The organism is Meinhardsimonia xiamenensis (assembly GCF_900102905.1).
GTDB classification, from domain to species: Bacteria; Pseudomonadota; Alphaproteobacteria; order Rhodobacterales; family Rhodobacteraceae; genus Meinhardsimonia; species Meinhardsimonia xiamenensis.
This window is the reverse complement of sequence record NZ_FNFV01000007.1, coordinates 55,238-111,028: the sequence shown is the minus strand read 5'-3', so window position 1 is coordinate 111,028 and position 55,791 is coordinate 55,238. Positions and strand designations below refer to the sequence as shown.

At 68.3% G+C, this 55,791-nt stretch carries 51 protein-coding genes and 1 tRNA gene (2 of these 52 only partly in view); 17 read left to right on the top strand and 35 right to left on the bottom strand.

Translation table 11 applies throughout. The annotated features are described in order from the left end of the window. The 3 genes in view from BLQ14_RS13585 to BLQ14_RS13575 are tightly spaced (each overlapping or abutting the next) and all read right to left on the bottom strand, a layout consistent with a single transcriptional unit that may run on beyond the window. A protein-coding gene (locus BLQ14_RS13585) for an SAM-dependent methyltransferase (RefSeq protein WP_092501111.1) crosses the window boundary here: on the bottom strand, positions 1-171 show its beginning. It extends 984 nt beyond the left edge of the window; the window shows 171 of its 1,155 coding nt (coding positions 1-171); it begins with the start codon at positions 169-171; the stop codon falls past the left edge of the window. After that, positions 168-938 (bottom strand): DUF1365 domain-containing protein, encoded by a 771-nt coding sequence (locus tag BLQ14_RS13580; protein ID WP_342670246.1) that lies wholly within the window; start codon positions 936-938, stop codon positions 168-170. Before BLQ14_RS13580 ends, BLQ14_RS13585 begins: the two co-directional genes overlap by 4 nt. Then, on the bottom strand, positions 935-2,254 hold the full coding sequence (locus BLQ14_RS13575; protein WP_092501109.1) for an NAD(P)/FAD-dependent oxidoreductase: 1,320 nt from the start codon (positions 2,252-2,254) through the stop codon (positions 935-937). The genes BLQ14_RS13580 and BLQ14_RS13575 overlap by 4 nt, the downstream gene beginning before the upstream one ends. Between BLQ14_RS13575 and BLQ14_RS15560 the strand changes: the two genes are divergently transcribed. From BLQ14_RS15560 to BLQ14_RS13560, 3 genes are read left to right on the top strand one after another with little or no spacing between them, the layout of a single operon-like run. Further along, positions 2,221-3,093, top strand: coding sequence for a sigma-70 family RNA polymerase sigma factor (locus BLQ14_RS15560; protein WP_245657115.1), 873 nt, complete (start codon positions 2,221-2,223; stop codon positions 3,091-3,093). The genes BLQ14_RS13575 and BLQ14_RS15560 overlap by 34 nt on opposite strands. Then, positions 3,090-3,737, top strand: a complete 648-nt coding sequence (locus BLQ14_RS13565; protein ID WP_092501107.1) for a ChrR family anti-sigma-E factor — start codon at positions 3,090-3,092, stop codon at positions 3,735-3,737. Before BLQ14_RS15560 ends, BLQ14_RS13565 begins: the two co-directional genes overlap by 4 nt. Continuing rightward, on the top strand, positions 3,737-5,140 hold the full coding sequence (locus tag BLQ14_RS13560) for a cryptochrome/photolyase family protein (protein ID WP_092501106.1): 1,404 nt from the start codon (positions 3,737-3,739) through the stop codon (positions 5,138-5,140). Before BLQ14_RS13565 ends, BLQ14_RS13560 begins: the two co-directional genes overlap by 1 nt. A 52-nt stretch (positions 5,141-5,192) precedes the next feature. Here BLQ14_RS13560 and BLQ14_RS13555 read toward each other — a convergent pair. The 3 genes from BLQ14_RS13555 to BLQ14_RS13545 form a co-directional block, all read right to left on the bottom strand. Further along, positions 5,193-5,268, bottom strand: a tRNA-Ala gene (locus BLQ14_RS13555). Between the two features lie 117 nt (positions 5,269-5,385). Then, positions 5,386-6,444: a tRNA preQ1(34) S-adenosylmethionine ribosyltransferase-isomerase QueA gene (gene queA, locus BLQ14_RS13550; protein WP_092501105.1), complete on the bottom strand. Its 1,059-nt coding sequence runs from the start codon at positions 6,442-6,444 to the stop codon at positions 5,386-5,388. Between the two features lie 18 nt (positions 6,445-6,462). After that, the gene (locus BLQ14_RS13545; RefSeq protein ID WP_092501104.1) at positions 6,463-9,780 is read right to left on the bottom strand and encodes an AsmA-like C-terminal region-containing protein; all 3,318 of its coding nucleotides are present in this window, start codon (positions 9,778-9,780) and stop codon (positions 6,463-6,465) included. A gap of 177 nt (positions 9,781-9,957) precedes the next feature. Here BLQ14_RS13545 and bcp point away from each other — a divergent pair, with 177 nt between their 5' ends. The 4 genes from bcp to BLQ14_RS13525 all read left to right on the top strand — a co-directional run bounded on the left by bcp (position 9,958) and on the right by BLQ14_RS13525 (position 13,347). Then, positions 9,958-10,419: a thioredoxin-dependent thiol peroxidase gene (gene bcp, locus BLQ14_RS13540; RefSeq protein ID WP_092501103.1), complete on the top strand. Its 462-nt coding sequence runs from the start codon at positions 9,958-9,960 to the stop codon at positions 10,417-10,419. Next, positions 10,416-11,273 carry a ferritin-like domain-containing protein gene (locus BLQ14_RS13535; RefSeq protein WP_245657114.1) on the top strand — a complete coding sequence of 286 codons (858 nt, stop codon included), beginning with the start codon at positions 10,416-10,418 and terminating at the stop codon, positions 11,271-11,273. The genes bcp and BLQ14_RS13535 overlap by 4 nt, the downstream gene beginning before the upstream one ends. A gap of 201 nt (positions 11,274-11,474) precedes the next feature. Beyond that, positions 11,475-12,794 (top strand): M23 family metallopeptidase, encoded by a 1,320-nt coding sequence (locus BLQ14_RS13530; RefSeq protein ID WP_092501102.1) that lies wholly within the window; start codon positions 11,475-11,477, stop codon positions 12,792-12,794. Beyond that, the gene (locus BLQ14_RS13525) at positions 12,784-13,347 is read left to right on the top strand and encodes a bactofilin family protein (RefSeq protein WP_092501101.1); all 564 of its coding nucleotides are present in this window, start codon (positions 12,784-12,786) and stop codon (positions 13,345-13,347) included. The genes BLQ14_RS13530 and BLQ14_RS13525 overlap by 11 nt, the downstream gene beginning before the upstream one ends. A gap of 100 nt (positions 13,348-13,447) precedes the next feature. Here BLQ14_RS13525 and BLQ14_RS13520 read toward each other — a convergent pair whose 3' ends face one another. From BLQ14_RS13520 to ftsY, 4 genes are all read right to left on the bottom strand, one after another. Further along, complete coding sequence (locus tag BLQ14_RS13520) at positions 13,448-14,236, bottom strand: DUF2189 domain-containing protein (protein WP_092501100.1); 789 nt, start codon at positions 14,234-14,236, stop codon at positions 13,448-13,450. 99 nt (positions 14,237-14,335) lie between these two features. Then, the gene (locus BLQ14_RS13515) at positions 14,336-14,956 is read right to left on the bottom strand and encodes an inner membrane-spanning protein YciB (RefSeq protein ID WP_092501099.1); all 621 of its coding nucleotides are present in this window, start codon (positions 14,954-14,956) and stop codon (positions 14,336-14,338) included. A gap of 10 nt (positions 14,957-14,966) precedes the next feature. After that, entirely contained in the window at positions 14,967-15,869 is a 903-nt protein-coding gene (locus BLQ14_RS13510) for a DMT family transporter (RefSeq protein ID WP_092501098.1), read from the bottom strand. Between the two features lie 28 nt (positions 15,870-15,897). Beyond that, positions 15,898-16,986: a signal recognition particle-docking protein FtsY gene (ftsY, locus tag BLQ14_RS13505; RefSeq protein ID WP_092501097.1), complete on the bottom strand. Its 1,089-nt coding sequence runs from the start codon at positions 16,984-16,986 to the stop codon at positions 15,898-15,900. A 105-nt stretch (positions 16,987-17,091) separates the two neighbouring features. Here ftsY and BLQ14_RS13500 point away from each other — a divergent pair, with 105 nt between their 5' ends. Continuing rightward, positions 17,092-18,195, top strand: a complete 1,104-nt coding sequence (locus BLQ14_RS13500) for an alkane 1-monooxygenase (protein WP_092501096.1) — start codon at positions 17,092-17,094, stop codon at positions 18,193-18,195. Positions 18,196-18,203: 8 nt separating this feature from the next. Beyond that, entirely contained in the window at positions 18,204-18,620 is a 417-nt protein-coding gene (locus tag BLQ14_RS13495) for a hypothetical protein (protein WP_092501127.1), read from the top strand. Here BLQ14_RS13495 and rnd read toward each other — a convergent pair. The 15 genes from rnd to BLQ14_RS13420 all read right to left on the bottom strand — a co-directional run bounded on the left by rnd (position 18,617) and on the right by BLQ14_RS13420 (position 31,971). After that, a complete protein-coding gene (gene rnd, locus BLQ14_RS13490) occupies positions 18,617-19,819 on the bottom strand; it encodes a ribonuclease D (RefSeq protein WP_092501095.1) in 1,203 nt (400 codons plus the stop codon). The two genes, BLQ14_RS13495 and rnd, sit on opposite strands and share 4 nt — an antisense overlap. A gap of 233 nt (positions 19,820-20,052) precedes the next feature. Continuing rightward, positions 20,053-20,505 carry a DUF6691 family protein gene (locus tag BLQ14_RS13485; protein ID WP_092501094.1) on the bottom strand — a complete coding sequence of 151 codons (453 nt, stop codon included), beginning with the start codon at positions 20,503-20,505 and terminating at the stop codon, positions 20,053-20,055. A 3-nt stretch (positions 20,506-20,508) separates the two neighbouring features. Then, positions 20,509-20,946 carry a YeeE/YedE family protein gene (locus tag BLQ14_RS13480; protein WP_092501093.1) on the bottom strand — a complete coding sequence of 146 codons (438 nt, stop codon included), beginning with the start codon at positions 20,944-20,946 and terminating at the stop codon, positions 20,509-20,511. A gap of 241 nt (positions 20,947-21,187) precedes the next feature. Continuing rightward, positions 21,188-21,625, bottom strand: a complete 438-nt coding sequence (locus BLQ14_RS13475; protein WP_092501092.1) for a DUF302 domain-containing protein — start codon at positions 21,623-21,625, stop codon at positions 21,188-21,190. Positions 21,626-21,753: 128 nt separating this feature from the next. Further along, on the bottom strand, positions 21,754-23,022 hold the full coding sequence (locus BLQ14_RS13470) for an NAD(P)/FAD-dependent oxidoreductase (protein WP_092501091.1): 1,269 nt from the start codon (positions 23,020-23,022) through the stop codon (positions 21,754-21,756). A gap of 92 nt (positions 23,023-23,114) precedes the next feature. Then, a complete protein-coding gene (locus tag BLQ14_RS13465; RefSeq protein WP_092501090.1) occupies positions 23,115-23,828 on the bottom strand; it encodes a c-type cytochrome in 714 nt (237 codons plus the stop codon). Positions 23,829-23,837: 9 nt separating this feature from the next. Further along, the gene (locus BLQ14_RS13460) at positions 23,838-25,061 is read right to left on the bottom strand and encodes a c-type cytochrome (protein WP_092501089.1); all 1,224 of its coding nucleotides are present in this window, start codon (positions 25,059-25,061) and stop codon (positions 23,838-23,840) included. Next, complete coding sequence (gene soxC / locus BLQ14_RS13455) at positions 25,045-26,334, bottom strand: sulfite dehydrogenase (RefSeq protein ID WP_092501088.1); 1,290 nt, start codon at positions 26,332-26,334, stop codon at positions 25,045-25,047. The genes BLQ14_RS13460 and soxC overlap by 17 nt, the downstream gene beginning before the upstream one ends. Before the next feature lie 74 nt (positions 26,335-26,408). Further along, positions 26,409-28,106: a thiosulfohydrolase SoxB gene (gene soxB, locus BLQ14_RS13450; protein WP_092501087.1), complete on the bottom strand. Its 1,698-nt coding sequence runs from the start codon at positions 28,104-28,106 to the stop codon at positions 26,409-26,411. Between the two features lie 137 nt (positions 28,107-28,243). Continuing rightward, the gene (gene soxA / locus BLQ14_RS13445) at positions 28,244-29,113 is read right to left on the bottom strand and encodes a sulfur oxidation c-type cytochrome SoxA (RefSeq protein WP_092501086.1); all 870 of its coding nucleotides are present in this window, start codon (positions 29,111-29,113) and stop codon (positions 28,244-28,246) included. A 24-nt stretch (positions 29,114-29,137) separates the two neighbouring features. Continuing rightward, positions 29,138-29,467: a thiosulfate oxidation carrier complex protein SoxZ gene (gene soxZ, locus BLQ14_RS13440; RefSeq protein ID WP_092501085.1), complete on the bottom strand. Its 330-nt coding sequence runs from the start codon at positions 29,465-29,467 to the stop codon at positions 29,138-29,140. Between the two features lie 26 nt (positions 29,468-29,493). Then, positions 29,494-29,910 (bottom strand): thiosulfate oxidation carrier protein SoxY, encoded by a 417-nt coding sequence (gene soxY / locus BLQ14_RS13435; protein ID WP_092501084.1) that lies wholly within the window; start codon positions 29,908-29,910, stop codon positions 29,494-29,496. 73 nt (positions 29,911-29,983) lie between these two features. Continuing rightward, entirely contained in the window at positions 29,984-30,463 is a 480-nt protein-coding gene (soxX, locus tag BLQ14_RS13430) for a sulfur oxidation c-type cytochrome SoxX (RefSeq protein WP_092501083.1), read from the bottom strand. 111 nt (positions 30,464-30,574) lie between these two features. Beyond that, positions 30,575-31,198 (bottom strand): thioredoxin family protein, encoded by a 624-nt coding sequence (locus BLQ14_RS13425; protein WP_092501126.1) that lies wholly within the window; start codon positions 31,196-31,198, stop codon positions 30,575-30,577. A gap of 35 nt (positions 31,199-31,233) precedes the next feature. Next, on the bottom strand, positions 31,234-31,971 hold the full coding sequence (locus BLQ14_RS13420; RefSeq protein WP_092501082.1) for a cytochrome c biogenesis CcdA family protein: 738 nt from the start codon (positions 31,969-31,971) through the stop codon (positions 31,234-31,236). A 241-nt stretch (positions 31,972-32,212) separates the two neighbouring features. Here BLQ14_RS13420 and BLQ14_RS13415 point away from each other — a divergent pair, with 241 nt between their 5' ends. From BLQ14_RS13415 to pdxR, 4 genes are all read left to right on the top strand, one after another. Further along, positions 32,213-32,719 carry a hypothetical protein gene (locus tag BLQ14_RS13415; protein ID WP_342670245.1) on the top strand — a complete coding sequence of 169 codons (507 nt, stop codon included), beginning with the start codon at positions 32,213-32,215 and terminating at the stop codon, positions 32,717-32,719. 78 nt (positions 32,720-32,797) lie between these two features. Continuing rightward, the gene (locus BLQ14_RS13410) at positions 32,798-33,136 is read left to right on the top strand and encodes an ArsR/SmtB family transcription factor (RefSeq protein WP_092501081.1); all 339 of its coding nucleotides are present in this window, start codon (positions 32,798-32,800) and stop codon (positions 33,134-33,136) included. 46 nt (positions 33,137-33,182) lie between these two features. Continuing rightward, positions 33,183-34,253, top strand: coding sequence for a YeeE/YedE family protein (locus BLQ14_RS13405; RefSeq protein WP_092501080.1), 1,071 nt, complete (start codon positions 33,183-33,185; stop codon positions 34,251-34,253). Between the two features lie 47 nt (positions 34,254-34,300). After that, positions 34,301-35,782, top strand: coding sequence for a MocR-like pyridoxine biosynthesis transcription factor PdxR (pdxR, locus tag BLQ14_RS13400; protein WP_092501079.1), 1,482 nt, complete (start codon positions 34,301-34,303; stop codon positions 35,780-35,782). 13 nt (positions 35,783-35,795) lie between these two features. Here pdxR and BLQ14_RS13395 read toward each other — a convergent pair whose 3' ends face one another. Then, positions 35,796-36,668 (bottom strand): NAD(P)-dependent oxidoreductase, encoded by an 873-nt coding sequence (locus tag BLQ14_RS13395; protein WP_092501078.1) that lies wholly within the window; start codon positions 36,666-36,668, stop codon positions 35,796-35,798. 110 nt (positions 36,669-36,778) lie between these two features. On the opposite strand from BLQ14_RS13395, the gene BLQ14_RS13390 reads away from it, so the two are divergent. After that, positions 36,779-39,265, top strand: a complete 2,487-nt coding sequence (locus BLQ14_RS13390) for a penicillin acylase family protein (protein ID WP_092501077.1) — start codon at positions 36,779-36,781, stop codon at positions 39,263-39,265. Positions 39,266-39,277: 12 nt separating this feature from the next. Here BLQ14_RS13390 and BLQ14_RS13385 read toward each other — a convergent pair whose 3' ends face one another. The 3 genes from BLQ14_RS13385 to panB all read right to left on the bottom strand — a co-directional run bounded on the left by BLQ14_RS13385 (position 39,278) and on the right by panB (position 41,749). After that, positions 39,278-39,982, bottom strand: coding sequence for an SDR family oxidoreductase (locus BLQ14_RS13385; RefSeq protein WP_092501076.1), 705 nt, complete (start codon positions 39,980-39,982; stop codon positions 39,278-39,280). Between the two features lie 64 nt (positions 39,983-40,046). Beyond that, positions 40,047-40,895: a pantoate--beta-alanine ligase gene (panC, locus tag BLQ14_RS13380; RefSeq protein WP_170068467.1), complete on the bottom strand. Its 849-nt coding sequence runs from the start codon at positions 40,893-40,895 to the stop codon at positions 40,047-40,049. Positions 40,896-40,906: 11 nt separating this feature from the next. Beyond that, positions 40,907-41,749, bottom strand: coding sequence for a 3-methyl-2-oxobutanoate hydroxymethyltransferase (gene panB / locus BLQ14_RS13375; RefSeq protein ID WP_092501074.1), 843 nt, complete (start codon positions 41,747-41,749; stop codon positions 40,907-40,909). 180 nt (positions 41,750-41,929) lie between these two features. On the opposite strand from panB, the gene BLQ14_RS13370 reads away from it, so the two are divergent. After that, on the top strand, positions 41,930-43,414 hold the full coding sequence (locus tag BLQ14_RS13370; RefSeq protein WP_092501073.1) for an ABC transporter substrate-binding protein: 1,485 nt from the start codon (positions 41,930-41,932) through the stop codon (positions 43,412-43,414). 283 nt (positions 43,415-43,697) lie between these two features. On the opposite strand, the gene BLQ14_RS13365 is transcribed toward BLQ14_RS13370, so the two are convergent. The 3 genes from BLQ14_RS13365 to BLQ14_RS13355 all read right to left on the bottom strand — a co-directional run bounded on the left by BLQ14_RS13365 (position 43,698) and on the right by BLQ14_RS13355 (position 48,206). After that, positions 43,698-46,055 (bottom strand): TRAP transporter large permease, encoded by a 2,358-nt coding sequence (locus BLQ14_RS13365; RefSeq protein ID WP_092501072.1) that lies wholly within the window; start codon positions 46,053-46,055, stop codon positions 43,698-43,700. Positions 46,056-46,073: 18 nt separating this feature from the next. Beyond that, positions 46,074-47,012 carry a TRAP transporter small permease subunit gene (locus BLQ14_RS13360; RefSeq protein WP_092501071.1) on the bottom strand — a complete coding sequence of 313 codons (939 nt, stop codon included), beginning with the start codon at positions 47,010-47,012 and terminating at the stop codon, positions 46,074-46,076. Between the two features lie 108 nt (positions 47,013-47,120). Next, positions 47,121-48,206, bottom strand: coding sequence for a TRAP transporter substrate-binding protein (locus BLQ14_RS13355; RefSeq protein ID WP_092501070.1), 1,086 nt, complete (start codon positions 48,204-48,206; stop codon positions 47,121-47,123). A gap of 504 nt (positions 48,207-48,710) precedes the next feature. Here BLQ14_RS13355 and BLQ14_RS13350 point away from each other — a divergent pair. Together BLQ14_RS13350 and ilvN are read left to right on the top strand one after the other, a co-directional pair. Beyond that, entirely contained in the window at positions 48,711-50,471 is a 1,761-nt protein-coding gene (locus tag BLQ14_RS13350) for an acetolactate synthase 3 large subunit (RefSeq protein WP_092501069.1), read from the top strand. Positions 50,472-50,547: 76 nt separating this feature from the next. Continuing rightward, entirely contained in the window at positions 50,548-51,111 is a 564-nt protein-coding gene (gene ilvN / locus BLQ14_RS13345) for an acetolactate synthase small subunit (RefSeq protein ID WP_092501068.1), read from the top strand. 13 nt (positions 51,112-51,124) lie between these two features. Here the strand turns inward: ilvN and tdh are convergent, their stop codons facing one another. The 3 genes from tdh to BLQ14_RS13330 all read right to left on the bottom strand — a co-directional run. After that, positions 51,125-52,153 (bottom strand): L-threonine 3-dehydrogenase, encoded by a 1,029-nt coding sequence (tdh, locus tag BLQ14_RS13340; protein WP_092501124.1) that lies wholly within the window; start codon positions 52,151-52,153, stop codon positions 51,125-51,127. 8 nt (positions 52,154-52,161) lie between these two features. Beyond that, positions 52,162-53,355, bottom strand: coding sequence for a glycine C-acetyltransferase (locus tag BLQ14_RS13335; RefSeq protein ID WP_092501067.1), 1,194 nt, complete (start codon positions 53,353-53,355; stop codon positions 52,162-52,164). A 79-nt stretch (positions 53,356-53,434) separates the two neighbouring features. After that, positions 53,435-55,791 carry the 3' portion of a [protein-PII] uridylyltransferase family protein gene (locus BLQ14_RS13330; RefSeq protein ID WP_092501123.1) on the bottom strand. The gene runs 469 nt beyond the window's last position, so only the last 2,357 of its 2,826 coding nucleotides appear in the window; its start codon lies beyond the right edge, outside the window — the gene reads right to left on this strand; its stop codon occupies positions 53,435-53,437.

Genomic DNA, 55,791 nt, shown 5'->3' with positions numbered 1-55,791 from the left:
CGCCACCATCCGCGCGGCGGCCCAGTCCTTCAGCTCCAGCACCGCCTCGGGGCCTCCCGCACCGAAGCGGTGGTGGTGCCCCTCGGGGGTGACAAGCTCGAGACTGCCATCGCGGATGGCCTCGCAGGCGGAAAGGAAGCCACGCTTCAGGGCGCTGTCGAGAACACTCATCGGCTGATCTCCGTTGTCGGCGGCAGGGGGCGCGGGCGGAAGGGCGCGCCCTTCAGCCAGAGCCTGAGCGCCTGCCAGTGGATGAGAGCGCGCGTGCGGATGGGCGCCAGCGGCTGGCGGGCAAGCGCGCGCAGGATGTGGCGGTTTGTCATCGGCGCGAGCCGGCCCGACAGGCTTGCCACGAGCCCTCCCGACGGCCCCCGGTGGATGATGCGGATCGCCACCCGGCGCGGGCCGATCGCGAAGCGAAAGGCGTAGTCGCCGGCGACCTCCTGAAACGGCGAGACGTGGAAGATCTTGCGCGCGGTGATCTCCTCCGCGGGGCCGAGCTCGGGAAAGCCGGGAAGGTGGCAGAAATAGGCGTGCCGGTCGCCGTAGGTGTTGTTGACCTCGGCGATCACCGCGCGCGGACGGCCCGAGGGGCCGAGAAAGAACCAGAAGCTCACCGGGTTGAAGCCCCCGCCGAGAAGCCTCGGCGAGGTCAGAAGGCGCAAGGGCGCGGTATCGGCCTCGCCAAGACCCATCCGGCGGGCCGCATCGCGGGCCCAGGCCGCGCCCTGCAGCGGGGCAAAGCCGTAATCGCGGTCGCGCACCGAGGCGATGTTCCAGCGGTTGCGGCCGAAAAGCGCGGGCCCCGCGCGCGCCGCCTCGGGGTCGATCAGCACCTGATCCACGGCATGGGTGAAGCGGTGCTCGGGACCGCCGAGACGCGCATGGGTGGTCTGGCCCGTCATCCAGAGCGGCTCGTTCATGGCGGGTCCGGTCACGCGACCTCCCGCGCCGCCCCGGCGCGGCGGGCCCTGATCTCGGCCAGGAGCGCGCGTGTCACGCGGCGCGCCGCGGCGATGCCGTCTTCGTGAAAGCCGTTGCGCGCCCAGGCGCCGGCGAACCATGTGCCGTTCATTCCCTGAATGTCGGGCAAACGGCGCTGCGCGGCCAGCGCGGCGGCATCGAACACGGGGTGGCGGAAGACGTGCTCGTCATAGATCGCCTCCTCGCGCGGCGCGCGCACCGGGTTCAGCGTCACGAAAAGCGGGTCGCTTTCGGGTATGTTCTGCAGCCGGTTCATCCAGTAACTGACCCCGATCCGCCGGCCGTCCTCGCGCCGATCGCCCTGATAGACCCACGACGACCAGACCGCGCGCCGACGCGGCATCAGTGCTTCGTCACCGTGCAGCACCGCGCGGTTGTCCTGAAAACGGATCGCACCGAGAAGCCGCCGCTCGGCCGGCGTCGGGCTCTCGAGCAGCGACAGCGCAGTGTCGGCATGCACGGCGAGAACGACCTCGTCGACCTCCACGGTGCCGCCGCCCGCCAGATGCACGCTCGCGCGCCCCGCCTGCCGGCTGATGCAGCGCACGAGGCAGCCGGTGCGGATCTCGACCGCCGCCGCGCGCAGGCGCGCCTCGATTCGGCGGACGTATTCCCGCGATCCGCCCGAGACGGTGAACCACTGATGCTGCCCGCCCGCACTCATCAGCGCGTGGTTGCGCATGAAGCGGATCAGCGCACGGGCCGGAAACGCGCCCATCTCGGCCTCGGGGGTGGACCAGATCGCGCCGGTGAGCGGGCGCAGGTAGCGCTCGCGGAACCAGCGCCCCATTCCAAGCGCATCGAGAAGCTCGTCGAGCGTCATCTCCTCGGGAGCTGCCTCGGCGACCGCCTCAGCACGGGCATTGAAGCGCAGGATGTCGCCGATCATGCGCAGAAAGCGCGGATCGAGCGCGCGGCGGCGCTGGGCAAACAGGCTGCCGAGCGAGCGCAGCGCGTATTCGAAGCGCCCGCCGTCGAGGCTGACGCCGAAGCTCATGTCGCTCCTCTCGATGGGCACCTCGAGATCGGTGAAGAGGCGCGCGAGGCGAGGGTAAGTCGCGTGGTTGAAGACGATGAAACCGGTATCGACGGGCCGGTCGCCGTGCCGCCCCGCCAGAACGGTGCGCGCATGCCCGCCGAGCCGCGGCGCGGCCTCGATCAGCGTCACCCGCGCGTGCGGGGCGAGGTCGAGCGCGGCGGACAGGCCGGTGATCCCCCCGCCGACGACGGCGATGCGTGGTCGCTGAGCTGATCTGGCGTCAAGTGGCATGCTCGGTGTTCTCCGCGTGCTGGCATGATGACTACGCCCACGGCACGGGGGCGGATCAATCGCCAACAGCCTTTTTGCGTTTTTCGTCGCCCCCGGGTGATCCGGTGACGGGCAAGATGCGTAAAGCCGACATGATGCAGCTTGACCCCATCACAGATGTCAGGGAGCGTTCCACCGGGCGGGGGCGGACAGGCCCGTCAAAAATTGCCCGCGCCGATCGCAAGAGGAACGAGCCGCTGAACATGAGCGAAGGTGACGAGGCGAGTGCGCCGCCGCCTGGGGCACAGGAGCCGGGCATGGACGAGGCGACGATCTGGCTCATCGCGGTGCGCGACCGGCGGGACCGCGAGGCTTTCGTGCGGCTCTTCGATTTCTACGCCCCGCGGCTGCGGGCCATGCTCGCGCGGATGAACTGCACCGGCGCCGCGGCCGACGATGTCATCCAGGACGGCATGCTGCGGGTATGGCAGAAGGCGCATCAGTTCGACCCGGCGCAGGCCTCGGCCTCGGCCTGGATCTACCGGATCGTGCGCAACCGGCACATTGACATCGTTCGGCGCGACGCCCGCCCGATGCCCGAGGCGCTGAAGGTCGAGGGGCCGCCCGAGCCCGACCCGGGCGAGGCGATCGCGCTCCAGGCCGAGGCGGCACGGCTGCGCGCCGCCCTCGCCGACCTGCCGCCCGAGCAGCGCCGCATGGTCGAGATGGCCTACATGGGCGAGCTCAGCCACCGCGAAATCTCCGACGAGACCGGCTTGCCGCTCGGCACCGTCAAATCCCGCATCCGCCTCGCGCTCGAGCGCTTGAGGCACAGCCTGAAAGACCTGAGACAGACATGACCATACGCCATCACATTCCCCCTCGGCTGATCCGGGCCTATGTCGCGGGCAGTCTGCCGGCGAGCTTTGCCACGGTGGTGGCCGCCCATGTCTCGCTTTGCGACGAGTGCCGCGCCCGGCTTGCGGCCGAGGAGCTTGCGGCCGGCGCCATCCTTGACAGCCTTGAGCCCGCCCCTGCGCCGGAAGGCGATGCCGGGCTCCGCGAGAGGCTTCTTGCCCGGCTCGACCAGTCGCCCGAGCTGCCCGACGAGGCACCGCCCGAGCGCATGGGCATCTACCCCGGACCGGTGGCGCAGGCCCTGAAGGGCAGGCCGCCGCGGTGGAAGCGCCTAGGCGGCGGCATCCGGCAGGCGATCCTCGCGCAGGACGCGGAGGGATCGGCGCGGCTTCTCTACATTCCGCCGGGCACGGCGGTGCCGGACCATTCCCATGGAGGGCTTGAGCTGACCATGGTGCTGCAGGGCAGCTTTTCGGACGAGACCGGCCATTACGGCGTGGGCGATGTGGAGGTCGCCGATGAAAGCCTCGAGCACACGCCCGTCGCCGGCCCCGAGGCGCCCTGCATCTGCCTTGCCGCCACCGACGCGCCCTTGCGCTTTCGCAGCCTCGTGCCACGGCTGCTGCAGCCGCTGTTCCGCATCTGATGGCCGCCTCCCCGCCCGCCATCCACTGGTTCCGCCGCGACCTGCGGCTGGCCGACAACCCCGCCCTCGCCCGGGCGGCGCGCGCGGGGCGGGTTCTGCCGGTGTTCATCGCCGACCCCGATCACCCCGACGAGTCCGCGCTCGGTGCGGCGGGCCGTGCGTGGCTGCACCGCTCCCTCGAAGCGCTGGGCCAGAGCCTTGGCGGGGCGCTCAACATCTACCTGGGCCGGCCGCAGGATGTGTTGCCCGCCCTCGCAGCCCGCTGGGGCGCGCGCCTCGTGACCTGGGGGCGGCTGCCTGATCCCGCCTTGGCCACCCGTGACGAGGCCGTCTCGGCGGCGCTGCGTGGAGCCGGCTGCGAGGTGCACGCCGAGAACGGTTTTCTGCTCTGGGAGCCGGAAGAGACGCTGAAGCCCGATGGCACGCCCTACCGGGTGTTCACGCCCTTCTACCGCAAGGGCTGTCTGGCCGCCCCGCCACCGCGACAGCCCCTCCCCGCCGTGCCTTTCGAGGCGGTACGCGATGCCGAGGCGCTGCCCCTCGCCGCGCTCGATCTGTGGCCGAAACATCCTTGGGCCGAGGGCATGATGGCGCATTGGCAGGTCGGCGAGAAGGCCGCCGCCGCGCGGCTCGCGCGCTTCGTGTCCGAGCGGCTTGCCGCCTACCCCGCCCGGCGTGACATGCCGGGGGCGGACGGCACCTCCCGGCTCTCCCCGCATCTCCATTTCGGCGAGATCTCGCCCAATGCCGCCTGGCACGCGGCGACCGGGCCCGGCGCCGACAAGTTCCGCGCCGAGCTCGGATGGCGGGAGTTCTCGTGGAACCTGCTGGTGCACAATCCCGATCTTGCCGAGCGTCCCCTCAGGCCGGAGTTCGCCCGCTTCCCCTGGCGCGACGACGAGGCCGCCTTCACGGCCTGGACGCGGGGGCAGACGGGCATCCCGCTTGTCGATGCCGGCATGCGCGAGCTGTGGCAGACGGGCTGGATGCACAACCGCGTGCGCATGGTCACGGCGTCATTTCTGGTCAAGAATCTCCTGATCGACTGGCGCGCGGGCGAGCGCTGGTTCCGCGACTGCCTCGTCGATGCGGATCACGCCAACAACGCCGCCAGCTGGCAATGGGTGGCCGGCTGCGGCGCCGATGCGGCGCCCTATTTCCGCATCTTCAACCCCGTTCTGCAGGGCGAGAAGTTCGATCCTCGCGGCGTCTATGTGCGGCGCTTCGTGCCCGAGCTTTCCAGGTTGCCGGACCGCTGGCTGCACCGCCCGTGGGACGCGCCGCGCGAGACGCTGGCCGCCGCCGGGCTGCGGCTTGGGCGCGACTACCCGGCCCCAATCGTTGATCTTGCCACCAGCCGCCAGCGCGCCCTGGGCGCCTACCGGACGATCACCGCTGCATGACACGGCGGATCGGCACGCGCCGCGACATGTCCTGATGCGTCGAGCTGGAAAATGGTGGAGCCGAGGGGAATCGAACCCCTGACCTCGTCATTGCGAACGACGCGCTCTCCCAACTGAGCTACGGCCCCGGCCTTCATCCGGTGCGCGGTATCTGGAGCATCGAGGGAGCCTTGTCAATGGGGTCATGCAGCGCGGTCATGCAGCGAGGTCATGCCGGGGCGGCGCCGCGACCGGCAGCCGCCCTCTCACAGCCCGCCCGGCAGTAGCAGCGAGGCATCGCCGTAGGAGAAGAATCGATACCGCTCGGCGACAGCATGGGCGTAGATCTGGCGGATCCGCTCGAGCCCCATCAACGCGGACACCAGCATCATCAGCGTCGACTTGGGAAGATGAAAGTTGGTCATCAGCCCGTCGGCGATGCGGAAGTCGTAGCCGGGACGGATGAAGATGTCGGTCTCCCCGCGGAAAGGGGCAACGCGGCCCGGCTCCGGCGCGGCCGATTCGATCACGCGCAACGCTGTGGTGCCCACCGGAATCACCCGCCCGCCCGCCCGGCGGGTGGCATTGATCGCCTCGGCTGCGGCCTCGCTGACCTCGCCCCATTCGGCATGCATGCGGTGGCGGGAGATGTCCTCGGTCTTGACCGGCAGGAAGGTGCCCGCGCCGACATGCAGCGTCACGCGGGCAAACCGGACGCCCGCCGCCTCGAGCGCGGCCAGCAACGGGGCGTCGAAATGCAACGAGGCGGTCGGCGCGGCAACCGAGCCCGGCCGCTCGGCCCAGACGGTCTGGTAATCCTCCCGGTCCTGGGCGTCGGGAGGCCGGCGCGCGGCGATGTAGGGAGGCAGCGGCATCGCGCCCGCCTCCGCCAGCGCCGCTTCGAAGGCCGCGCCTTCGAGGTTGAAGGCAAGTCGCGCCATCCCCTCCTCATGCGCCTCGCAGACCGCCTCCAGCCCGGCTCCGAAGTGGAGTCTCTCGCCCGGACGCACCTTGCGCAGCGGCTTGAGCAGCGCGCGCCACCGCCCCCCGCCCAGCGCCTCGACAAGAGTGGCCTCGATGCCAGCCTCGACATGGCCTTGTGCCGTCTCGCGCCGGCGCACGCCATCGAGCCGCGCCGGGATCACCCGCGTGTCGTTGAGCACGAGAAGATCGCCCGCGCGCAGGAGGCGCGGCAGTTCGAAAACGCGCGCATCCACCATCTGCGACCGGCTGGCCACCAGAAGACGCGCAGCGCTGCGCGGGCGCGCCGGGCGCGTGGCGATCAGCTCCTCGGGCAGGTCGAAATCGAAATCGGAAAGCTGCATCCCTGACCTTCCGTGCCTCTATTGGCCGGGCGGCGCGGTCTCGCTGGCGGGCGGTCGGCGGCGGAAGATCTCCCGCAGCCCTCCCGGCGCCAACATCGACAGCGGGTTGACGGAAATCCGCGGCTGGTTTGCCGCGCCGCGGATGGTGAAGGTGACACCGAAAAGCCCCTCGCCCCGGCGGGTGAAGATCTGCCCGATGCCGTTGATCAGATAGGCCGGGGACAGCACCCCCTGCAAGTCCAGCTGGCGGCGCGCAAGATCATAGGTGCCGTCCAGCGAGATGCCGGCCGAGGGACCCGTCGCACTCGAGCGCAGGATGCGCACCTCGTCCGGGGTGAGCCGGAAGGCGGCCTCGATCGTCTCGAAGCGAAGCCCCTCGTTGTTGAGCTGATCCACGAGACCGACGATGGACACGGCATTGAGGATGGCCGCGAGGCCGGGGGCCCCGACCATGCGCGTGTCGCTGACCCGGAGCGCGCCGTCATAGCTGCCGGGCTCGAGCGCCGGCACCAGCGTGAGCTGCATTTTGCCCCCCCGGGCATGCGCGAGGAACCCGGCATCGGCCATCACCCCGCCGGCATCGTCGCTGAACACCTGAAAGGCAAGCCCGCCGCCTTGAGGGATCACCCGTCCGCGGATGGCGGTGCCCCCGTTCACCCGGGCCAGGAATTCGCCGTCAAGCCCGCGCCCGGTGGTGAAACTGCCGACAAAATCGGTCAGCGCGATGCCCTCGGAAATCACCAGCCGGTCAAGCGCCACCTGCACCGGCCCCGATCCCCCCTGCCCGCCGACGCCGCCGGCGCCGAAACGGGCCCGGCGGCTGTCGAGCCTGCCACCCTCGAACGAGACCACCGGCGCCCGGCCCGGCCCGCGGCCGGTGAGCGTCACCCGGGCCTCGAGCCAGTCGCCGACCTCGAGCCTGTCGAAGCGCGCGACATCCAGCCCGCCGCCCTCGGGGCGCAGCCGCACCGAGCCCTCGGCCGAAAGCCCCGGTGCCCGCAGGACGAGCCGCTCCACCCGCGGCGCGGCGCCGAGCCTGCCGGCAAGCTCGAGCCGCCCGGTCGCGGCAGGGGGCTTCGACCAGCCCAGCGCCGCAAGCCTCAGCCGCAGCCGGTTGAGGTCGGAGATCAGCGTGAAGGCCGGCGGCTCGTCCTTGCGCAGCTCAAGCGTGAACTGCCCAACGCCTTCACCCTCCAGCGTCCCCTCGGGCAGCGCGATGCCGAAACCGTCGAGAAACGCCTGATCGATGGCAAGCCGGCCCTCGACCCGGCCTCGCCCCTTGGCCCCCTCGCCCCCTTCGCCCAGTGGCAGCACCCACGCTCCATTGAACCGCGCCCCGTCGAGCAGCGCCTCGCCAGCAACCTCGAGACGGCTGTTGTCGGCCCGGATGACGAGGGTCTCGGCGCTGAAGCGGCGGCCCGGCACCAGCATCTCGCTCCGCACGCCGGTGGCCACGCCCTCCACCGAGAAGGTCACGTCGCGCCCGGTGATCCGGCGCCCCAGATCGAAGGCCAGCGCCGCCTTCGCCCGCGCCCGGCCGGCGGCGATGTCGGGGCTGCGGCCCGCGCGAGAGAGGAACCGGAACGGTGGGAGATCGAGTATGGCAAGAATGTCGGGCAGCGCCCCTTCCACGGCCAGCGCCACCCGTGCCGGTGTGGGCCGCATGCGCGTGTCGGGAATCCGGAACACCGTCCCGGTCACGTCTACAGGGCCGCCCTGCGGCGCAACCACCTCACCCTTCTCCATCACCATCGTCAGCGCGCCATTGAGGTAGCTGGCGTATCCGGCCACGCCCCGGGCCGGCGGCAGCGTGCGCAGGATTTGAACTTCGGCCTCGTCGAAGCGGTAGCTCACCGAATTCCGCAGCCCCAAATCGGGCGAGAAGCGGATCGCGCCTTCCACATTGCGGACCAGCGCGCTTCTGACATTGTTCCTCAGCCATTGCCGCGCCTTCGGGCCCAGCTGCACAGGCCAGACCTGCAGCAGACGCTCGGGTTCGATCCGGTCCAGCGACACATCGAGAGCGGCGTGCCAGCCGTCGGGCTCGGCGGCCACCCGGCCGCGCGCCAGCGCCCGCCGCGGCCCGTCGATCAGTACGAGCTGCCCGATCTCCACCGTATAGGGAGCAAGCCGCACCCGCAGGTCCGCCACCGACTGGGCGATCTCCACCGGCGCCTCGAACACGCCGGGCGGGTCGAGCACCAGTTCGCTCGTGCGCAGCTGGCCAACCAGCGCACCCGGCCAGCCATTGCTGAACTCCTCGAGATAGGCGTGGCCCACGCCGGCCATGCGCCCGCTTTCGGTATCGACGCTGATCTCGCCGAAATCGATGCGCTGGCGACGGGGGTCGTAGTCGAAATACGCCCGCCCCCCCGAGAAGCGCAGCGGCGGCGCCGCGCCGCCGGGGGTCAGCCGGCCGGCGCCGATCTCGAGCTTGCCCGCAATGGAGGCAAGAGTGCCATCCTCGCCGATCACGGTATTGAGCGCCCCGGAAATCGGTGCATCGAGAACACCGAGAAAGGCGAGCGCCGGGGACTGGGCGGCGATGTCGACGGCGGCGGCATTCTCGAAACTTGCCGTGAGCTGCGCGCTCGAGTTGCCCTTGCGGCTGCGAAAGCCGATGATGACGGGAGCCAGCTGCTCGCTGCCGTTGAAGACCTCCGCGCTCACGGTGAGGTCGATCATTTCGGCGTCCTGGGTGAGCGAGACGCTGCCGCCGGTCACCTGCCAGACGCGGCCCGAGCGCGCGTCCTCGAGGATGATGGTCACATCCTCGGCCTCGATGCGCGCGATGCGCGACAGCGGCGGCGTGGCAAAGGCGCGGTCGATGCCGTCGAGCATGCCGGCCACCGAGCCGCTCGCCGTGAACCCGCCGCCAAGCGCCAGATCAAAGCTGCCGTCGGTGCGCCTTCTGAGGGTGATTTCCGCCCCCGACAGAAACAGCGTGCTTGGAACGATTTCACCGCGCAGAAGCGCGGCGCGGTCGAGCCGGCTGCGCATATGGCTCACATGGGCGAGCGGCTGGCCGGACGCGTCGAAGAACTGCACCCTGCTGAGCGTCACCCGCGGCAGCCCGTTGCGGGCCACGTTGAGCGCAACGGCGCGCAGCTCGACGCGCGCGCCCCCGAGCGCGGAATTCACCCGCGCCTCGAGTTGCGCCGCAAGCCAGGACGGAAGCGTGATCGTCCGGCCCGTGGCTGCAAGCCAGCCGCCGGCGACGAGCATCGCCAGCGCGACGGCGACAGCCGACAGGCGCAGCGCGCGCCGCCAGGGGCTGACCCTGCGCCGCGGCGCCGGTTCCGGCTGCGCGGAGGTTGCATTGTCCGCCGATTTCATACGCCTGTCGTTTCGCGGCCCGCCATCACCCCGGTCGCCCCTGCTGCGGTCGCCCTTGCCCCGGTGCTGCGGCACGGCGCGCTCTCCCACGGGCCCCGAGCCCTGATCCGGTTTTCATTGTCGCGCGTTTTCACCTAGAACGGAACCGCCAGTGCGACAAGGAGGCGCAAGAGCAACATGGACATGACCGGCAAGATCGCTCCCGACTTCGCTCTGCCCGGCGCGGGGGGCGGCGAGGTGAAGCTTTCGGACTTCCGCGGCCGAAAGATGGTGCTCTACTTCTACCCCAAGGACGACACGCCGGGTTGCACCACCGAGGCGCTCGATTTCACCGGGCTTCTGCCGGAGTTCGAGAAGGCCGGCGCGGTGGTGATCGGCATCTCCAAGGATCCCGTCTCGAAACACGAGAAGTTCCGCGACAAGCACGGGCTGAAGGTTATCCTCGCCTCGGACGCCGAGGGCGACGTGTGCGAGCGCTACGGCGTGTGGGGAGAAAAAACCATGTACGGGCGCAAGTTCAAGGGCATTACCCGCTCCACCTTTCTCATTGGCCCCGACGGGCGCATCTTGCGAGAATGGCGCAATGTGAAGGTGAAGGGTCACGCCGAGGAGGTGCTGAAGGCCGTTCGGGAGGCATGAGCGAGAAAATGGAAGGCCCGAGCCTCGCCGAACGCGCCGTCGAGGTGCTGACCACCGCGGACGCGCGCGCCAAGTGTGCACTTTCCCGCCGCCATGCGGCGGCGTGGTTCGCCGCGCGCGAAGCCGGCACGGCGCTGCCCGTGGGCCGGGCGGCCCCGCCGGACCGCCCCGCCCGTCCCGCCCGCCCCGAGCTGGTCAGTCCGCGGGAAGTGCCCCGCCGCCGCCCCGGAAGCCGGGCCGGGCGCATCGCGCTTCTGCATGCCATCGCCCATATCGAGCTAAACGCCGTCGACCTGCACTGGGACATCGTGGCGCGCTTCGCCCACACGCCCATGCCGGCCGGATTCTATGACGACTGGGTGAAGGCCGCCGATGAGGAATCGAAGCATTTCAACCTTCTTGCCGACTGTCTTGAAGCAGCCGGAAGCCACTACGGCGCGCTTGTGGCTCATGCGGGCATGTGGCGTGCCGCCGAGGACACCGCGCACGACCTGATGGCGCGCCTTGCAGTGGTGCCGATGGTTCTCGAGGCGCGCGGCCTCGACGTGACGCCCGAGATGATTGCTATCTTCGAGCGCGCCGGAGACGAGCAGGCGGTGGCCGCGCTGAAGGTCATCTACGCCGAGGAGGTGGGCCACGTCGCCTACGGTGCGAAGTGGTTCAACTTCCTGTGCGGCCGGCATGACCTGGACCCGCGCGAGACCTTTCATGCGCTGGTCCGCCGCCATTTTCACGGCACGCTCAAGCCCCCGTTCAACGAGGAAAAGCGCGCGGAGGCCGGGCTTCCGCCGGACTTCTACTGGCCGCTGGCCGAGGAAGGCGCCGCGCCCAGAGGCCCCGCCGGCACCGCCTGACCGCGGCAGACGGCAGGGATCGGCGGAAAAACGCTCATCATTTCCGGAAATTGCCGGCGACTGCTCGGGGCGTCGGCAAAAGCGTTGCGCAGCGCGGGTCGGGTTTGTAAGCAGTCCGAGGATCGAAGGCGGGGCCCCCGGGGCCGTCGGAGCCGCCCGCGGGCCTGTCTGCTCATGGGGGAGGGAGAGGGATCTGACGCGATGACCGGACGACCCGGACCGCTTCACGGCGTCTCCGTGCGCCTCAATGCCCTGCTCGAGCGCCGCTTTCCCGAACGGCGGGTGTTCGTGCGCTCCGACAGCGAGACGCGCTTCATCCGCCTCACCCCGGCCGCCCAGGCGATCGCGCTGACCGGATCGGTGCTTCTGGTGGGGTGGACCATTCTTGCCAGCGCCATCGTTTTCATGGACTCGATCGGCTCGGGAAGCCTGCGCGAGCAGGCCGAGCGCGAGCGGCTTCTTTACGAGGAGCGGCTGAACCGGCTCAGCCAGGAACGTGACCGGCGCGCCGAGGAGGCGCGGCTTGCCCAGGAGCGGTTCAACACCGCGCTTGCCCAGGTGTCACGCATGCAGTCCGCGCTGCTGGCCTCCGAAGACCGGCGCGAGGAGCTCGAGCGCGGCATCGAGGCCGTTCAGGTCACGCTGCGCCGCACCATCGCCGAGCGGGACGAGGCGCGCCGGAAACTTGCGGCCCTGCAGGCCCCGAAGCCGCGCGAAGGGCTTCCCGCGGAGGATTTCGCCACCACCGTTGACTTTCTGACCGCGGCGCTGGGCCAGGCGGCCGAGGAACGCGACATGATGGCGCTGATGGCCGAGGCCGCGCGGCAGGAAATCGCCCGGCTCGAGGAGGAGCGTCGCCTCATCGATGCCCGCAATGACCGCATCTTCGAACAGCTGGAGGACGCCGTGGCGCTCTCGCTGGTGCCACTCGACAAGATGTTCCGCTCCGCAGGCCTGCCGACCGAGGACATTCTCCGCCAGCTGAAGGCGACCCACTCGGGCCAGGGCGGGCCGCTCACGCCGCTGGTCCTTTCCACCAAGGGGTCGGAGGTCGACCCCGACTCCATGCGCGCCAACGCCATTCTCGAGCAGCTCGACAGGCTCAACCTGTACCGCATCGCGGCCGAAAAGGTGCCTTTTGCGATTCCGCTGCGCTCGGCCTTCCGCTACACGTCGGGTTTCGGGATGCGCTGGGGCCGCCCCCACAAGGGCACCGATTTTGCCGCCGCCTATGGCACGCCCATCTACGCCACCGCCGACGGTGTCGTGACGCATGCCGGCTGGGCCTCCGGCTATGGGCGGCTGGTGAAGATTCAGCATGAATTCGGTGTCGAAACCCGATATGCTCACCTTTCGAGCATTGCGGTCCGAGTCGGCCAGCGGGTCAGCCGCGGCGACAGGATCGGCGCGATGGGCAATTCCGGCAGATCGACCGGCACCCATCTTCACTACGAAGTGCGGATCAACGGCGAAGCCGTCAACCCCATGGTCTATATCAAGGCAGCGAACGATGTTTTCTAAGAGCAGAATCAACGAGCCCGGCCCCAAGCAGCAGGCAGGTTCCACCGAATCTCCCGCCAGCGAGGCGGCACCGGCACGCGCTTCGGCCGATATCGGCGCGCCGGCCACGGCACCCAAGGCCAAGCCACCGGCCTCGGTTCTTTCTTCCGATCTGGCCATCGTCGGCAACCTCAAGACCACCGGCGACATCCAGGTTGAAGGCACGGTGGAGGGTGACATTCGCGCCCATCTTCTCACCGTCGGCGAGGGCGCCACGGTGAAGGGCGAGATCGTGGCCGACGACGTCGTTGTGAACGGTCGCGTGATCGGCCGCGTGCGCGGGCTGAAGGTGCGGCTGACCTCCACCGCGCGGGTCGAGGGCGACATCATCCACAAGACCATCGCCATCGAATCCGGCGCGCATTTCGAGGGCTCGGTGCAGCGGGCCGATGATCCGCTGTCGAACGGCGCGGGCCGCACCGCGCCGCCGCGCAGTGCCGCCGCACCCCAGCCCCAGCAGCCAGCCGCGCAGGCCGCACGCTCCGCCTCGGGCGAGAGCGCACGCCAGAGCTGACAGCTCGGGAGACGGACAAGCAAAGGGCGCCTTGGCGGAATGGCGGGGCGCCCTTTCGCTTGCCGGGCCGCGAGTTGCCGCGCGGGTGCTGCCCGGCGCCTCACACGGGGTCGTAGAGCGCCCGGCGGTAGATGTGCCAGGTGGCGTGGCCGAGCACCGGCAGTACCACGAACAGGCCCAGAAAGGCCGGCAGCATGCCGAGGATCAGCAGCGCGGCGATGATCGCCGCCCAGAGGAGCATGACCCCGAGATTGGCCCGCACCGTGCGCAGGCTCACCAGCATCGCCGAGACGAAGTCGATCTCCCGGTCGAGCGCGAGCGGCAGGCTCACCACGGTGAGCGAGAAGAGAAGGAAGGCCGCCACCCCGCCCACGACAAGTTCGGTGGCGATCATCGCAAGCCCCGCCCCCGTCAGATAGGTGTCGAGAGAGTCGGCGGCGCGGAACAGCAGGCTCGGCCCCATGAAAAGCGCAAAGATCATGTGCGCGAGAAAGCTCCAGAAAAGGAAGTAGATGACAATGATGGCGCCGAGCCAGGGGATCTGGCGCCGCCGCTCGGCCGCCACCACCCCGAGGATCTCCCCCCATCTGAGTGGCTCGCCAGCCTCGAGCCTGCGGCTCACCTCGTAAAGTCCCACCGCCGCGAAGGGGGCGACGAGCGGAAAACCGAGCGAGACCATGAGCGTCCAGGCCACGGTTCCGGCCCCGAGCGCAACCAGCGCCAGCCCGCCGACCACATAGACCGCGCTGAAGAACAGGCCGAACTGTGGCGCGCGGCGGAAGTCGTCCCAGCCGCGGCGAAGCGCGATGAAGATTTCGGCAAGCGTCAGCCGGCCGATCCGCGGCAACGGCGAAGCCGGCGGCGCTGCGCCGGCGGCATCGTCAAACATCTCTCTCCTCCCAAGCTTTCTTGCTCACGTTAACGTGAGCGGCGGCCTTCCGCCAAGATTTGCGAAGGGCTGACACCTCAAGCGCCGGAAGGCCGCGCCTCAGGCGCCGTCTTCGCCGGCTTCCTCGGGCGCGGTGGAGTGGGTCTGGAAAAGCTTGCTCTGGGTCATGAAGAAGGCAAAGGTGGCGATGGTGAGCCCGAAGGTCTTGAAGTTGACCCAGGCATCGGTGGACATGCTGCGCCAGACGATCTCATTGGCCACGGCAAGGCTGGCGAAAAACACCGTCACCCGGCGGGTGAGGATCATCCACCCCTCCCGCGTCATCGGCAGCACCTCGTCCATGACAAGCTGCAGGTAGCTCTCGCCGCGCATGAGCCCGAAGCCCAGGACGGCCGCGAAGAGCGCGTAGATCAGCGTGGGCTTCATCTTGAAGAAGCGTTCGTCATTGAGCCAGACGGTGAGCCCGCCGAAGACGACGACGAGCACCAGCGTGACGATCTGCATCTTCGAGACATGGCCCGTCAGCCGCCAGAGCGCGATGATCGAGGCGGCGAAGAGCGGCACGAAAGCCGCCGTGACGACGATGAAACCCGTGTACTCGGTGCCGCCGATGGCAAGGCTCTTCTCGCGCAGCGCCATGTAGCCCACGAAGAAGGCGATGACCGGACCGATGTCGAGGGCAAGTTTGAGCCACGGGTTCAGCTTGCGCTTGTCGGTCATTGCCTTCTCCTCAGCCACCCGCCTCAACTATCACGGCGCCCGCGGCGATCAAGGCCATCAGCATCAGCCGGCGCGGGCCGACGCGCTCGCGCAGAAAGGCCCAGCCGATCAGCGCGGCAAAGACGGTGGAGGTCTCGCGCAGCACGGCCGCCTCGCCCACCTTGTCGAGCCTTGTGGCCAGCATCACGAAGCCGAAGCTGCCGAAGGCGATGAGCCCGCCCGCAATGCCTCTGAGCGCGAGCGGCCCGAGCGCGGGGCGGTGCTGCATGTTCCACCAGCGCAGCGCAGCTATGGGTGGGGTGGAGAAACCGTCGAGAAAGAAGAACCAGGCGAGAAAGGTGAAGGGGTTGGCAGTGGATCTGATCCCCCAGGCATCCCATGTGGTGTAGAGGGCGACAAAACCGCCGGTGACGACCGCGAGAGCGAGTGCGGCCGGAAGCGTCTCGCGCGCCTCGGTCACATGGCGCAGGTTGTAAAGGGCGAGCCCGTAGATGCCGGCGAGCAGCACCACCACACCCAGCCACTGGGTGGCCGTGAAGGTCTCGCCGAACATCGCCCAGGCTCCGATGACGGCAAAGAGCGGCCCCGTGCCGCGCACCACGGGATAGACGACTGTATAGGCGCCGCGCGTGTAGGTTAGCGCCATCAGGATCTTGTAGGCGAAATGGATGACGAAGGCGCCCGCGAGAATGGGCCACAGATGCGCCTCGGGCCAGGGCACCACGAAGAGCGCGAAGGGTGCCGCCATCAGCCCGTAGGCCGCGTCCATCGCCCCGCGCGACAGCCACGGATCATGCCGGCCCTTCTGCAGGGCACCGAAGGCCGCGTGCAGGAAGGCGGCGATGAGCGCCAGCACCATGGCCAGCGTGCGCCCGGCCTCGGTGCCCTCGAGCGAGATCAGCCAGTCGCTCACCACCCCCTCCCGACCGGGTGAAGGCCGCTCACGCCTCTAGCCCCACCAGCGCGCGCGCGAACTCCTCGGGGTCGAAGGGGGCGAGATCGTCGATCTGCTCGCCGACGCCGATGGCGTGGATCGGCAGGCCGAACCGGTCGGCCAGAGCCACGAGCACCCCGCCCTTCGCCGTGCCGTCGAGCTTGGTCATGATGAGCCCGGTGACATCGGCCATCTTGCGAAAGATCTCCAACTGGGAGAGCGCGTTCTGCCCCGTCGTGGCATCGAGCACGAGGATGGTGTTGTGCGGCGCGGTCGGGTCCTTCTTGCGGATCACCCGCACGATCTTGGCAAGCTCCTCCATCAGATCGGCCCGGTTCTGAAGCCGCCCCGCAGTGTCGATGAGCAGGATGTCGGCGCCCTCCTCTTCCGCTCGCGTCATCGCGTCGAAGGCAAGGCTTGCGGGGTCGGCGCCCTGCGGCGCGGTCATCACCGGCACGCCCGCGCGCTCCCCCCAGACCTGAAGCTGCTCCACGGCGGCGGCGCGGAAGGTGTCGCCCGCGGCGATGATCACCTTCTTGCCGGCCGCGCGCAGCTGCGCGGCGAGCTTGCCGATGGTCGTGGTCTTGCCCGAGCCGTTGACGCCGACGACAAGCACGACCTGCGGCTTCCTGTCATAAAGCGGCAGCGGCCGGGCCACGGGCTCCATGATGCGGGCGATCTCGGCGGCGAGAAGCTCCTTGAGCTCCTCGGTTGAAAAGCGCCGGCCCATCCGCCCCTCGGCGATGTTGGCGGCAACGCGCATCGCCGTCTCCACCCCCATGTCGGAGGCGATCAGGAGCTCCTCGAGGCTCTCGAGCATCTCGTCGTCGAGGGTGCGGCGCACCACCGGCTTCGCCCCGCCCCGCCCGACGAGGCGGCCAAGAAGCCCCGGGCGCGCGGGTTCCTCGCGCTTGTCCTCCGGCGCGGCGGGCGCGGGCTGCTCCTTCGCCCTTGCGGGCGGCGTCGCCGGGGGCGCCGCCTCGGCGGCGGGGGTTTCCTCCTCGGTGCCGCCCTCCTCCACGATCGCCTCGAGCCCTTCCTCGAGGCGCGAGGAGGAGCGTTTCAGCCGTTCGCGGAGCTTGGAGAAGAAGGACATGGCAAAGCCTCGGTTTTCTCGCCTCCGACCCGAGTTAATCGCTCGCGCGCGGCAAGGGAAGGGCCGCCCGCATTTCGCCTCTTTCCTACGCTATGATCGCGGCGCATGTGGGGACGGGTGATTCTCTTCGCTCTGGCAAGCCTCGGGCCGGTGCCGCTGATCGCGGCGGGCGCGGCCTGGGGCGGGCTTTGGGCGCATGCCGCCTTCCTTGCGATGACGCTTCTCGTCTTCCTGCTCGACGAAGGCGGCGGAGCGCTCTTCGGCCGCGAGGGGCTCAGCACCTTCCCGCGCATAGCCGCAGCCTTGCCGGTGGCGCTCGCGCTCGCGCATTTCGCCTTGTTCTGGTTCGTCATCGCCGCCCTTGCCCGCGGCGCGCCGGGGCCATGGGGCTGGCTGCCTGCCTTTCTCGCCGCGGCCTTGTGGTTCGGGCAGGTGTCGAACGCCAACGCCCATGAGCTGATCCACGCCCGCGACCGGCTGCGCCGCCGCCTTGGCGTGCTCGTCTATGTCAGCCTTCTCTTCGGGCACCACGCCTCGGCACACCCCCTGGTGCATCACCGCCATGTCGGAACGCCGGCCGACCCCAACTCGGCGCGCAAGGGGCAGAGCTACTATTCCTTCTGGCGGCAGGCGTGGATCGGGTCGTTCCGCGCCGGGCTTGCTGCCGAGACCGCGCGCTGCAAGGCGGCGGGGAGGCGGGGGCTGCTCGGCCATCCCTATACCGGCTACATCGCCGGGGCGCTGGCGGCACTCGGCCTGAGCTGGGCGCTTGCCGGCTGGGCGGGGGTGGCGGTGCACTTCGCGCTGGCTTCGCTGGCGCAGGCGCAGCTTCTGATGTCGGACTATGTGCAGCACTACGGGCTGAGGCGGCGCGAGGTGGCGCCGGGCCGGCTTGAGCCCGTCTCGCCCCGCCACAGCTGGAACGCGCCGCACTGGTTTTCCTCACACATGATGCTGAACGCGCCGCGCCACTCCGACCATCACGCGCATCCGCTCAAGCCCTACCCCGCGCTCGAACTGCCCGAGGAGCGCGCCGCCCCCACCCTGCCCTACTCGCTGCCGGCGATGGGCATGATCGCCCTCTGGCCGCGCGCCTGGCGGCGGGTCATGGACAGGCGCCTTGCAAGCTGGGAGGCACCGGCGGAAAGTGACCGGCGCGCCCCGCCCGCGCCACGCGATGCTGGCACCGGGCAGCGGGCCGGTGCATGATGCGCATCATGGGCAGATTGACGGCCGCCGCATCCGCCATGGCTCTCGTGAGCCTTCTCCCGGGCGCCAGCGCGGCGCAGGACGCGCCGATGACCCCCGAGGAGTTCGAGGCCCACGTGACCGGGCGCACGCTCGCCTATGCAGAGGGCGGTGAGGTCTATGGCGTCGAGCAGTATCTGCCGGGGCGCCGGGTGATCTGGGCCTTCGTCGGAGAACAGTGCCAGCGGGGCTGGTGGTATTCGCAGGGCGAGCTCATCTGCTTTGTCTACGACGAGGAGCCCAATCCGCAGTGCTGGCGCTTCTTCCGGGCGCCGGCAGGCGGGCTGATTGCGGAGTTTGCCGACGGAGAGCCGGGGCTCTCGCTCTACGAGGCGCAGAACACCGAGGGGCCGCTCATCTGCCCCGGCCCGGATGTCGGGGTTTAGGAGCTCTCCCCGCGTTTCGGCTGGCCCTTCCTGGCGCCGTTTCCGGTCTCGACCGGCACGACCTTGCAGCCCTTCACCGCAAGCCCGATCTCGCCGCGGCAGAGCCGCAGCGCATCCTCGCCGAACACCTCCCGGCGCCAGCCCTTGAGGGCGGGGAGATTGCGCCGCCCGGCGGCGATCTCGTCGAGTTCGGAAGCGGTGGCAATGAGCTTCTGCGCCACGCCGTATTCGTCGGCCTTGGCCTTGAGCAGCACGCGCAGCATGTCGGCGATGGCAGGGTTGACCTGCAGCCGCTCGCGGCCATTGTCGAGTTTCGGGCACTCCTCCGGGGGCACCGAGAGCCCCGCCTCGACCGCCGCAAGGATGCCCTCGGCAATCTCGCCCCGGCGCGCGTCGCGCAACAGAAGCCGCGCACGCGAGAGGTCCTTCAGCGACCGGGGACGCGTCGAGGCAAGTTCAAGAAGCGCGTCATCCTTGAACACGCGGTTGCGGGGAATGTTGCGCGACTGGGCATAGGCCTCGCGGAAGCGGGCCAACTCGCGCACCACCGCCAGAAACCGTCCCGAATTCGTGCGCGTGCGGATGCGCCGCCACGCCTCGGAAGGCTCGATGACATAGGTCGCCGGGTCGGTCAGCGCGGCGATCTCCTCCTCCACCCAGGGACGGCGGCCGGTCTCGTCGAGACGGCGGGAAAGCTCGAGATAGATGTCGCGCAGATGCGTCACATCCGCCAGCGCGTAGGCCTTCTGCGCCTCGGTGAGCGGGCGGTGCAACCAGTCGGTGAAACGCGAGGTCTTGTCCACCTGGGCGCGGGCGATCTTCTTCACCAGCGTCTCATAGCCCACCTGCTCGCCGAAGCCGCAGACCATCGCCGCCACCTGGGTGTCGAAAAGCGGCCTGGGGATCACACCCCCCTCGGTGTAGAAGATCTCGATGTCCTGACGCGCGGCATGAAAGACTTTCACCACCGCAGGGTCGGCGAGAAGCTCGTAAAGCGGCGCAAGATCGAGCTCCCCCGCGATCGGGTCCACCAGCACGGCGCTGTCGGGCGCGTCGGAGGGGATGGCGAGCTGGATCAGACAGAGCTTGGCGTAATAGCTGCGCTCGCGGAGAAATTCGGTGTCGACGGTAACGAAGGGGTGGGCGCGGGCGCGCTCGCAGAAGGCGGCGAGCTCCTCGGTGGTGGTGATGGTCTTCATCTGCGCCTGTCGTGATCCTCGTGGCGGCTGCTGCGGCGACCCCCGGACAGGGTCGCGCGTGTTTAGGTGAATTGGCGCGAAAAGGGAAGATGTCCCATCGAGCCGGGCAGGCGCGAAACGCGAGGGGCCGCCCCGGCCGGGGGCGGCCCCTTGGCTGCATCTCGGCTGCATCGCCCTGCCCTGCGGCTTGCTTCTCGATGCCGCAAGCTCGTGTCACGCAACCGGTCCGGCGCTCAGGCCGTCTCGGCACCGGCGCTCTGGCGCGCGCGGCGGGCCAGCCAGCCCTGCAGGCCGCGGGCCGCGAACATGCCGCCGATCATTGCCGCGACGAAGACGAGCACCTCACCCCTGCCCGTGCCGATGGCCGGAAGCGCGCCGCCGGGGCAGAATCCGGCGATGCCCCAGCCGATTCCGAAGACGGCCGATCCGCCCACGAGCCGCGCATCGATCGTTCTGCTGGTCGGCAGGCTGAATGCGGGCTCGAACACCGGGCGCGGCCTCGAGAGGGCGATGCGGTAGCCGATGAAGGTGACGATGAGCGCCCCGCCCATCACGAAGGCAAGGCTCGGATCCCACATGCCGGCCACATCGAAGAAGTTGAGCACCTTGGCCGGGTTCATCATGCCCGAAATCGCGATGCCGATGCCGAAGACGAGGCCGATCAGATAGGTTGCGAGAAGACGCATCGCTCAGCCTCCCAGAACGTGGCGGATGACATAGACGGTCAGGCCGGTACTGGCCATGAAGGTGAGCGTCGCCACGATCGAGCGCGGGCTGAGCCGCGCAAGCCCGCACACGCCATGGCCGGAGGTGCAGCCCGAGCCGAAGGTGACCCCGAGGCCCACCAGCAAGCCCCCGGCGACGAGCGCCGGCAGCCCGACGGGAACGATGATCTCGGGCATCGCGCCGGTGACGATCATCACCGCAATCGGGCCGCTGATCATCCCGGCCACGATCGCGGCGCGCCAGGCCCAGTCCGAGGAACTTGCCGGGGCGATGAGCCCGGCGAGAATGCCGGTGGCGCCGAGCACGCGGCCCCGAAGCGCCATGAGCGCCACGGCCGCGAGGCCGATCAGCAGCCCGCCGACAAAAGAGGCGAGCGGGGTGAATTCGGTGACAGGGGTCATACCGTCCCTCCCGCGATGTTCTTGCAATCCTGTGTCTGCATGGGTCTTCCCGTTCAAGAATGGTTCCTGCCCGCCCGAAAATATGCAAATGGGACCGATCTTTCGGTGATCAAGTCACACAAGCCTCGCTTGCGTGGCGGGCAAGTCCCAGCCTCGGCAGGATCGCAGCAATCGCGCGCCGTTGCCCGGCTGCGCGCGCGGAAGGGCCGCCAGACAGGGCCCGAGCCGCCGGCCGGCGGCTCTACTGGCCCGCGGCCTCGCGCGCGATCGCGTCAAGAAGCGCCTCGACCTCGGCCATCGGGCCGTCGGGCAGGTCGCGGTAGCCGATCATCACCTGCCCCCCGCGCTCGGCGACGAAGACGCCATAGGGGCAGTGGGCGATGTTCATCGGGTCCGCCTCCATCACCTTTCTGGAGAGCACGGCCGAGCAGAAGATGTAGATGTCGGCCGCGTCGAAGATCTTGACGTCGCTGCCCACATCCGCGCCAGTACGGTTCAGCATGTCGCCCACATGGCTCACATAGTCGATCACGAGCCCCCGATCGACGATCGCGCTCTCGAGGGCAAAGCTCGCGTCCTCGAAACTGTCGGAGGTGACATAGGTGATCGCCTCGCCCGCGGCGGCGGCCTGCGCCGCCAGGGCGACGGCCGTGGTCATGGTGACGGCCAGTTTGCGCATGACTTCATTCCTTCCATTGTCGCCCGCAGCCTGCACGGCCAGGGCCGGGTTTTGCCTTGACCTGCGTCAAGGCCGCCGCGTTGCCTCGGAGGGCGGGCTGATCCGCCCCCCGCGCATCTCCCTGCCGGTCAGCCGAACATGTCGGCGGTGATGCCGGCATACCAGCCAAGCGATTCCTCGTAGGTGCGCTTGCGCAGCTCGGGATCCTCCCCGGTCTGGCTCACGAAGCCGCCGGTGGATGCTATCTTCTCGTCGGTCGCCTCGTAGGTCGCCCCCACCTTGATGCCGTCGTCAGTGGCGACCAGCGACCAGCAGGTGTTGGAGAACTTCGCCGGGAACACCTTGGAGCCGGTGAGCGCGCCCCGCACCGCCGTGGCGCAGACCTTCGCCTGACTGTTGGCCGAGAAGCCGGACTTGGGCATGTCGCCCTGCGCCGAGGCGTCACCGAGCACGTGAATGTTCTCGTCCATCCGGCTCTGCATCGTGTGCGGCACCACGGGTGCCCAGCGCCCGTCGGTGATGCCGGCAAGCTCGCAGATGCGCCCGGCCTTCTGGGCGGGGATGACGTTGCAGACATCCACCTTCTGCACCTCGCCGTCGATGACCACCTCCATGCTGTCAGGACGCACCTCCACCTTGTCGCCGCCGAAATCGGGGCCGATGCGCTCGATCATGCCAGGGTAGTGCTTCTGCCATCCCTCCTCGAACAGCGCCTGCTTGGAGAACTTTTCCTTGGGATCGAGGATGAGGATCTTGGCGGTGGGGTTCTTCGCCTTGAGCACGTGCGCGACCATCGAGACGCGCTCATAGGGCCCCGGCGGGCAACGGTAGGGGTTCGGAGGCGCCACCATGGCAAAGAGCCCGCCCTCGCGCATGTTCTCCACCTGCGCCTTGAGCAGCTGGGTCTGGCTGCCGGCCTTGTAGGCGTGCGGCATTTCGTTCTGCGCGTTGATGTCCCAGCCAGGGACCGAGCCCTCGACGAAGTCGATGCCGGGCGAGATCACCAGACGGTCGTAGTCGAGCACGGCGCCCGAGGCCAGCGTCACCTTGCGCGCGTCGCGGTCCACCCCCACGGCCCAGTCGTGCACCACGTTGATGCCGTAGTCCGAGGCGAGCTTGCCATAGGTGTGGCCGAGTGACTCGAAGTCGCGGAAACCGCCGAGATAGAGGTTGGAGAAGAAGCAGGTGTAGTACTTGCGCGTGGGCTCGACGAGCGTCACGTCGATGCCGCCGTCGCTGTCCTTGGCGATGTAGCGCGCGGCCGTCGCACCGCCGGCGCCGCCGCCGATCACCACGACCTTGGGCCGGCCATGCGCCGCGCCCCAGACCGTGGGCGCCGCCAGCGCCGATGCCGCTGCCGCCGAGGCTCCGATGAATGTCCGTCTGTTCAGTTTCATCCCTTGTCCTCCCTTTGGGATCCATGAAAATCGGGGACTGGTCGGGCCGCGCTCCGGCCTCTTTTTAATCCCTGTCGCCGACGCCTTCGCCGTCACTCCTCCTTCAGCGTGGCGAAATACGCGGCCAGGGCCGCGATCTCTTCGTTGGAAAGCCGCTCGGCAATCATCTGCATCACCGGGTGGGGGCGCAGCTTCTGCTTGTAGGCATGCATCGCAATCACGAAATCCTCCTCCGGCCACATGGTAATGGAGGGGATGCCGTCGTCACGGCCCGAGGCCTGATGGCAGGTCTTGCACTCGCTGGCCAGGTATTCGCCGTATTCGGGATCGCCCTTGATCGCCAGAACATCGGGCGCAAGCTCCACCTCGCGCCGCACTGCCGTCGGGTCGGCCTCCGGGATGTCGCGCGGGTTGTCGGAAAACTGGCGCAGATAGGCCAGAAGATCGGCACGATCCTCCGCGTTCTTCATGCCGCGGTAGCTCATGCGCGTGCCCGAGACGAGCACCTTCGGATTCGCGATGTAGGCGTCAAGCGTGTCGAGGTGCCACACGAGCCCGTCCGCCCCCGCGCGTCTGAGCGCCTTGGAATAGAAAAAGCCGTCCACCGAGGCGGCGCGACGGCCGAATATTCCGTTCAGATGCGGGCCGATGCGGTTCCTGGCTCCGGGGCCCACCTCATGGCACCCCGAACATTGCCGGAAGAGCTCGCGCCCCCTTTCCGCATCCCCGATCAGCTCGGCAGCCGCCGCCGGGAACGCCCCGGCGGCGGCAACGAGGAGGGAAAACAGGATTGCCGATCCTCTCATCTCCTCAACTCACTGGAACTGCGCCAGATAGGCGATGACCGCGGCAATGTCCTCGGGCTTGTTGAGCCCCCTGAAGGACATCTTCGTGCCCTTCACGTCACCCTTCGGATCGGCGAGGAACCGGGCCAGCCGCTCGGGCGTCCACACTTCGCCGGCCTCGCCCATGGCCTTCATCTCCGCCGAGTAGCGGAAACCTTCGGCTGCGGCCACGGGGCGCCCGACGATCCCGCTGAGGTGCGGGCCGGAGCGGTTCTTGGCGCCCTCGCCCACCTGGTGGCAGGACTGGCACTTGCGGAAGACCTTCTCGCCTGCCGCGGCAAGGGCCGGGTCGATCACCACCCCGCCCGTCTCCGGCTGCGCGCCCGAGGGTGCCTCGACCGCCGCCTCCTGCAACGCGGTTTCCTCCGCGGCCGCGGGAGCCTCCACGGCACCGGCCTCATCGCCCGTCGCGGCCTGCGTTTCGCGTGCCTGCCGCGCTTCGGCCTGTTCCGGCGTCACGTCGAGCACCACCGCCCGCATCGTGACCTCGACCGGGCCGTCCTTGCAGCCGCTCATGCAGGGCTCGCGACGGAACAGCGGATATTCGGTCTCGGGCCGGTCATCGACGATGAAGCCGTTGGCGTTGGGCATCTCGACATCGAGAAAGTTCTCGTCGGAGAGCACGAAGTCGCTGTCCACCAGATCGTTGGAGTAAAGAATGTAGGCGACGATGGCATAGACCTCGTCGGGGCTCAGCGTCTGCGCCGCGCCAAAGGGCATGGAGCGGTGCACATAGTCCCACGCCGTCGAAAGATAGGGCCAGTAGCTGCCCACCGTCTTGTGCGGGCGCTCTTCGGTCAGCGTGCCGATCCCGCCCGCCAGCGGCGGCCAGCGATCGACACCTTCGGCAAAGTCACCGTGACAGACGGCGCAGTTGTCGGCAAACAGCACCTCGCCGTCCTCGACCGAGCCCGATCCCGGCGGCAGGCCGCGCCCGTCGGGCATGACGTTGACATCCCAGGCGGCGATCTCGTCGGGCGTCGCCGGCCGGCCGAGCCCGTAGCGCCCCTCCGCGTGCCCCTCGGCCACGGCGGCCATCAGCGGCGAGGGCGGCGGCGCCGTGTATTTCGCGATCGCCTCCGAGCGATCAGGCAGCTCGGGCATGGGCGTCACGAAGCGATCGCCAAAGTTGTAGGCCAGGACCGCCACCACGGCGGCCGCAGCCGGCGCGCCGAACTCAAGAAACCTCGACATTTTCCGCCTCTCCGTTCGGCTTGACCCACCAGGTCTGGATGCCGTTGTTGTGATAGATCGAGTTGGTGCCGCGGATGGCGCGCAGCTCGTCCTTGGTGGGCTGGACATAGCCCGTCTCGTCCATGGCCCGGCTCTGCAGGAACATCTCCGAGCCGTCCCAGTCGATCTCGAGATAGAAGCGCGTGAGCGCCTTGGGCTGGCCCGGCTGCGCCAGCCGCGCCTGCTGCCAGCTGACGCCGCCGTCGAGGCTGACATCGACGCGCGTGATCGCCCCATGGCCCGACCAGGCAAGGCCGGTGATCACCAGCGGCCCCGGCCCGTGCAGGATCGGCGACTGCGGGCTCGGCGAGGTGATGACCGACTTGGCGTCCATCACCCAGGTCCACTTGCGCGCGATGCCATTGGCCAGAAGGTCGGTGTATTTCGAGGTTTCCTCGCGGCTTTCGACCGGGCCGTCGGTGACTTCGACGCGGCGCAACCACTTCACCCACATGTTGCCTTCCCAGCCCGGCACCACAAGCCGGACGGGATAGCCATGCTCCTTGCGCAGCGCCTCGCCATTGGCCTTGAAGGCCACAAGTACATCGTCGAGCGCCTTTTCCATCGGGATGGAGCGGCCGTTGGAGGAGGCGTCATGGCCTTCGACATAGATCCAGCTGCCCTCGGGCTTCACGCCTGCTTCCTCGAGCAGGATGCGCAGCGGCACGCCGGTGTATTCCATGTTGTGGATCATGCCATGGGTGAACTGCGCGCCGTTGAGCTGGGCGCCCTTCCACTCCATGCCCGTGTTCGCCGCGCATTCGCAGAAATAGACGTGGTTTTCCCGCGGGAAGCGCTCCAGGTCCCAGTAGGTGAAGACCAGCGGGCGCTCGACCAGCCCGTTGATCATCAGCCGGTAGTCCTGCTTGCTCAGCTCGATCGCCCCCGAATGGTGACGCTCGAAGGCGCAGCCCTGCGGGGTGATGGTGCCGTCAAGGGCGTGAATGGGCGTGAAGTTGACCGAGGAACGGGGGTCGGCGGTGAGCCATTCGACATGCCGCCGGATCACATCCGACTCGAAGCGGATCGGCATCCCGTAGGGAACCGCATCCACCCCGTCGCCCAGCCCCGAGGCCCATTCCTGTACCTCGAGGATCAGCGGATCGCCCTCCGCCGCGGCGGCGGCGCCCGCGGCGACTGCCGCGGCACCACCCACGGCCGCGACACTGCCCTTCAGGAAGGCCCGGCGCGAGGCGCCCTGCCCGCCATGCCGACTGTCGAACCCGTCAGCCATGAAGCTCTCCTTTCCAGTTGCCCGGCCGCCGGTACGCGGCCGGAGCCTGCCAGTTGCGCGGTGTGTCGCGGCGCTCATGCGCCCTCGACCTTCACCGAAGTATTCGGCGGCACGCTGATCGTGCCCTTGCGGCGGATGTAGGCCTCCACCACGTCCCAGATCTGCGGCCCCTCGGTGCCCTCGTTGACGCTGGCCCATCCGGCCACGACGTAGCTGCGGGCCGGGTCGATGGGCTCGCCCGTGGCCAGAAGCGTCATCTCCGAGATGCGCTCTCCCTGCGGCTTGGTGACGTCGATGCGGTAGCCCATGCCACCCACGCGCACCATGTCGCCGCCCTGCTGGTAGTAGGGGTCGGGGTTGAAGAGGTTGTCCGCGACATCCTCCATCACCACCTTCAGGAACTCACCGGTCATCTCGGTGCGGTACGCCTGACCATAGGTCATGGAGGTCACGCCGAAGATGTCCTCGCGGGTGATGTCCTCGTCGGGCAGGAGCGACGGTCCCCAGCGCACGCCGGGCGAGAGCGCGATCTCGGCCTCGCGCTCCTCAAGCAGCGCCTGGCAGATCAGGTCGTCCCAACTGCCGTTGAAGTTGCCGCGCCGGTAGAGAAGGCTGTCGGTATGGCCGATCACCTCCCTGAGTGCTTCCAGATGCGGCGCGCGCTCGGCATCGACGATTGCCGCGACCTCCGGGTCGGGCGCGATGACGTCGGAGAAGATCGGGATCAGCTTGTGCCGCCAGCCCATCATGCGCCCGTCGCGCACATCCACGTCCACGCGGCTGACGAACTTGCCGTTCGAGCCCGAGGCCACGATGATCGTGTTGCCAACCTGCACCGGCTCGGGCAGCGCGTCATGGGTATGGCCCGACAGGATGATGTCGATGCCCGGCACCCGCCGCGCCATCTTGCGGTCAACGTCAAAGCCGTTGTGCGAGAGCACGACGACGAGTTGCGCCCCCTGATCGCGCACCTCGTTGACCATCTCCTGCATGTGTTGCTCGCGGATGCCGAAGGAGTATTCGGGGAACATCCAGCGCGGATTGGCGATCGGCAGATAGGGGAAGGCCTGGCCGATCACGGCGATGAGCGTGCCGTTCTGCTCGAAGAGCTCGTAGGGCTTGAACAGCTCCGCCGGCTCGTCCCACTCGGCATCGAAGATGTTCTGCCCGAGCGCGGCGAAGGGCAGGTTCTCGACGATCTCGCGCACGCGCTCGGAGCCGAGCGTGAACTCCCAGTGGAAGGTCATCGCATCGGGCTTGAGCGCGTTCATGGCATTGACCACGTCCTGGCCTTGCGTGTGATAGCAGGTGTAGGAGCCGTGCCAGGTGTCGCCGCCGTCGAGCAGGAGCGCGCCGGGCCGCTCGGCGCGGATGGCGTTGACCACGGTGGCGATGCGGTCGAGCCCGCCCATCTTGCCATAGGTGCGGGCAAGGGCGACGAAATCGTCATAGGTGAGCGCGTAGTGCAGCGGCGAGCCGTCCTCTATGCCGTAAAGCCGGCGGAAGGCCGCGCCGGTTATGTGCGGCACCTTGCCCCGCGCCTCGCCCACGCCGATGTTGATCTCGGGCTCGCGGAACCAGATGGGCTTGAGCTGGGCGTGAATGTCGGTCAGGTGGATGAGGGTGACGTTGCCCATGGGCTCGAAGGCGAGCAGGTCATCCTGCGTCATGCGCTGCTGCGCGGCGAGCCGCGAGAAATTTCCAAAGCCCGAGGCGCCGTAGATCGAGGCGGCCGCCATCGCCCCCTGAAGAAAGTCTCGCCGCGAGATCATCCCCGGCCTCCCCCTTGTCGGTCCCGTCTCGTCCCCATTGTGCCCATTTCCCGGCACAATCATTCACATGCGATACTGTGAATGTATTAAGTCCAAAAAACCCGCGCCGAGCCCTCCCGGCGCGGGCAAATTCTCGATCAGTTGCGGACCGAGGGCCCCTCGACGCTCAGCCCGTTGCCGCGCGAGGCGACGTAAAGCTCAAGCGCCACGAACTCGGGGCTGCCCACCGGATAAGTCGCCGCGCGCGTGTCACGCACGCACCCCTTGAAGCGCGAGTGCACCGAGTTCAGCTTGGCGTTCTTCAACCGGTAGGTCGGGAAGCCATTGATCTGCCCCTGGCTCAGGTGGTCGGCACGGATCATGCGCCCGTAATTGAGCTCGTGGCAGGAGGCGCAGGACAGTTCAAGCTGACCCGTGCGCGTGTAGTAGAGCTCCCTGCCCCATTCCCAGGTCTCGCGCGCGGGCCCGTCGATGGCGACGTTCACCGGCATGCCGCGCGAGACCGAGGCGATCAGCGCGGTCATGTTGACCATGTCGTTGCCGTCGTATTTCCATGGCTCGGCCTGCATGTGCTCGGTGCGGCAGGCGTTGATCTGCATCTCGAGCGTGCGCACCTCGCCGGCCTTCTCGTTCCACTTGGGATAGACCGCGCGCACCCCCTTCATGCCGTCCTCGACCGCACCATGACAGGAGGCGCAGGACTTGCCCGCCGCGCCGTCCGGCGTTTCCCAGACCTCCGCCGCCGCCTCGACCGCAATCATAGCGGGGTTGGTGAAATCGTCCGTCTGGATGGCCTGGGTTTCGTCGGAGCGGAACCTCCAGCCCGAATAGATCGTGTCGATCCGATCTCTCAGGTGCTCCGGCGCCGGCGCCTCGGTGATGATCTCGATCTCGCCGTTGATGATCAGCTGATCCTCATCGGGATCAGCCGACGCGCCGCCCGCGAGCCCGAGCCCGGCGCCGATGGCCAGCGCCGAGCCCAGCGCGATCTTCTTCAGATCGTTCATGTTTCTCCTCCCCGCGCCTGACACTCAGCCGACCTTGATCTTGCTGGTCTCCTCGTAGACCGAGCCGTCGTCATCATACCAGGTGAACTTGAACTCGCCCGCTTCCGGCACCTTCGCGTCGAACTCGAAGTAGGGGTTGGTCGAGATCGCCGGCTCGAGCGTGATGTCGATCACGTTCTGGCCGTTGAAGTCGCAGGTGAAGCGGTTGATGATCGAACGGGGAATGATGTTGCCGTTCGAATCCTTGCGCTGACCTGATTCCATCGGGTGGTTGATCAGGGTCTTGATGGTGATCACCTCGCCGGCAGAAGCCGACTTCGGAACCTTCACGCGGGGTTTGACACCAGCTGCCATTGCTCTTCTCTCCTGTCTGGTTCCGCTCAGCCGCCGCAGCCGCCGATGGTCACTTTCACGGTGGACTTGGCCTGAACGAAGCGGCCGTCGGCCATCTTGGCGATCGCCAGCACGTCCTGGGTCTTGGCCAGCCGGATGCGCGTGGCCACGCGCTGGCTGCCTGCGAGGGGTCCGAAATTCGCCGTCATCACCTCCGGCCGCGGGTTGCCCAGCGCCAGCACGAGAATCGCCTCCGCCCCCGGCGCTTCAACCTCGATCGGCACGGTGTTGCCGTTCTCGGCGATCTCGGGCGCGGTCAGCGTGATGCCGCCCTCACCCACCTCGGCGCCGCCGGTGAAGGCCGCAATCTGCTCCTCGCCCGCGGCCATCGCCCGGATGGGCAGGAGCGTGGCAAGGCCCGCGCCGGCACCAAGAACCATCGCGTCGCGTCTGCTCAGTTTCATCAAATCTCTCCTGATCGTGGCACCCCGCGCGTGGCGGAGCGGATTGCGCCGATCGGCGGCTGTGCCCGGCCGATCACTCTTCCTTGAGGGTCATCAGAAAGGCGACCACATCCTCGATCTGCTGCGCCGTCAGCAGCGGCTCGAGCGGTTCCTCCGCGGGCTTGCCGGTGAAGCCGATGCCCGGCCGGATGAAACCGCGATCCTTGTAGAAGGAGATCATCACCGTGTCGGGAAAGGTCTTCTTCGCATCGGCGACGATGCCGCGCAGCTCGGCCTCGGTCCAACGGTCGGCCACGCCGTCAAGGCTGGGACCGACATTGCCGTGGAACGGATACTCGGACAGCGCCGTCACCTCGTGGCAGGCGATGCAGTTGCCAAGACCGCGCGTGGTCATCACTTTCGCGCCCTCTTCCGGGTTGCCCGGCACGCCCGTGAGCGACTGCGCGACGGCTCCGTACTCGTCGTACTGGACCTCGATCGGCGGCACCGCGCCAGCCTGCGCCGCCACGCCTCCGGCCAGCAGGATCGAGGCCGCTGTCAGGGTTCTGATCATGATTCCTCCCCTAATCCCTTGTTTGCGGAACGCTACACCATTCCCTGCGGCGCTCGCAACATTGAATTCGCAACTTTGAATGTAGCTTTGCCTCCTTCCCGCAGTGGCATCTCATTCGTTATTGCCGTTCGCGCGCTCGCTAATCTTGCGCGCATGGTAGCGCTGGAAGTCCTCCTCGGACTGATCGCGGTAGCGCTCCTCGGCCACCCAGGTGAGCATGTCGAGCGTGGTGCTACGGCCGAAGGCGCCGGGCATGACCGCAACCGCCTGCTCGATGGCGTTCTTCATGGGGTCAAGCTCGGTCGGCATGAAGATCAGCGTCGGCGTGAACAGGATGCGCCAGCGTGCCGTCGCCTCCTTCTCCGTCAGCACGGTGCCATCGGTGTCGATCACTTCCAGATCGCCATGAAGGTTGATCTGGATGGGAAAATACACCTCCCGCAGCATCTTCTCGATCCGCGGGTCGGTGAACACCTCCTCGTGCATCTTCTTGCAGTAGATGCAGCCCCTCTGTTCGACCATTATCAGAAGCCGCTTGCCCTCGGCCTTCGCCTCCTCGAAGTCTTCGCGCAGATCCTTGAAGGTCTCGCGCACCCAGTCCGGGTGATAAAGCCCGTCATCGCCGGGCTGGATCGTCGCCGCCTCCGCCGCGCTCCACAGGAGCGCGGGCGCCACCGCCGTGGCCGCCGCGAACGAAGCGCCCGCCGCGAGGGTGAACCGTCTTGTCAGTCTCATGGTGCAAACCTCCTCCTCTGCCCGCATGGTCACTTTCAGCCGATGCTCGTGAACCACGGGAACCATTCGATCATCAGTGCCGCGATCCTGTTCACCCCGTCGGTGGCAATCAGCACGGCGAACAGGATGAGCATCAGCCCCATCGCCTTCTCCACATGGCCGAGATAGCGGCGGTGGCGCTGCACCCAGGAAAGGAACGGTCGCGCGAACAGCGCCGCCACCACGAAGGGCGCCGTCATCGAGATACCGTAGACAAGGAGCAACAGCCCCCCGCGCATCACGTCTCCCATGCCGCTCGCGATCATGAGGATCGAGGCCAGCGCCGGCCCCACGCAGGGCGTCCAGCCAAAGCCGAACGCGAGCCCCATCAGATAGGCCCCGAAGAGCGTGGAGGGCTCGGCCTTCGACTCAAGCCGCGCCTCCCGATAGAGCAGCGGGATGCGCAGGACACCGAGGAAATGGAGGCCGAAGACGAAAAGTATCGCCGCCGCGACCCAGGCCAGCTGCCGCCGCCAGGTGGCAAAGAGCTCGCCGGCCGCCGTCGCCCCCATTCCCATCAGCACGAAAATCGTGGTCACCCCGAGCGCGAAGGCAACCGCAGAGATCACCAGCCGCCGCTGCGCGCCGCGCGAGATCTGCCCGTCGCCGCGCAGCTCGTTCATCGAGATGCCCGCCATGTAGGCGAGATAGAACGGCACCATCGGCAGCACGCAGGGAGTGAAGAACGAAAGCAGCCCGGCCAGCGCGGCGCCAAGAAAGGAGATGTCGAACATCGGAACGATCCGCTTGATTGATGAACATATTCAAATTAGATTGATCGAAGATCAAGGGTCTTGTCGCCGCTCGTCGCCGCTTGCCGCAGCACGCCGATCCTCGCCTCGCGGGCTGCCAGCCCGTGATGGAACGGGACGTGTGACGCGACGGTCGGCTTGCGCCAGCGGTCCGAGCGGCAGCCGGGGATTGAACGTTGATGGGACATGCCTCGCGGCGGGATCGGCAGCCATGATGGCCATGATGCAAGACAGAACGACACCCCGCGCGCGCCGCGCGGCGCTGCTCATCGCGGCGTTGCGGCACATGATGCGCGCGCCGTTGCCGTTGATGCGCGCCGCGATGGCTGGCCTGATCGCCTCCCTCCTAGTGCTCGCGGCGCCCGCCCCACTGCGCGCGAGCGAGGCGGCCGGGCCCTCCGGCGGACTGGAGCTCGTGATGGTCGAGGAGCATGGCTGCATCTGGTGCGAGACATGGAACGCGCAGATCGGCCCGATCTACCCCAAGACCGAGGAAGGGCGCCGCGCCCCCCTGCGGCGGGTCGAACTGCACAGCCCCGAGTTGGCGCAACTCAAGCTCGAACGGCCCGTGAGCTTTACACCCACCTTCCTGCTTGTCCGCGACGGCCGCGAGCTTGACCGGATCGAGGGATATCCGGGCGACGATTTCTTCTGGGCGCTCCTTGGGATGCTGCTCGACAAGCACCTTGGCGACCCGTCCGAGGCCGGACCCGCGGCACTCGGGCTTTGACGAAACCGGACTGAAACGGTAAGTCTCTCGCACGCTGACGGGTCCGCAGGTTGCGAAGGGCAGACAGGGACAGGAACGATGGCGCTTCCGGCAATCTCGAGCGAGATGAGCGACGAAGAGCTCGACCGCATCGCCGCCAAGGCGCAGGAGGCCTCCAACCTGCTGAAGGCTCTCAGCCACGAGGGAAGGCTGATGATCCTGTGTCATCTGGTCAGCGGCGAGAAATCGGTTACCGAACTCGAGCGGCTTCTGTCCGCCCGGCAGGCGGCGGTTTCCCAGCAGCTGGCGCGCCTGCGGCTCGAGGGCCTCGTCACGCCTCGCCGCGAGGGCAAGACGATCTACTATTCCTTGACCGACGATCGGCCCAAACGGATACTCGAACTTATCTACGAGCTGTTCTGCGCCGGCGAGGACTAGGCATGTCCACCCTGCGGGTCGCGGGGCGGCGCGCAAGGGGGAGGGGATGCTCGAGCTGCTTCTCGACAGCTTTGGCGCCAGTGGGGCTGCCGCTCTTGCGGGTGCCGCCGGCGGCCTCATGCTTGGCCTCGCCGCGCGTATTGGCCGGTTCTGCACGCTGGGCGCCATCGAGGACATCCTCTATCAGGGCAGCGACCAGCGCATGCGCATGTGGCTGATCGCGATCGGTGTGGCGGTGATCGGCACCCATCTGCTGATGGGCGCGGGCCTCATTCCGCCCGAGGACACGGCCTATCTGCGGCGGTCCTGGGCGCCGCATGCCTCGATCCTCGGCGGGGTCGTGTTCGGCTATGGCATGGCCCTTGCCGGAAACTGCCCTTATGGCGCGCTCGCCCGGCTGGGCGGAGGCGACATGCGCGCCTTCGTGATCGTGGTGGTGGTCGGGCTGTCGTCGTACTTCGCGCTTTCAGGGCCTGTGGCGCGGCTCCGGCTGTGGGCCTTTCCGCAGACGCCTGCGGAGGGCGGGGCGATGCCGGGGCTTTCGCTGCGGCTCGGGGAAGCCCTCGGGATTTCACCCGCCCTCGTTGGCTGTGTCGCCGGAGTGGCACTGCTCTTCGGGGCGCTGGGCCTTTTGGGGCGGGTCGAAAAGCGTTCAACCGTTTTCTGGGGGGCGCTCGTGGGCCTCGCGGTGGTCTCGGGCTGGGCGAGCACGGCCTGGCTTGCAGAGGCAACCTTTCGCGCCGTTCCGGTCATCTCTCATACCTTCGCCGAGCCGGTGGGCGAGGCCATGCTGTGGCTGATGACGGCCTCGGGCTCCTCGCTCAGCTTCGGCGTGGGCTCGGTGGCGGGCGTGCTCGCGGGCGCCTTTCTCGGCTCGCTTCTCAAGGGGCACTTCCGCTGGGAGGCCTGCGAGGATCCGCGCGAGCTCAAGCGCCAGATCCTCGGCGCGGCGCTCATGGGGATCGGTGCGGCGGTGGCGATGGGCTGCACCATCGGCCAGGGGGTCTCGGCCTTCTCGCTGCTCTATTACGGCGCGCCGGTCACCTTCCTGTCGATCATCGCGGGCGCCGCGCTGGGGCTGCGGCAGCTCATCGAGGGGTTTGCGCTGCGCGCGTGAGCCGCCCCCGGCTTTTCCCCGCGCGCGCCGCGGTCTAGTTTTCGGTCATGGCCGTTCCGGTTGAGTCCTTCTTTCTCGATCCCGAGGCGCCGGGCACGCTGCAGGCGCGCATACAGCAGATGGTGGCCGAGGAGATCCTCTCGGGCCGGCTGAAGCCGGGCGAGAAGCTGCCCTCCACGCGCCGGCTCGCCGCGCATCTCGGGGTGAGCCGGATCACCGTGACGCTCGCCTATGCGGAGCTTCTCGCCAACGACTATCTCACCGCGCGCGGGCGGTCGGGATTTTACGTGTCGCAGAGCGCGCCGCGGCCGGCCGCGCTTCCCCCTGCCCCCGCGCCGGGCCAGCCGGTGGACTGGCAGAGGACACTTGCGCGGCGCGCCTCGGGCGGCGCCGGGCTCCGAAAGCCGCGCGACTGGCGGCGTTTCCGCTTTCCCTTCATCTACGGCCAGCCCGACCCCGCGCTCTTCGACCATTCCGGCTGGCGGCAGTGTGCCATCCGCGCGCTCGGGCAGAAGGACATCGACACCCTGACCGCCGACCAGCACGACGCCGACGACCCGCTTCTTGTCGAGTTCATCGCCCGCCATATCCTGCCGCGGCGCGGCATACGTGCGGGGCCGGACGAAATTCTCGTCACCCTCGGTGCACAGAACGCGCTGTGGCTCACCGCGCAGTTGCTGCTTTCGCCGGAGCGCGCTGCGGCGGTGGAAGACCCCTCCTACCCCGCCCTGCGCGACATACTCGCCCAGACCGGCTGCCGGCTCCTCCCGGTGCCGGTGGACGGTGACGGCCTGCCGCCCGAGGCCATTCCCGAAGGCGTGGCGGCCATCTTCACCACACCCTCGCACCAGTGCCCGACCTCGGCGACCATGCCGCGGGCGCGCCGGCGGGCGATTCTCGACCGGGCACGGCAGCTCGGCGCGGTGGTGGTGGAGGACGACTACGAATTCGAGATGGCCTATCTGAAGGCGCCGCTGCCGGCACTCAAATCGCTCGATGCCGACGGGCGGGTGATCTATGCGGGTTCCTTTTCGAAGGCGCTGTTTCCGGGGCTGAGGCTCGGCTATCTCGTCGGACCCGCTCCCTTCATCGCCGAGGCACGCGCCCTGCGCGCGGCGGTTCTGCGCCATGCGCCCGGTCACACCCAGCGCACCGCCGCCTACTACCTCTCGCTCGGCCATTACGACGCGCAGATCCAGCGGCTCGGGCGCGCGCTGGCGGCGCGGCGGGAGGAGATGGAGCGGGCGATCCGCGCCGCCGGGCTCGAGATTGCCGGCGCCGGCGCCCACGGCGGCTCGTCCTTCTGGATCCGCGCCCCCGAAGGCATCGACAGCGCCCGGCTTGCCGAAAGGCTCGCCCGGCGCGAGGTGCTGATCGAGCCCGGCGCTGCCTTCTTCTCGGCCGGAAGCCCGGGGGCCGAAGCCGCGCGCCACTTCCGCCTCGGCTACGGCTCGATCCCGCGCGAGCGCATCAGAGAGGGCATCGCCCGCATCGCCGAGGAGATCGCGGCGATGCGGACCGAGGGGTGACGCGCGTGGCGCCTCAGCCCGAGCGGCGCAGAAGCTGAATGAGGCTCGAGGTGTCCCAGCGCCCGCCGCCCATCTTCTGCACATCCTTGTAAAACTGGTCCACGAGCGCGGTCACCGGCAGGGTGGCCATGATCTCGTCGGCGGTATCGAGGCAGATGCCGAGATCCTTGCGCATCCAGTCCACCGCGAAGCCGAAGTCGAACTTGCCCTCGAGCATCGTCTCGTAGCGGTTCGACATCTGCCACGACCCGGCCGCTCCCTGGCTGATGACCTCGACCACCTTGCGTCCGTCAAGCCCGGCCTTCTCGGCGAAATGCAGCGCTTCGGACAGCGCCTGCACGAGACCCGCAATCGCGATCTGGTTGCACATCTTCGTGAGCTGCCCCGCACCCGAAGGCCCGATCAGCCTACAGATCTTCGCATAGGCGGCAATGATCGGCTCGGCGCGGGCGAAGACCTCCTCCTCGCCGCCGCACATGACCGAAAGCTGACCATTCTCGGCCCCGGCCTGGCCGCCCGAGATCGGCGCGTCGAGAAAGCCGATGCCCTTCTCGGCGGCGATGGCATGCAGCTCGCGCGTGACCTTGGCCGAAACCGTCGTGTGGTCCACGAAGATCGAGCCTGGCTGCATCGTGGAGAACGCCCCGTTCGCGCCAAGGCAGACGGCGCGCAGGTCGTCGTCGTTGCCCACGCAGGACATGACGAACTCCTTTCCGCGCGCGGCCTCGGCAGGCGTCGGCGCCATCTCGCCACCGTATTCGGCCACCCACTTCTCGGCCTTTGCCGCGGAGCGGTTGTAGACGGTGACGTCGTGGCCGGCCTTCTTCAGGTGGCCCGCCATCGGATAGCCCATCACGCCCAGACCCAGAAACGCAACTTTTGCCATGTTCCTACCTCCACATTGTCACCGCCGCGCCGGCGCACTAACACGGAGGGCATGGCCCAGATGATTGCAACCGTCAACCTGATCCCCCTCCCCGAAAGCCGCGGTGCAGGATGCTGACGCTCTTCCGTTGGCTCCTGCGCCTCTTTGTCGTGGTCGCCGCGCTCGCCCTGGGCGGCCTCCTGCTGGCCTACTGGCTCGCCTCCCGGTCGCTGGTGGACTACTCGGCCGAACATGCGGTCGAGGGCATCACCGCCCCGGTGGAGATCGTGCGCGACCACGCCGGCGTGCCGCACATCTTCGGCGCGACCGACAGGGATGTCTTTTTCGGCCTCGGTTTCGCCCATGCCCAGGACCGGCTGTGGCAGATGACCATGCTCCGCCGTACCGCGCAGGGCCGGCTCTCGGAACTTTTCGGGGAGCGCACGCTGCGGGTGGACGAGCTGATGCGGCGGCTCGACCTCTACCGCCTCTCGCAGGCGGCCGTCGAGCATCAGGATGCCGACACCCGCGCCGCGCTGGAAGCCTACGCCGCCGGGGTCAATGCCTGGCTTAAGGAGGTGAACGAAGGCGCCAAGGGGCGCGGCGCGCCGGAGTTCTTCATCTTCTCCAACGAGATCGCTCCCTGGCAGCCGGCCGATTCGATTGCGGTCATCAAGCTGATGGGCGTGCAGCTCTCCTCGCATCTGGCCGATGAGGTGCTGCGCGCGCGGCTCACCCTGGCGCTGCCGCCCGCGCGGGTGGCCGACATCCTTCCCGCTGTGCCGGGGCCGGGCATTGCCGCGCTGCCCGACTATGCCAGCCTCTTCCCCTCGCTCGACGTGAAGACGGCGCTCTCGACGCCGCCCGACCAGTCCGCCCCGCCGTTGATGCCCGTCGCCCCGCGCGGGCTCGCCGGCGCCTCCAACGCCTGGGCGGCGGCGCCCTCGCGCTCGGCGTCGGGCGGCACGCTTCTGGCCAATGACCCGCATCTGGGCTTCACCGCGCCCTCGATCTGGTATCTGGCGCGGCTCGAGCTTTCCACCGGGGGGGTGATCGGCGGCACGATCCCCGGCGTGCCCGGCGTGCTTGTCGGCCGGTCCGACAAGCTCGGCTGGGGGCTGACCTCCGCCTATCTCGACGACCAGGATCTCTTCATCGAGGAGCTCGACCCCGACAACCCCGAGCGCGTGCGCACGCCAAAAGGCTTTGCCGAAATGCGCCGGCGCGACTCGATCATCCACCTCGCCGACGGCAGCGCCCGCACCATCACCCTGCGCTGGACGGAGAACGGCCCGGTGATCCCCGGCCGCTTCTTCGACCTCGCCGCCATCACGCCGCCCGGCCATGTGACGAGCCTGTCCTGGACGCTGCTGACCGAGCGCGACACCTCCATGACGGCGCTCATCCGGCTGATGCGGGCGCAATCGGTGCGCGAAGCCATCGCGGCCGGCGCGCTGTTCGTGGCTCCTGCCCAGAACCTCACGCTGGCCGACAGCGGCGGCATCGCCATGAAGCTGATCGGCGCCATGCCCGAGCGCGACCCTGCGCATCAGACCAGGGGGCGCATGCCAAGCCCCGGATGGGTGGCCGCGAACCGCTGGAAGGGCACCCTGCCCTATTCGCAGAATCCCGAGTTCATCAACCCACCCGGCGGCATTCTGGGCAACACCAATAACAAGATGGTGGAGCGGCCCTTTCCGCTTCACGTCTCCTATACGTGGGGGGACACGCAGCGCATCCAGCGCTGGCGCAAGCTGATGCAGGACCGTGAAGTGCACACCCGCGAGAGCTTCATAGAGGCCCAGCTCGACAGCGTCTCGCCCACCGCGCGGTCACTCCTGCCACTGGTGGCGCGGGAGCTGTGGTTCACCGGCGAAGCCGCCCCGGAGGGCACGCCCGAGCGGCTGCGCCAGCGCGCGCTGGCCATGCTGGCCGACTGGAACGGCGAGATGAACGAGCACCTGCCCGAGCCGCTGATCTATGCGGCATGGATGCGCGCGCTGCAGGACCGCCTGATCCGCGACGAGCTCGGGCCCCTTGCCGCGGCCTTCAGCCATCTCGAGCCGCTGTTCATCGAGCGCGTCTTTCGCGACGTGGGCGGCGCCTCGGCCTGGTGCGACATCCGCCAGTCAACCGCGCAGGAAAGCTGCACCGACATCGCGCGCATGGCGCTTGATGATGCGCTCGTGTGGATCGGCGAGAAATGGGGCACCGATCTCGAAAGCCTGCGCTGGGGCGACGCGCATCAGGCCACCCACGACCATCAGGTGCTGGGCGACATCCCGTTTCTGAAATGGTTCGTGAACATCCACCAGTCCACCTCGGGTGGGGACAACACCTTGATGCGCGGGCGCACCAAGGGCTCCGGCCCGAACCCGTTTCTCAATGTTCATGGCGCGGGTTACAGAGGCGTCTACGACTTCGCCGACCCCGACGCCTCGGTGTTCATCATCTCCACCGGCCAGTCGGGCCACCCGCTCTCGCGCCACTACGACGATCTGGGCGAGCTGTGGCGGCGCGGCGAATACATCCCGATGTCGCTCGACCCCGAGCTTGCCCGTGCCGCCGCCGTCGGCGTGATGCGGCTTTTGCCCGAGGACGGGGACGAGGGCGGCTAGGGGGCGCGCGCCTCAGACCGAGCGGGTGAGCCCGCCGTCGATGCGGATGTTCTGGCCGGTGATGTAGGCCGCATCGTCAGAGACGAGATAGGCGATGAGCGCGGAGACCTCGCGCATCAGCCCGTAGCGGCCCATGGGGATGCGCGCGCGCCGCTCCTCCGTCTCGGGAAGGCTGTCGATGAAGCCCGGCAGCACGTTGTTCATGCGCACGCCTTGCGGCGCGAACTTGTCGGCGAAAAGCTTGGTGAAACTGGCCAGCCCCGCGCGGAACACGCCCGAGGTCGGAAACATTGGGTCGGGCTCGAAAACCGCGAAGGTGGAGATGTTCACGATCGCGCCCCCGCCTTGGGCGGCCATGATCGGGGCGACGAGGCGCGAAGGGCGGATGACGTTGAGCAAATAAACCTCCATCCCCTCGTGCCAGTCGTCATCGGACAGCTTGAGGATGTCGCCCTTCGGCCCGTGACCGGCGGAGTTCACCAGCGCGTCGATGCGCCCCCAGCGCTCCATCGCACCCTCCACAAGCGCCAGATGCGCGTTGGGGTCGAGGTTGGAGCCGGTCACGCCGAAGCCGCCCAGCTCCTCGCCGAGCGCCTGCCCGCGGCCCGAGGACGAGAGGATGCCCACCTTGTAGCCATCGGCGGCCAGCCGCCGCGCCGCATCCGCCCCCATGCCGCTGCCGCCGGCCGTGATCAGGGCAACCTTCACCTCGCTCATCCCCGTGTCTCCTCTCGTCGCTCGCCCCACCCTTCGGCGCCTGCGCCGCGCATGGCAAGGGCCTTCAGCGCGGCGCGAGCGCGATGTTGTCGATGAGCCGGACCCCCTCGAGCCAGGCAGCCGCGAGCAGGCGGGCAGGCGCGCTCAGGGCCTCCATGGGGGCCATGTCCGCCTCGGCACGCAGCTCGAGATACTCGACGCGCTCGAAGCCGGCGGCAAGGATTGCCCGGCGGGCGCACTCAAGCGCGTCAGGCGCCGCCTCCCCCGCCTCGAGCGCCGCCGCCGCATCGCAAAGCGCGCGGTAGAGTGCCGGGGCACGGGCGCGCGCCTCGGCGCTGAGAAGCCGGTTGCGCGAGGAGAGCGCCAGCCCGTCGGCCTCGCGCACGGTGGGGCAGCCGATTACCTCGACGGGGATGTCGAGATCGCGGGCGAGGCGGCGCACGACCTGAAGCTGCTGCCAGTCCTTCTCACCGAACCAGGCGCGATCGGCGGCGGTCATGTTGAAGAGTTTGGCCACCACCGTCGCCACCCCGTCGAAATGCCCCGGCCGCCCGGCTCCGCAGAGCCCCTCGGAGACGCCGGCCACATGCACGCTGGTGGCAAAGCCCGGCGGATAGACCTCCTCGACGGGCGGCGCGAACACGGCGTCAACGCCTAAAGGCGCGAGCAGCGCGAGGTCGCCGGCAAGGTCGCGGGGGTATTTCTTCAGATCCTCGGGGTCATTGAACTGGGCGGGGTTGACGAAGATCGTCACGATCACCCGCTCCGCCCCTTCGCGCGCCGCGCGCACAAGGCTCAGGTGCCCCTCATGCAGCGCGCCCATGGTCGGCACCACGCCAACGCGCGCTCCTTCTTTCTTCCAAGCCGTGACCGTCTGGCGCAGGGCGGAGATGCGCTCGATCACGGGCGGCAGGCCGGGCGCGCTCATCGCCCCGCCTCCTGCGGCGTGTCGGCATAGACATGCTCGGGGCCGGGGAAGCGGCGCGCGCGCACCTCCTCGGCATATTCGGCAATCGCCGCTTCTGCGGCGGCGCCAAGCTCGGCGAAGCGGCGCACGAATTTCGGCCTGAAGTCCGTGAAGAGTCCGAGCATGTCCTCGGTGACGAGAATCTGTCCGTCGCAGCCCGCAGAGGCGCCGATGCCGATGGTGGGGATCTCCACCGCGGCGGTGATCTCGTCGGCGAGGCTCGCGGGCAGTTTCTCAAGCACCACTGCGAAGGCGCCGGCCTCGGCCACGGCGCGGGCATCGTCCAGAACGCGGGCGCGATCCGCCCCCCGCCCCTGCACCCGGTAGCCGCCGAAGACATGCACCGATTGCGGCGTCAGCCCCACATGCGCCATCACCGGAATGCCGCGGGCAACGAGAAAGGCAATGGTCTCGGCCATCTGCCGCCCGCCCTCGAGCTTGACCGCGCCCGCCCCGGTCTCTGCCATGATCCGCGCGGCGTTGCGGAAGGCGTGCGCCGGGCCCTCCTCGTAGCTGCCGAAGGGCATGTCGACGACGAGGAGCGCGCGCTCGAGCCCGCGCGCCACCGCCGCGCCGTGCAGGCACATCATCTCAAGGCTCACGCCAAGCGTGTCGGGAAGCCCGTGCAGCACCATGCCCACGCTGTCGCCCACCAGCACGACATCGCAGTGCCGGTCGATCAGCCGCGCCATCGGCGTTGTGTAGGCGGTGAGGCTGACGATGGGCCGCTCGCCCTTCATCGCCCGGATATGCGCGGGTGTCACGCGCGCGCTCTTGTCGCTGGCCGTTCCGGCGCTCATCGGTTGCGGTCTCCTCCGCTCTGACGTCTCCGGCGCGCTTATAGCTGCAGCGCAGAAAGAATGCGACCACCCTGGGCCAAACCGCGCGGCGCGGGTTTGTCTTGATCGGAGCAGGCATCACGGCGAACATGGAAACACGTCAGCCAGTTGTCGCGACGCATCGGGAGGAGGAGCCACGCCATGCCCATTTCATCGCTCTGGAGGCTGGTGCTCTGCGCCATCGCCCTTGCCCTGTCCGGCGGGGCCGCCACGGCCCGCGACAGCATCGTCGTCGGCATGCAGCTCGAGCCGCCGAACCTCGACCCCACGGCCGGCGCCGCAGCGGCGATCGACGAGGTGGTCTATGCCAATGTCTTCGAGGGGCTCACCCGCTACCGCGCCGACGGCTCGATTGCCCCCGCCCTCGCCAAGAGCTGGGAGGTGAGCGAGGACGGCACCGTCTACACCTTCCATCTCCATGACGGGGTGCGCTTTCACGACGGCACGGCGATGAACGCCGAGGACGTGAAATTCAGCCTCGACCGCGCCCGCGCGCCCGATTCGAAGAACGCGCAGAAGCAGCTCTTCGCCGGCATCGAGTCGGTGGAAGTGATCGACCCGCTCACCGTCCGGGTCACGCTTTCAAGCCCGGACGGCAATTTTCCGGTCAAGATGGCCTGGGGCGATGCGGTGATCGTGGCCCCCGAGACGGCCGACCAGAACGCCACAAACCCCGTCGGCACCGGGCCGTTCCGGTTCTCGCGCTGGGTGCAGGGCGACCGCATCGAGCTCGTGGAGAACCCCGCCTATTGGGGGCCGAAGCCGAAGCTGAAATCGGCGACCTTCAAGTTCATCTCCGACCCCACCGCCGCCTTCGCCGCGATGATGGCCGGCGACATCGACGCCTTCCCCGGCTACCCCGCGCCCGAGACGCTGGCGCAATTCGCCGCCGATCCGCGCTTTCAGCTCCTGATCGGCTCGACGGAAGGGGAGACGATCCTGTCGACCAACAACAAGGCGGGGCCCCTGGCGGATGTGCGCGTGCGCGAGGCGATCGCCCATGCAATCAACCGGCAGGAAATCATCGAGGGCGCGATGTTCGGTTACGGCACGCCCATCGGCACCCATTTCGCCCCGCACAACCCCGCCTACGTCGATCTGACGGCGATCTCCGACTACGACCCGGAGAGGTCGAAGCGGCTTCTGGCCGAGGCGGGCTACGGCGAGGGGCTGACGCTGAGCCTGAAGCTGCCGCCGCCTTCCTACGCGCGGCGCGGGGGCGAGATAGTGGCCTCCCAGCTCAGGGCGGTCGGGATCGAGACCCGGATCGAGAACCTCGAATGGGCGCAATGGCTCGAGCAGGTGTTCCGCGGCAAGGACTATGACCTGACCATCGTCAGCCATACCGAACCGATGGACATCGGCATCTATGCCCGGCCCGACTACTATTTCCAGTATGACAACCCCGCCTTCCAGAAGCTGATGGCGGAGTATGGGCGCACCACCGATCCGACGAAGCAGGCGGCGATGCTGGGCGCGGCGCAGGCGATCATCGCCAAGGATTTCGTCAACGGCTATCTGTTCCAGCTCGCCCGCACCGGCGTGGCCGACGCCCGGCTGCGCGGGCTCTGGAAGGACGCGCCGACCCAGGCCAACGATCTCACCGGCGTCTGGTGGGAGGAGTAGGACGCGTCCGGGCGGGGCATCGAGCCCCGCCCGGCCACGGCCTCCGGCGGGGGTATTTGGCCCAGGGTGATGTTGCGCCGGGGCGTGCTTCGCCGGCGCGCGGCATGGAGCGCAGCGGCCGGCGCGGATCCGGTCTCGTGCGGGTCGTCAAGGGTCACGGCCGCGCGCAGGCGCCGCCGCGCCGTGTGGTTTCGCCTCGCCTGGCGCACATGCGCCTCGTGCACATGTAGAACGCCCGGCCAGGACGGCCGGGCGTGGGCAATGCGCCGATTGCGTGTGTGGGCTACCCTTTCGGCATCAGGTCCGGCACGATCGTGACCACCTCGGGGAACAGCCACAGAAGCGCAAGCCCCAGCACCTGGATGATCACGAAGGGAATGATGCCGCGGTAGATGTGCCCCGTGGTCACTTCCTTAGGCGCCACCCCGCGCAGATAGAACAGCGCAAAGCCGAAGGGTGGGGTGAGGAAGGAGGTCTGCAGGTTGACGGCGATCATGATGGTGACCCATTTCGGGTCCATCGTGCCGCCGTAGATCACCGGGCCCACGATCGGCACCACGATGTAGATGATCTCGAGGAAGTCGAGCACGAAGCCGAGCAGGAACAGCACCAGCATGACGATCAGGAACACCACCCATTCCTGATCGAAGCTGCGCAGGAAGCTCTGGATGTAATGCTCGCCCCCGAAGGAGATCACCACCAGGTTCAGAAGCTGCGAGCCGATCAGGATGGTGAAGACCATCGAGGTGACCTTGGCCGTCTCCCGCACGATGGGCGGCAGAACCTTCATCGACCACAGCACCCAGCAGGAATAGAGGATGCCGAAGATCGCGTAGTAATAGGCGCCCTGCGCGACCACATAGGCGATCCACTGCTCGGGCAGCGTCTCGACCACACCCACGCGGAGATCGAAGTTCACCCCGATCAGGATCATGATGAGGATGGCGAAGGCCGCCTGGATGATGATCTTGCCCGAGCGGTTCTGATCCTGCAGCTTGCGGTAGGCGGCAAGCATGATCGCTCCGCCCGCACCGAGCGCCGCGGCCGGCGTGGGGTTGGTGATGCCGCCAAGGATCGAGCCCAGCACCGCCACGATCAGCACGAGCGGCGGGAAAACCACGCGCAACAGGTCATTGCGGCCGAGGATCTTCGCCGCGTAACGGCAGCCGTAGAGCGTCAGCAGCATCGGGACAGCCAGAAGCACCGTCGTCGTGCCCGGTGTTGTCACCGGCGAGATCAGGAAGGCATCGACCAGAAGACCGAGCACCACGCCCCCTGCCCCGATCAGGAGCGGGCGGGGATCGGAGGAGGGGGACACGCCGCGCGCAAGCACCAGCACGAGCGCCAGGAGCGTGAACATGGTCAGCACGCCGGTGCCGATCGGCGCGGCGTTGGCGATCTTCTCGGCCCGCGCAGCCTCGATCTCCTCGGGGCTGAGCTTGTGGCCGGTGTCCACCCCGCCGGCGGCGTCGATGGCGGCCTGCTCGGCCACGGCGCGGTCCCACGCCTCCTGCCCGTGCAGCTCGATCATCGCCTTCTTGCACTGCTCGGAGACGTTGGTGCGCAGCGAGGCGGTCTGGCCGGCGTCGGAGAAGGTATCAACGGTGATGTCCTGGCTTCCGGCAAGCCCGACGAAGGTCATCAGGATGGCGCCCGCGATCACGCCCGCCGGCACGAACAGGAACCAGGTAAGCGCCTCCGCGCGCGTCACCGGCTCCGAGCCGACACTGCCGCCATGCACGGGCGGGGCCTTGGAGGGGTTGAGGAGCGCAAAGCCGAAGGCGTAGGCGGCGTAGAGGAAGGCCAACATGATCCCCGGCAGGATCGCCGCCTGAAACAGCGTGCCCACCGAGACCACCGCCGCCTGACCGAGATAGGTGAGCGCATCCGAGCAGCCCACCGACTGGGCGCGTGTCTCCTGCGCGGCCGAGTAAAGGTCACCGGCAAGCGTTCCCAGCAGCACGATGACGATTGAGGGCGGGATGATCTGCCCGAGCGTGCCCGAAGCGGCGATCACGCCCGTGGCAAGCTCGGGCGAGTAGTTGTTGCGCAGCATCGTCGGCAGCGCCAGAAGCCCCATCGTCACCACCGTGGCGCCGACAATGCCGGTGGAGGCGGCAAGAAAGGCACCCACCACCACGATCGACACCGCCAGTCCGCCGGGCAGCGGCCCGAAGACGCGGGCCATGGTCGTCAGCAGATCCTCGGCGATGCGCGAGCGCTCCAGCGTGATGCCCATGAGGACGAACATCAGCACCGCCAGCAGCGTCTCGATCGACTGACCGGCGAAGACGCGCTCGTTCATCCGGTTGACGATGAAGGAGATGTTGCGGTCAAGCGCCTGCTCCCAGCCGCCGGGAAAGACATGCTCGGCGACGGTCGGCAAATCTGGGTAGCGGAATTTCGAGATGATCAGCGGGTTGACGCCGGAGTCGACCAGCGCGCGATAGGCTTCGCTGGTGGTGTCCACGGCCTCATGGATGAGCAGCCCCGCCGAATCGAGCGCGGCGATGATCCCGAAGGCGATGACTGCCGAGCCGCCGATGGCGAAGGCCACCGGAAAGCCCGAGAGAATGCCTGCGAAGAGACAGAGGAAGATGATGATGAGGCCGACTTCGACCCCGTCCAGTCCGAAGATCATTGTTCCGTCCCCCGCCCGTCAGTTGCGCGGATGTTCGTGGGCCAGCCGCTCTGGTGCGGCCATTTCCACCTCGCCGGGCTCAAGCCAGTCGCGGTCGAGGTACTTTCCTTCGCTCTCCTCGCCCTCGGCATATTCGAGGTAGGAGCGGTAGAAGAAGGCGATGGCGTGGATGAACACCATGGCCGTGAAGGCGACAATCAGCACCTTGAAGAGGAAGTATGCGTTGAAGCCGTTGGGCGAGAATCCGATGGTCTCGACGTTCCACTTCACGATGCGCGCCTTGCGCAGCATCAGCTCGAGCTTGTCGGAGGCCGAGACCTTGGGCGTGATCAGATGCCGCCACATGAAGTACCAGGCATAAAGCCAGATCAGCGTCGCCATCGGCATCATGAAGAAGAGCGAACCGAACATGTCGATCAGCTTCTTCTTGCGGTGCGAGACGGCGGCATACACCAGGTCCACCCGCACATGGCCGCCTTGCACGAAGGTGTAGGTGGCGCAAAGCGCTACGATCAGCGCGTTGTAGAGCTTCAGCTCTTCGGCCCACCAGCTGATGTCATGGCGAATGGCGGTGCCGAGGCCGACGGTGATGTCGGGGCTGGCGAAGATGCGCTGGACGAAGACGATGACGATCTGCTGCAGCACCATCAGAAGCCCCGCCCAGGCGAAGAAGCGGCCAACGGTGTTTGCAAAGCCCTCGAGCAGGCGCACCGTGCCCCACATCACCTGCCGCTTCCAGGCACCGATGGCCGTGAGAACCAGAAAGGCGGTGAAGACGACGAAGAAGAATTCCTTCGAGCCGCCGTAATAGATGAACCGCATCAGCGATTCCTTGGCCTCGACGCTGTCAAGACCGCCCAGCCACAGCAGCCATTCCCGCGGGTGGGTCACAGCGTAGGCGAAGTTGTAGAAAGCCAGAGCAATATTCTGGAAGATCCAAAGCAGCCAGTCGAGCATGCCCCCTCCCCCTCATGCGCCGAAGCCGGCGCGCGTCGTGGCCGATGTGGCGTATCAAGCTGATGCGCCCCGGACATGGCCGGGGCGCAAGCTCACAGCTAAAAAGGGTCAGAACCCGAGGACGCGGTCACGTTCGCGACGGTACACGCCTTCGGATGCCTGCAGCCAGCCCGAGGACTCCCGCATCGAGGCGAGATAGTCCTCGCGGATCGCACGGAACAGATCGTCGCTCATGTACTCGTCGAGCGTCTCCTGTGCCGCCTTGCCGAAGGCATCCCAGACCGACTGCGGAAACTCGAGAACCTTCACCCCGGCCGACTGCAGACGACGCAGGGCCGCCGCGTTGTTGGAGAGGAACTGCGCAAGGTTCCACTGATGCGCCTCGGCCGCCGCGATCTCGATGACCTTCTGCTGCGCAGGCGTAAGGCTGTCGAACACCTCGCGGTTGACGGCAACAGAGAGACCCGCACCAGGTTCATGGAAGCCGGCGGTGTAGTAGAACTTGGTGATTTCCTGGAAGCCGGCTTTTTCGTCGGCCCAGGGGCCGATCCACTCGGTGCCGTCGATGGCACCGGAAGCCAGCGCCTGATACACTTCCGAGCCCGGCAGGTTCTGGACACTGGCGCCGAGCTTTCCAAGCGCCTGGCCGCCGAGGCCGGGCATGCGGAACTTCAGGCCGTTGAAGTCTTCCGGCCCCTTGATCTCCTTGCGGAACCAGCCGCCCGCCTGGGCACCGGTATTGCCCGCGAGGAAGGATTTCAGCCCGAAGATCTGACCCAGCTCGTCGTGGAACTGATGACCCTTGCCGTGATAGTACCAGTTCACCAGCTCCTGAGCCGTCATGCCGAAGGGCACGGAGGTGAAGAAGGCATATCCGGGATGCTGGTTGACGAAATAGTAGTCGGCCCCGTGATACATGTCGGCCTGACCCGAGGTAACGGCATCGAATACCTCGAAGGCGCCAACGAGCTCGCCAGCCGCCTTGAGGTCGACGGTCAGTTGCCCGTCGGTCATGGCACCGATCACGTCAGCGACGCGCTGTGCGGCGTCATGCACACCGGCAAGCCCGCGCCCCCAGGTTGTCACCATCGTCAAGGTGCGCCTTCCCTGGGCAATCGCCGGCGCGGCCAGCGTCGACGCCGCGGCGGCCGTGCCACCAAGTGCAGAAGTTCTCAGAAACGAACGACGGTCCATACTTGTCCTCCCGTTGCATCAGTTTCCGGGTTCCCGCACATGCCCCAAGCAGCGCGGGCTCGCCCGGTCAGGTGCGCGCAGCCTAGCGCCGGAATTCGCAGGAATAAACAATAAAGCTGCGGCGTTGACGCACCGAAATGACGCACGCCGCAACCGTCGCCCCGCCCGACAGGACCGACCGACCGGACGAACACAACGCCCGCGCGAGCCGCGAAAGAAAATTCCAAAACAGGGGCGGCTGAAGACATTTTTTCGTGCGCAGCTTGTTGACGCCGCTGCGCGGCGAACCTAATGTCGCCGCCGCAATCGGAGGAAAACGGACGCGATGCCGGAGATTCTCGTAGGCGTGGGGGCTTGGCGCATGGGAAGGTGACGATTCCCGGGAACCACCCCATGCGCCCCCGCCTCCACGGGGGCTTTTCTTTGGCAGATCTTCGGCACGAGGACGGACCCCTTCGGCAGGGCATGGCGGATCGGCGGATCCCAAAGCGACTGGAGCGAGCGATGAAAGGTCAGATGAGCGGCGCAAGGATGGTGGTCGAAGCCCTGAAGGATCAGGGGGTCGACACGATTTTCGGCTATCCCGGCGGCGCGGTACTGCCCATCTATGACGAGCTGTTCCTTCAGAACGACATCCGCCACATCCTCGTGCGCCACGAACAGGGCGCGGTGCATGCCGCCGAGGGCTACGCCCGCTCCACCGGCAAGCCCGGCGTGGTGCTCGTCACCTCCGGCCCCGGCGCCACCAACGCCGTGACGGGGCTCACCGACGCGCTGATGGATTCGATTCCCATCGTCGTGCTCTCGGGCCAGGTGCCCACCTTCATGATCGGCAACGACGCCTTCCAGGAGGCCGACACGGTGGGCATCACCCGACCCTGCACCAAGCACAACTGGCTGGTGAAGGACACAGCCGATCTGTCGAACATCATTCATCAGGCCTTCCATGTCGCCACCCATGGCCGGCCCGGGCCGGTGCTCGTCGACATTCCGAAGGACGTGCAGTTCGCCTCGGCCGAATACACCCCGCCCGAGCGCGCCCGCACCTCGCATTACCAGCCGCGGGTGAAGGGCGACATCGAGCAGATCCGCAAGCTCGTTGCGCTGATGGAGACGGCAGAGCGGCCGGTCTTCTACACCGGCGGCGGCGTGATCAACTCCGGCCCCGCCGCCAGTCAGCTTCTGCGCGAGCTGGTGGACGCCACGGGCTTTCCGATCACCTCCACGCTGATGGGGCTCGGCGCCTACCCGGCCTCGGGCAAGAACTGGCTCGGGATGCTGGGGATGCACGGGCTCTACGAAGCCAATCTGGCGATGCACGACTGCGATCTGTTGATCGCCATCGGCGCGCGCTTCGATGACCGGATCACGGGGCGGGTGCAGGATTTCTCGCCGGGCTCGACGCGCGTTCACATCGACATCGACCCCTCCTCCATCAACAAGGTGGTGCGCACCGATGTGCCGATCGTCGGCGACGTGGCGCATGTGCTCGAGGATGTGCTGAAGCTCTGGAAGGCAGGCGGGCGCAAGACCAACCGCGAGGCGGTGCAGCGCTGGTGGGCGCAGATCGAGGAGTGGCGCAAGGTGGACTGCCTCGCCTACACGCCCTCCGAGAAGACGATCAAGCCGCAATACGCCCTGCAGAGGCTGCAGGAGCTGACCAAGGACCATCCCAGGCGCTACATCACCACCGAGGTCGGCCAGCACCAGATGTGGGCCGCCCAGTTCCTGCGCTTCGAGGAGCCCAACCGCTGGATGACGAGCGGCGGCCTCGGCACCATGGGCTACGGCCTGCCCGCGTCGATCGGCGTGCAGATCGCCCACCCTGATGCACTGGTGATCAACGTCGCGGGCGAGGCCTCGTGGCTGATGAACATGCAAGAGATGGGCACGGCGGTGCAGTATCGCCTGCCCGTGAAGCAGTTCATCCTCAACAACGAGCGGCTGGGCATGGTGCGCCAGTGGCAGGAACTCCTGCACGGCGAGCGCTACTCGCAGAGCTGGTCCGAGGCGCTGCCCGATTTCGTCAAGCTCGCCGAGGCCTTCGGCGCCAAGGGCATCATCTGCACCGATCCGGCCGATCTCGACGACGCGATCCGCGAGATGCTCGAATATGACGGGCCGGTGATCTTCGACTGCGTGGTGGAAAAGCACGAGAACTGCTTCCCGATGATCCCCTCGGGCGAGCCGCACAACAAGATGATCCTCGGCGAGAACGCCTCGACGAAGGATGCCATCGGCTCCTCGGGGGCGGTGCTCGTGTGAGACGGCGGCCTTGCCATCCACCTCGAAGGCAGGGCATGTGCCCTCTGCGGCGCAAGGCCAGAAGGAGAAGGAAGGGATGTCTCCACTGAAGATCGAAAAGGGCACCTCGCGCCATTCGGCCTATGACCTGCGCGACCCGCACGCCGCGCCGGAGGAGACCCACACGCTCGCCGTGGTGGTCGACAACGAGGCCGGGGTGCTCGCCCGTGTCATCGGCCTGTTCTCGGGGCGCGGCTACAACATCGAGAGCCTCACCGTGGCCGAGACCGACCACGAGGGGCATCTGAGCCGCATCACCATCGTCACCAAGGGCACGCCGGCGGTGATCGAACAGATCAAGGCCCAGCTCGGCCGGCTGGTGCCGGTCCACGACGTGCACGACCTCACCGTAGAAGGCCCGGCGGTCGAGCGGGAGCTGGCGCTGTTCAAGGTGACGGGCGAGGGAGAGAAGCGCATCGAGGCGCTGCGCCTGGCCGAGATCTTCCGCGCCAATGTGGTGGACTCGACACTCAAGAGCTTCATCTTCGAGATCACCGGCACCCCGCAGAAGATCGACGCCTTCGCCGAGCTGATGCGGCCCCTGGGTCTGGTGGAGATGGCGCGCACGGGCGTTGCCGCGCTGAGCCGGGGGGCGCGCTGAGCGCCCCGCCCGCTCAGCTCCAGTCGAGCACGACCTTGCCGGAGTTGCCCGAGATCATCACCTCGAACCCGCGCGCGTAGTCCTCGGCGGCAAAGCGGTGCGTGATGACACCGCGCAGGTCGAGCCCGTTCTCGATCATGGCGATCATCTTGTACCAGGTCTCGAAGATCTCGCGGCCATACACGCCCTTGATCGTCAGCGCCTTGAAGACGATGCGCGCCCAGTCCACCGGCACGGGCCTCGGCGGGATGCCGAGCATGGCGATGCGCCCGCCCATCACCATGTGCTCCACCATCTGCTCGAAGGCCGCGGGGCTGCCTGACATCTCCAGCCCCACATCGAAACCCTGGGTCATGCCAAGCTCGGCGATCACCTCGTCGAGGCTTTCCTCGGCGACATTGACCGCCCGCACGCCGCGCACCACCTTGCGCGCAAGATCGAGACGGTAGGGGTTGATGTCGGTGATCACCACGTGCCGCGCGCCCACATGCCGGGCCACGGCCGCGGCCATGATCCCGATCGGCCCGGCGCCGGTGATCAGCACATCCTCGCCGACGAGATCGAAGCTCAGCGCCGTGTGCACCGCGTTGCCGAGCGGGTCGAGAATTGCGCCGAGCTCGTCGTCGATCGCCTCGGGCAGCGGCACCACGTTGAAGGCCGGAAGGCGGAGATACTCGGCGAAGGCGCCGGGGACGTTGACGCCGATGCCGCGCGTCTCGGGGTCGAGGTGGAACTTGCCCGCCCGCACCTGCCGCGAGTGATGGCCGATGATGTGCCCCTCGCCCGAACAGCGCTGACCGGGTCGCAGATCCTCCACGTCGCGGCCCACCTCCACGATCTCGCCGGCGAACTCGTGCCCCACCACCAAGGGCACGGGCACGGTGCGGGCGGCCCATTCGTCCCATTTCCAGATATGCACGTCGGTGCCGCAGATGCCGGTCTTGCGCACCCGGATCAGCACATCGTCGGGGCCGATCTCGGGCACCGGCACCTCGCGCATCGTGAGCCCCTCGCCCGGGGCCTCCTTGACGAGCGCGCGCATCATGCGGCTCATGACACGATCCCCATCGCCCGCCCCGCCGCGGCGAAGGCCTCGAGCCCGCGGTCAAGGTCGTCGCGCGTCAGCCGCGCGTTCATCTGCGTGCGGATGCGCGCCAGCCCCTTCGGGACCACGGGGTAGAAGAAGCCAGAGACATAGACGCCGAGATCATAGAGCCGCGCGGCCATCTCCTGCGCCGCCTTCGCCTCGCCCAGCATCACCGGCACGATCGGGTGCTCGCCGGGCAGAAGCTCGAAGCCGAGCGCGGCAAGCCCGTCGCGCCAGTAGCGGGCGTTGTCGGCAAGTCGCTCGCGCAGATCGTCGCCGGCCTCGGCGATGTCTATCGCCACGATCGAGGCGGCGCACACCGCCGGCGGCAGCGCGTTGGAGAAGAGATAGGGCCGGGCACGCTGGCGCAGCACCTCGATCACCGCCTGCGGCCCCGCGACATAGCCGCCGATCGCGCCGCCCAGCGCCTTGCCGAGCGTGCCGGTGAGGATGTCCACCTTGCCGTCAACGGCGGCGCGGTGCGGGCTGCCGCGCCCCTGCGGGCCGATGAAGCCGGTGGCGTGGCAGTCGTCCACCATCACCTGGGCGCCGTATTTCTCGGCGAGTTCGCAGATCTCCGGCAGCGGGGCGAAGAAGCCGTCCATCGAGAATACCCCGTCGGTGGCGATCATCACATGCCGCGCCCCGCTCTCGCGCGCGGCCCTGAGCGCCGCCTCGAGCCCGTCCATGTCACCGTTCGGGTAGCGATGCCGCTGCGCCTTGCAAAGCCGGATGCCGTCGATGATCGAGGCGTGGTTGAGGCTGTCGGAGACAATGGCGTCCTGCGCGCCCAGAAGCGGCTCGAAGAGCCCGCCGTTGGCGTCGAAACAGGCGGCGAAGAGGATGGCATCATCCTTGCCCAGATACTCGGCAATGCGCCGCTCGAGCGCGAGGTGCAGCTCGTGCGTGCCGCAGATGAACCGCACCGAGGCCATTCCATAGCCGAAACGCTCCATCGCCTCGGCCGCGGCGCGGATGAGGCGGGGGTCGTCGGCAAGGCCGAGGTAGTTGTTGGCACAGAGGTTGAGAAGCTCCCGCCCCTCCACCGTCACATGCACGCCCTGCGGCGAGGCGATGGGGCGCTCGCGCTTCATCAGCCCCTGCGCCGCGATTTCGGCAAGCATCTCCTCGAGGTGGCGGGTGAATTCGGGCGTCATGGGTGTCTCCCGATAAGCGAGTCGAGTCGCCCCGATCATGCCGCGCCTGCGCCCAAACCGCCACCGTCGGCACGCGGGTTCAAGCCCCCGGCACCCGCTCGAGGGCAGCACCGATCACCTCGGCCGCGGCCTCGCCGCTGCGCGCGACGCGCGGCGCGAGCTCGGCCGCATCCGCCGCCCCCGCAAGCCGCAACAGAAACGCCTGCCCACCGGCGCCGAGCCGCTCCCAGTCGAGGCGGCTGGCCCCCATCAGCCGCACCCCCGCCTGCAGCGACCAGAACAGCGCATGCGCCTCGAGAAGCGTCTGCGCCTCCTCCTCCCCCAGCCATCCGAAACGGCGCGCCGCGGCGATCTGCTCGGGCGCGTCGCGCGCGGGGTCGCCAGTCAGAAGCGCCCCGGTCTGCGCACAAAGCCCGATGTCGAGAAGCCGCCCCGGCCCGAGCTTCGGATCCCACACCCCCTCGCCCGGCCGCTCGGCGGCAAGGCGCGCGCGCATCTCGCGCACATCGCGCAAGGTCGCCACCGCATCGCGCGGCGCGGCGAGAAGCTGACGCCGGAACGCCTCCACCGCCTGCCCGAGCGCCGCCTCGCCCGCGACGGGCCGGGCGCGGGTGAGCGCCAGATGCTCCCAGGTCCAGGCCTCGGTGCGCTGGTAGTCGCAAAACCCCGCGAAGGAGACGGCCACCGGCCCCTGCCGCCCCGATGGGCGCAGGCGCATGTCCACCTCGTAGAGCCGCCCCTCGGCCGTGGGTGCCGAAAGAGCGGTAACGAAGGCTTGAGTGAGCCGTGCGTAATAGCTGCGGGTGGCCAGCGGGCGGCGCCCCGTCGAGGCCTCCTGGCCGCCGGGCTCGTAGATGACGATCAGGTCGAGGTCGGAAGCGGCATTGAGCCTGCGCGCGCCGAGCGAGCCCATGCCGATCACCGCCGCCCCCTGCCCCGGCGGCGGCCCGTGGCGGGTGGAGAATTCCTCCACCACCACCGGCCAGAGGGCCGCGAGAACCGCATCGGCCAGATCGGCATATTGCCGCCCCGAGGTTTCGGCATCGATGAGCCCGCGCAGAAGATGCACGCCGATGCGGAAGTGCCACTCCTTGGCCCAGGCGCGCGCGGCATCGAGACGCGCCTCGTAGTCGCCCGCCTCCGCGAGCCGCGCCGCGAGCGCGGCGGCGAGCGCCTCGCGCCCCGGCCAGTCGGCGAAGAAGTCGCCGCCGAGCACCGCGTCGAACACGCCGGCGTTGCGTGAGAGATAGCGCGCAAGCTCGGGCGAGATGCCGGCGATGTCGACCACAAGATCGATCAGATGCGGGTTGGCCTCGAAGAGCGAGAAGAGCTGCACGCCCGCGGGCAGGCCGGCGAGAAAACCGTCAAGCGCCATCAGCGCCTCGTGCCGGTTCGCTGCACGGTCGAGACGGCGCAGGATCTCGGGCAAGAGCCGGTCGAAGATCTCCCGCGCCCGCGCCGAGCGCAGCGCCGGGTAGCGCCGCCAGCCGTCGACGATTTCCTGCTCGTGCTCCTCGAGCACCAGTTCCGGCGCCTCCGCCTCACGGCCGCCGGCGCCGGGGGCGAAGAAACCCTCGGTCAGCTCATGCACGCGCGCGAGGCGCTCGGCGATCTCCTGCCGCAACTGCCCCTCGTCGCGGTCCATGAAAGCCGCGAGGCGGGCGAAGCCCTCGGCAGTGCCGGGCAGCTTCTGGGTCTGGGCATCGGCGATCATCTGCAACCGGTGCTCGAGCTCGCGGTGCGCGCGGTAATCGGCCGTGAGCGTCTCGGCCACATCGGCCGGGATCCAGCCCTTCTGCGCCAGTCGCTCCAGCCCCTCCACCGTGCCGCGCACGCGCAGATCGGGGTCGCGCCCGCCGGCGATGAGCTGCCGTGTCTGGGTGAAGAACTCGATCTCGCGGATGCCGCCGCGCCCGAGCTTGATGTCGGTGCCCTCGAGCGCCTCCGGCCCGGGCAGGCCGCCGAGCCCCTTGTGCTCGCGGATGCGCAGCCGGATGTCATGGGCATCGCGGATCGCGGCGAAGTCGAGATGGCGGCGCCACACGAACGGGCGCAGGCGCTCCAGAAAGCGCTCGCCCGCGGCAATGTCGCCGGCGGCGGCGCGGGCCTTGATGTAGGCGGCGCGCTCCCATGTGCGGCCCTCCGATTCGTAATAGGCCTCGGCCGCGTCCATCGACAGGCACACGGGCGTGACCGCCGCATCGGGGCGCAGGCGCAGATCGGTGCGCCAGACATAGCCCTCGGCCGTCTGCTCCGAGAGCGTCGCGGTCATCCGCCGTGTGGCACGCACGAAGACCGCGCGCGCCTCGGCCACGTCCTCCGGCGCGAAGCGGTCGTTGTCAAAAAGGCAGATGAGGTCGATGTCGGAGGAATAGTTGAGCTCGAAGGCCCCCATCTTGCCCATCGCCAGCGCCACCATGCCGGCGGCGGTGGCGC

Coding starts and splice junctions, on each gene's coding strand:
- soxZ (WP_092501085.1), bottom strand. CDS start 29,467: ATGGCAGCTGGTGTCAAACCCCGCGTGAAGGTTCCGAAGTCGGCTTCT.
- BLQ14_RS13480 (WP_092501093.1), bottom strand. CDS start 20,946: ATGACCCCTGTCACCGAATTCACCCCGCTCGCCTCTTTTGTCGGCGGG.
- BLQ14_RS13515 (WP_092501099.1), bottom strand. CDS start 14,956: ATGACCGACAAGCGCAAGCTGAACCCGTGGCTCAAACTTGCCCTCGAC.
- BLQ14_RS13385 (WP_092501076.1), bottom strand. CDS start 39,982: ATGAGCGAGGTGAAGGTTGCCCTGATCACGGCCGGCGGCAGCGGCATG.
- BLQ14_RS13415 (WP_342670245.1), top strand. CDS start 32,213: ATGCAAGACAGAACGACACCCCGCGCGCGCCGCGCGGCGCTGCTCATC.
- BLQ14_RS13365 (WP_092501072.1), bottom strand. CDS start 46,055: ATGATCTTCGGACTGGACGGGGTCGAAGTCGGCCTCATCATCATCTTC.
- BLQ14_RS13425 (WP_092501126.1), bottom strand. CDS start 31,198: ATGAGACTGACAAGACGGTTCACCCTCGCGGCGGGCGCTTCGTTCGCG.
- BLQ14_RS13465 (WP_092501090.1), bottom strand. CDS start 23,828: ATGAGAGGATCGGCAATCCTGTTTTCCCTCCTCGTTGCCGCCGCCGGG.
- BLQ14_RS13390 (WP_092501077.1), top strand. CDS start 36,779: ATGCTGACGCTCTTCCGTTGGCTCCTGCGCCTCTTTGTCGTGGTCGCC.
- BLQ14_RS13360 (WP_092501071.1), bottom strand. CDS start 47,012: ATGCTCGACTGGCTGCTTTGGATCTTCCAGAATATTGCTCTGGCTTTC.
- BLQ14_RS13370 (WP_092501073.1), top strand. CDS start 41,930: ATGCCCATTTCATCGCTCTGGAGGCTGGTGCTCTGCGCCATCGCCCTT.
- BLQ14_RS13470 (WP_092501091.1), bottom strand. CDS start 23,022: ATGAAACTGAACAGACGGACATTCATCGGAGCCTCGGCGGCAGCGGCA.
- soxA (WP_092501086.1), bottom strand. CDS start 29,113: ATGAACGATCTGAAGAAGATCGCGCTGGGCTCGGCGCTGGCCATCGGC.
- soxC (WP_092501088.1), bottom strand. CDS start 26,334: ATGGCTGACGGGTTCGACAGTCGGCATGGCGGGCAGGGCGCCTCGCGC.
- soxX (WP_092501083.1), bottom strand. CDS start 30,463: ATGATCAGAACCCTGACAGCGGCCTCGATCCTGCTGGCCGGAGGCGTG.
- BLQ14_RS13485 (WP_092501094.1), bottom strand. CDS start 20,505: ATGCGTCTTCTCGCAACCTATCTGATCGGCCTCGTCTTCGGCATCGGC.
- ftsY (WP_092501097.1), bottom strand. CDS start 16,986: ATGTCCTTCTTCTCCAAGCTCCGCGAACGGCTGAAACGCTCCTCCTCG.
- BLQ14_RS13460 (WP_092501089.1), bottom strand. CDS start 25,061: ATGTCGAGGTTTCTTGAGTTCGGCGCGCCGGCTGCGGCCGCCGTGGTG.
- BLQ14_RS13520 (WP_092501100.1), bottom strand. CDS start 14,236: ATGTTTGACGATGCCGCCGGCGCAGCGCCGCCGGCTTCGCCGTTGCCG.
- BLQ14_RS13560 (WP_092501106.1), top strand. CDS start 3,737: ATGGCCGCCTCCCCGCCCGCCATCCACTGGTTCCGCCGCGACCTGCGG.
- soxB (WP_092501087.1), bottom strand. CDS start 28,106: ATGATCTCGCGGCGAGACTTTCTTCAGGGGGCGATGGCGGCCGCCTCG.
- pdxR (WP_092501079.1), top strand. CDS start 34,301: ATGGCCGTTCCGGTTGAGTCCTTCTTTCTCGATCCCGAGGCGCCGGGC.
- BLQ14_RS13525 (WP_092501101.1), top strand. CDS start 12,784: ATGTTTTCTAAGAGCAGAATCAACGAGCCCGGCCCCAAGCAGCAGGCA.
- BLQ14_RS13410 (WP_092501081.1), top strand. CDS start 32,798: ATGGCGCTTCCGGCAATCTCGAGCGAGATGAGCGACGAAGAGCTCGAC.
- rnd (WP_092501095.1), bottom strand. CDS start 19,819: ATGAAGACCATCACCACCACCGAGGAGCTCGCCGCCTTCTGCGAGCGC.
- ilvN (WP_092501068.1), top strand. CDS start 50,548: ATGTCTCCACTGAAGATCGAAAAGGGCACCTCGCGCCATTCGGCCTAT.
- BLQ14_RS13495 (WP_092501127.1), top strand. CDS start 18,204: ATGGGCAGATTGACGGCCGCCGCATCCGCCATGGCTCTCGTGAGCCTT.
- BLQ14_RS13355 (WP_092501070.1), bottom strand. CDS start 48,206: ATGGACCGTCGTTCGTTTCTGAGAACTTCTGCACTTGGTGGCACGGCC.
- BLQ14_RS13395 (WP_092501078.1), bottom strand. CDS start 36,668: ATGGCAAAAGTTGCGTTTCTGGGTCTGGGCGTGATGGGCTATCCGATG.
- BLQ14_RS13575 (WP_092501109.1), bottom strand. CDS start 2,254: ATGCCACTTGACGCCAGATCAGCTCAGCGACCACGCATCGCCGTCGTC.
- BLQ14_RS13350 (WP_092501069.1), top strand. CDS start 48,711: ATGAAAGGTCAGATGAGCGGCGCAAGGATGGTGGTCGAAGCCCTGAAG.
- BLQ14_RS13565 (WP_092501107.1), top strand. CDS start 3,090: ATGACCATACGCCATCACATTCCCCCTCGGCTGATCCGGGCCTATGTC.
- tdh (WP_092501124.1), bottom strand. CDS start 52,153: ATGCGCGCGCTCGTCAAGGAGGCCCCGGGCGAGGGGCTCACGATGCGC.
- bcp (WP_092501103.1), top strand. CDS start 9,958: ATGGACATGACCGGCAAGATCGCTCCCGACTTCGCTCTGCCCGGCGCG.
- BLQ14_RS13475 (WP_092501092.1), bottom strand. CDS start 21,625: ATGCGCAAACTGGCCGTCACCATGACCACGGCCGTCGCCCTGGCGGCG.
- soxY (WP_092501084.1), bottom strand. CDS start 29,910: ATGAAACTGAGCAGACGCGACGCGATGGTTCTTGGTGCCGGCGCGGGC.
- BLQ14_RS13535 (WP_245657114.1), top strand. CDS start 10,416: ATGAGCGAGAAAATGGAAGGCCCGAGCCTCGCCGAACGCGCCGTCGAG.
- BLQ14_RS13545 (WP_092501104.1), bottom strand. CDS start 9,780: ATGAAATCGGCGGACAATGCAACCTCCGCGCAGCCGGAACCGGCGCCG.
- panB (WP_092501074.1), bottom strand. CDS start 41,749: ATGAGCGCCGGAACGGCCAGCGACAAGAGCGCGCGCGTGACACCCGCG.
- BLQ14_RS13420 (WP_092501082.1), bottom strand. CDS start 31,971: ATGTTCGACATCTCCTTTCTTGGCGCCGCGCTGGCCGGGCTGCTTTCG.
- BLQ14_RS13335 (WP_092501067.1), bottom strand. CDS start 53,355: ATGACGCCCGAATTCACCCGCCACCTCGAGGAGATGCTTGCCGAAATC.
- queA (WP_092501105.1), bottom strand. CDS start 6,444: ATGCAGCTTTCCGATTTCGATTTCGACCTGCCCGAGGAGCTGATCGCC.
- BLQ14_RS13500 (WP_092501096.1), top strand. CDS start 17,092: ATGTGGGGACGGGTGATTCTCTTCGCTCTGGCAAGCCTCGGGCCGGTG.
- BLQ14_RS13530 (WP_092501102.1), top strand. CDS start 11,475: ATGACCGGACGACCCGGACCGCTTCACGGCGTCTCCGTGCGCCTCAAT.
- BLQ14_RS13405 (WP_092501080.1), top strand. CDS start 33,183: ATGCTCGAGCTGCTTCTCGACAGCTTTGGCGCCAGTGGGGCTGCCGCT.